This is a genomic window from Streptococcus plurextorum DSM 22810, assembly GCF_000423745.1.
GTDB classification, from domain to species: Bacteria; Bacillota; Bacilli; order Lactobacillales; family Streptococcaceae; genus Streptococcus; species Streptococcus plurextorum.
In genome coordinates this window covers 1-57,102 of the sequence record NZ_AUIO01000011.1, presented here as the reverse complement: position 1 = coordinate 57,102, position 57,102 = coordinate 1, and the positions used below count along the sequence as shown (strand labels likewise).

Annotated in this window: 62 protein-coding genes and 1 tRNA gene (1 of these 63 only partly in view); 21 read left to right on the top strand and 42 right to left on the bottom strand. The window is 41.8% G+C overall.

All coding sequences use genetic code 11. The annotated features are described in order from the left end of the window. Nucleotides 1-449 carry the 5' portion of a M24 family metallopeptidase gene (locus G575_RS0108340; protein ID WP_027972326.1) on the bottom strand. It extends 625 nt beyond the left edge of the window, so 449 of the gene's 1,074 nt are visible here — the first part of the coding sequence; it begins with the start codon at nt 447-449; the stop codon falls past the left edge of the window. Nucleotides 450-654: 205 nt separating this feature from the next. Between G575_RS0108340 and G575_RS0108335 the strand changes: the two genes are divergently transcribed. After that, nucleotides 655-1,125, top strand: a complete 471-nt coding sequence (locus tag G575_RS0108335; RefSeq protein WP_027972325.1) for a hypothetical protein — start codon at nt 655-657, stop codon at nt 1,123-1,125. A gap of 223 nt (nt 1,126-1,348) precedes the next feature. On the opposite strand, the gene G575_RS0108330 is transcribed toward G575_RS0108335, so the two are convergent. The 3 genes from G575_RS0108330 to dinB all read right to left on the bottom strand — a co-directional run bounded on the left by G575_RS0108330 (nt 1,349) and on the right by dinB (nt 3,649). After that, nucleotides 1,349-1,975 carry an NAD(P)-dependent oxidoreductase gene (locus tag G575_RS0108330; RefSeq protein WP_027972324.1) on the bottom strand — a complete coding sequence of 209 codons (627 nt, stop codon included), beginning with the start codon at nt 1,973-1,975 and terminating at the stop codon, nt 1,349-1,351. 133 nt (nt 1,976-2,108) lie between these two features. Beyond that, nucleotides 2,109-2,531 carry an Rrf2 family transcriptional regulator gene (locus tag G575_RS0108325; protein WP_027972323.1) on the bottom strand — a complete coding sequence of 141 codons (423 nt, stop codon included), beginning with the start codon at nt 2,529-2,531 and terminating at the stop codon, nt 2,109-2,111. Nucleotides 2,532-2,578: 47 nt separating this feature from the next. Continuing rightward, nucleotides 2,579-3,649: a DNA polymerase IV gene (dinB, locus tag G575_RS0108320; protein WP_027972322.1), complete on the bottom strand. Its 1,071-nt coding sequence runs from the start codon at nt 3,647-3,649 to the stop codon at nt 2,579-2,581. Between the two features lie 226 nt (nt 3,650-3,875). On the opposite strand from dinB, the gene pflB reads away from it, so the two are divergent. Then, a complete protein-coding gene (pflB, locus tag G575_RS0108315) occupies nt 3,876-6,209 on the top strand; it encodes a formate C-acetyltransferase (RefSeq protein WP_027972321.1) in 2,334 nt (777 codons plus the stop codon). Nucleotides 6,210-6,406: 197 nt separating this feature from the next. Here pflB and G575_RS0108305 read toward each other — a convergent pair whose 3' ends face one another. Next, nucleotides 6,407-6,802 carry a single-stranded DNA-binding protein gene (locus G575_RS0108305; protein WP_027972319.1) on the bottom strand — a complete coding sequence of 132 codons (396 nt, stop codon included), beginning with the start codon at nt 6,800-6,802 and terminating at the stop codon, nt 6,407-6,409. Nucleotides 6,803-6,860: 58 nt separating this feature from the next. Between G575_RS0108305 and G575_RS0108300 the strand changes: the two genes are divergently transcribed. After that, nucleotides 6,861-7,583 (top strand): class I SAM-dependent methyltransferase, encoded by a 723-nt coding sequence (locus G575_RS0108300; RefSeq protein WP_027972318.1) that lies wholly within the window; start codon nt 6,861-6,863, stop codon nt 7,581-7,583. A gap of 33 nt (nt 7,584-7,616) precedes the next feature. Here G575_RS0108300 and G575_RS11365 read toward each other — a convergent pair whose 3' ends face one another. From G575_RS11365 to tig, 3 genes are all read right to left on the bottom strand, one after another. Next, entirely contained in the window at nt 7,617-10,352 is a 2,736-nt protein-coding gene (locus G575_RS11365; protein ID WP_037622905.1) for a pneumococcal-type histidine triad protein, read from the bottom strand. Between the two features lie 13 nt (nt 10,353-10,365). Beyond that, nucleotides 10,366-11,250: a metal ABC transporter solute-binding protein, Zn/Mn family gene (locus tag G575_RS0108290; protein ID WP_245562404.1), complete on the bottom strand. Its 885-nt coding sequence runs from the start codon at nt 11,248-11,250 to the stop codon at nt 10,366-10,368. A 179-nt stretch (nt 11,251-11,429) separates the two neighbouring features. Next, complete coding sequence (gene tig / locus G575_RS0108285; RefSeq protein ID WP_027972316.1) at nt 11,430-12,713, bottom strand: trigger factor; 1,284 nt, start codon at nt 12,711-12,713, stop codon at nt 11,430-11,432. Nucleotides 12,714-12,810: 97 nt separating this feature from the next. Between tig and G575_RS0108280 the strand changes: the two genes are divergently transcribed. Then, nucleotides 12,811-13,641 carry a mechanosensitive ion channel family protein gene (locus tag G575_RS0108280; protein ID WP_027972315.1) on the top strand — a complete coding sequence of 277 codons (831 nt, stop codon included), beginning with the start codon at nt 12,811-12,813 and terminating at the stop codon, nt 13,639-13,641. Between the two features lie 50 nt (nt 13,642-13,691). Here the strand turns inward: G575_RS0108280 and G575_RS0108275 are convergent, their stop codons facing one another. The 3 genes from G575_RS0108275 to G575_RS0108265 are packed head-to-tail and all read right to left on the bottom strand — an operon-like array spanning nt 13,692 to nt 16,440. Continuing rightward, nucleotides 13,692-14,291, bottom strand: coding sequence for a DUF1349 domain-containing protein (locus G575_RS0108275; RefSeq protein ID WP_027972314.1), 600 nt, complete (start codon nt 14,289-14,291; stop codon nt 13,692-13,694). A gap of 1 nt (nt 14,292) precedes the next feature. Next, nucleotides 14,293-15,312 (bottom strand): alpha/beta hydrolase, encoded by a 1,020-nt coding sequence (locus G575_RS0108270; RefSeq protein WP_027972313.1) that lies wholly within the window; start codon nt 15,310-15,312, stop codon nt 14,293-14,295. A gap of 9 nt (nt 15,313-15,321) precedes the next feature. Further along, complete coding sequence (locus G575_RS0108265; protein WP_027972312.1) at nt 15,322-16,440, bottom strand: pectin acetylesterase-family hydrolase; 1,119 nt, start codon at nt 16,438-16,440, stop codon at nt 15,322-15,324. Between the two features lie 140 nt (nt 16,441-16,580). Here G575_RS0108265 and G575_RS0108260 point away from each other — a divergent pair, with 140 nt between their 5' ends. Then, nucleotides 16,581-17,090 (top strand): TetR/AcrR family transcriptional regulator, encoded by a 510-nt coding sequence (locus G575_RS0108260; protein ID WP_027972311.1) that lies wholly within the window; start codon nt 16,581-16,583, stop codon nt 17,088-17,090. Between the two features lie 112 nt (nt 17,091-17,202). On the opposite strand, the gene G575_RS0108255 is transcribed toward G575_RS0108260, so the two are convergent. Together G575_RS0108255 and G575_RS0108250 are read right to left on the bottom strand one after the other, a co-directional pair. Then, complete coding sequence (locus G575_RS0108255; protein ID WP_027972310.1) at nt 17,203-17,652, bottom strand: Rrf2 family transcriptional regulator; 450 nt, start codon at nt 17,650-17,652, stop codon at nt 17,203-17,205. Between the two features lie 9 nt (nt 17,653-17,661). Beyond that, entirely contained in the window at nt 17,662-18,291 is a 630-nt protein-coding gene (locus tag G575_RS0108250; protein WP_027972309.1) for an NAD(P)-dependent oxidoreductase, read from the bottom strand. A 65-nt stretch (nt 18,292-18,356) separates the two neighbouring features. On the opposite strand from G575_RS0108250, the gene G575_RS12655 reads away from it, so the two are divergent. After that, a complete protein-coding gene (locus tag G575_RS12655) occupies nt 18,357-18,677 on the top strand; it encodes a GH36 C-terminal domain-containing protein (protein ID WP_083958891.1) in 321 nt (106 codons plus the stop codon). Nucleotides 18,678-18,872: 195 nt separating this feature from the next. On the opposite strand, the gene G575_RS0108240 is transcribed toward G575_RS12655, so the two are convergent. Next, entirely contained in the window at nt 18,873-20,714 is a 1,842-nt protein-coding gene (locus G575_RS0108240; protein WP_027972307.1) for a glycerophosphodiester phosphodiesterase family protein, read from the bottom strand. Nucleotides 20,715-21,176: 462 nt separating this feature from the next. Between G575_RS0108240 and G575_RS0108235 the strand changes: the two genes are divergently transcribed. Further along, nucleotides 21,177-21,725 (top strand): TetR/AcrR family transcriptional regulator, encoded by a 549-nt coding sequence (locus G575_RS0108235; protein ID WP_027972306.1) that lies wholly within the window; start codon nt 21,177-21,179, stop codon nt 21,723-21,725. Between the two features lie 27 nt (nt 21,726-21,752). On the opposite strand, the gene G575_RS0108230 is transcribed toward G575_RS0108235, so the two are convergent. The 13 genes from G575_RS0108230 to truA all read right to left on the bottom strand — a co-directional run bounded on the left by G575_RS0108230 (nt 21,753) and on the right by truA (nt 30,544). Continuing rightward, nucleotides 21,753-22,121, bottom strand: coding sequence for a hypothetical protein (locus tag G575_RS0108230; RefSeq protein WP_027972305.1), 369 nt, complete (start codon nt 22,119-22,121; stop codon nt 21,753-21,755). A gap of 52 nt (nt 22,122-22,173) precedes the next feature. Further along, on the bottom strand, nt 22,174-22,422 hold the full coding sequence (locus G575_RS0108225; protein WP_027972304.1) for a hypothetical protein: 249 nt from the start codon (nt 22,420-22,422) through the stop codon (nt 22,174-22,176). A 154-nt stretch (nt 22,423-22,576) separates the two neighbouring features. Continuing rightward, entirely contained in the window at nt 22,577-23,632 is a 1,056-nt protein-coding gene (locus G575_RS11360) for an oxidoreductase (RefSeq protein ID WP_245562402.1), read from the bottom strand. After that, the gene (locus G575_RS12460; protein WP_245562400.1) at nt 23,620-23,787 is read right to left on the bottom strand and encodes a hypothetical protein; all 168 of its coding nucleotides are present in this window, start codon (nt 23,785-23,787) and stop codon (nt 23,620-23,622) included. The genes G575_RS11360 and G575_RS12460 overlap by 13 nt, the downstream gene beginning before the upstream one ends. After that, complete coding sequence (locus tag G575_RS0108215; RefSeq protein WP_027972303.1) at nt 23,780-24,649, bottom strand: SDR family NAD(P)-dependent oxidoreductase; 870 nt, start codon at nt 24,647-24,649, stop codon at nt 23,780-23,782. Before G575_RS0108215 ends, G575_RS12460 begins: the two co-directional genes overlap by 8 nt. Beyond that, entirely contained in the window at nt 24,642-25,487 is an 846-nt protein-coding gene (locus G575_RS0108210; RefSeq protein ID WP_027972302.1) for an alpha/beta fold hydrolase, read from the bottom strand. Before G575_RS0108210 ends, G575_RS0108215 begins: the two co-directional genes overlap by 8 nt. A 25-nt stretch (nt 25,488-25,512) precedes the next feature. Then, nucleotides 25,513-26,514, bottom strand: coding sequence for an NADP-dependent oxidoreductase (locus G575_RS0108205; protein WP_027972301.1), 1,002 nt, complete (start codon nt 26,512-26,514; stop codon nt 25,513-25,515). 79 nt (nt 26,515-26,593) lie between these two features. Beyond that, a complete protein-coding gene (locus tag G575_RS0108200) occupies nt 26,594-27,025 on the bottom strand; it encodes an Rrf2 family transcriptional regulator (RefSeq protein WP_027972300.1) in 432 nt (143 codons plus the stop codon). A gap of 119 nt (nt 27,026-27,144) precedes the next feature. Then, the gene (locus G575_RS11355) at nt 27,145-27,909 is read right to left on the bottom strand and encodes a hypothetical protein (protein ID WP_027972299.1); all 765 of its coding nucleotides are present in this window, start codon (nt 27,907-27,909) and stop codon (nt 27,145-27,147) included. A gap of 112 nt (nt 27,910-28,021) precedes the next feature. Then, entirely contained in the window at nt 28,022-28,585 is a 564-nt protein-coding gene (locus tag G575_RS0108190) for a TIGR01440 family protein (protein ID WP_027972298.1), read from the bottom strand. A gap of 1 nt (nt 28,586) precedes the next feature. Then, entirely contained in the window at nt 28,587-29,054 is a 468-nt protein-coding gene (locus tag G575_RS0108185; protein ID WP_027972297.1) for an ECF transporter S component, read from the bottom strand. Continuing rightward, nucleotides 29,035-29,805, bottom strand: a complete 771-nt coding sequence (locus tag G575_RS0108180) for a bifunctional hydroxymethylpyrimidine kinase/phosphomethylpyrimidine kinase (RefSeq protein WP_027972296.1) — start codon at nt 29,803-29,805, stop codon at nt 29,035-29,037. Before G575_RS0108180 ends, G575_RS0108185 begins: the two co-directional genes overlap by 20 nt. Further along, a complete protein-coding gene (truA, locus tag G575_RS0108175; RefSeq protein ID WP_027972295.1) occupies nt 29,795-30,544 on the bottom strand; it encodes a tRNA pseudouridine(38-40) synthase TruA in 750 nt (249 codons plus the stop codon). The genes G575_RS0108180 and truA overlap by 11 nt, the downstream gene beginning before the upstream one ends. A 230-nt stretch (nt 30,545-30,774) precedes the next feature. Between truA and G575_RS0108170 the strand changes: the two genes are divergently transcribed. From G575_RS0108170 to G575_RS0108145, 6 genes are all read left to right on the top strand, one after another. Beyond that, nucleotides 30,775-31,236, top strand: a complete 462-nt coding sequence (locus tag G575_RS0108170; protein WP_027972294.1) for a Fur family transcriptional regulator — start codon at nt 30,775-30,777, stop codon at nt 31,234-31,236. A gap of 115 nt (nt 31,237-31,351) precedes the next feature. Further along, a complete protein-coding gene (locus tag G575_RS0108165) occupies nt 31,352-33,223 on the top strand; it encodes a heavy metal translocating P-type ATPase (RefSeq protein ID WP_027972293.1) in 1,872 nt (623 codons plus the stop codon). Nucleotides 33,224-33,354: 131 nt separating this feature from the next. After that, a complete protein-coding gene (locus G575_RS0108160) occupies nt 33,355-33,879 on the top strand; it encodes a hypothetical protein (protein ID WP_027972292.1) in 525 nt (174 codons plus the stop codon). A gap of 1 nt (nt 33,880) precedes the next feature. Beyond that, the gene (locus G575_RS0108155) at nt 33,881-34,096 is read left to right on the top strand and encodes a helix-turn-helix domain-containing protein (RefSeq protein WP_024397039.1); all 216 of its coding nucleotides are present in this window, start codon (nt 33,881-33,883) and stop codon (nt 34,094-34,096) included. A 1-nt stretch (nt 34,097) separates the two neighbouring features. Next, nucleotides 34,098-34,604 (top strand): DUF2975 domain-containing protein, encoded by a 507-nt coding sequence (locus tag G575_RS0108150; RefSeq protein WP_027972291.1) that lies wholly within the window; start codon nt 34,098-34,100, stop codon nt 34,602-34,604. An 11-nt stretch (nt 34,605-34,615) separates the two neighbouring features. Further along, nucleotides 34,616-35,086 carry a hypothetical protein gene (locus G575_RS0108145; RefSeq protein ID WP_027972290.1) on the top strand — a complete coding sequence of 157 codons (471 nt, stop codon included), beginning with the start codon at nt 34,616-34,618 and terminating at the stop codon, nt 35,084-35,086. Nucleotides 35,087-35,123: 37 nt separating this feature from the next. Here G575_RS0108145 and G575_RS0108140 read toward each other — a convergent pair whose 3' ends face one another. The 4 genes from G575_RS0108140 to G575_RS11690 form a co-directional block, all read right to left on the bottom strand. Continuing rightward, the gene (locus tag G575_RS0108140) at nt 35,124-35,795 is read right to left on the bottom strand and encodes an amino acid ABC transporter permease (RefSeq protein WP_027972289.1); all 672 of its coding nucleotides are present in this window, start codon (nt 35,793-35,795) and stop codon (nt 35,124-35,126) included. Nucleotides 35,796-35,840: 45 nt separating this feature from the next. Further along, nucleotides 35,841-36,680: a transporter substrate-binding domain-containing protein gene (locus G575_RS0108135; protein WP_051177012.1), complete on the bottom strand. Its 840-nt coding sequence runs from the start codon at nt 36,678-36,680 to the stop codon at nt 35,841-35,843. A gap of 321 nt (nt 36,681-37,001) precedes the next feature. After that, the gene (locus G575_RS11695; protein WP_024406441.1) at nt 37,002-37,286 is read right to left on the bottom strand and encodes a hypothetical protein; all 285 of its coding nucleotides are present in this window, start codon (nt 37,284-37,286) and stop codon (nt 37,002-37,004) included. 83 nt (nt 37,287-37,369) lie between these two features. After that, complete coding sequence (locus G575_RS11690) at nt 37,370-37,840, bottom strand: hypothetical protein (RefSeq protein WP_027972287.1); 471 nt, start codon at nt 37,838-37,840, stop codon at nt 37,370-37,372. Between the two features lie 344 nt (nt 37,841-38,184). On the opposite strand from G575_RS11690, the gene G575_RS0108120 reads away from it, so the two are divergent. Then, nucleotides 38,185-38,514, top strand: coding sequence for a helix-turn-helix domain-containing protein (locus G575_RS0108120; RefSeq protein WP_027972286.1), 330 nt, complete (start codon nt 38,185-38,187; stop codon nt 38,512-38,514). A 674-nt stretch (nt 38,515-39,188) separates the two neighbouring features. Here G575_RS0108120 and G575_RS0108115 read toward each other — a convergent pair. From G575_RS0108115 to G575_RS0108080, 8 genes are all read right to left on the bottom strand, one after another. After that, nucleotides 39,189-40,637, bottom strand: coding sequence for an amidase (locus tag G575_RS0108115; RefSeq protein WP_027972285.1), 1,449 nt, complete (start codon nt 40,635-40,637; stop codon nt 39,189-39,191). A 76-nt stretch (nt 40,638-40,713) separates the two neighbouring features. Further along, nucleotides 40,714-41,847, bottom strand: a complete 1,134-nt coding sequence (gene dnaJ, locus G575_RS0108110) for a molecular chaperone DnaJ (protein ID WP_027972284.1) — start codon at nt 41,845-41,847, stop codon at nt 40,714-40,716. A gap of 276 nt (nt 41,848-42,123) precedes the next feature. Next, entirely contained in the window at nt 42,124-42,810 is a 687-nt protein-coding gene (locus G575_RS0108105) for a type 1 glutamine amidotransferase domain-containing protein (protein WP_027972283.1), read from the bottom strand. Nucleotides 42,811-43,063: 253 nt separating this feature from the next. Then, nucleotides 43,064-44,887: a molecular chaperone DnaK gene (gene dnaK, locus G575_RS0108100; protein WP_027972282.1), complete on the bottom strand. Its 1,824-nt coding sequence runs from the start codon at nt 44,885-44,887 to the stop codon at nt 43,064-43,066. A gap of 87 nt (nt 44,888-44,974) precedes the next feature. Continuing rightward, entirely contained in the window at nt 44,975-45,487 is a 513-nt protein-coding gene (grpE, locus tag G575_RS0108095; protein WP_002943082.1) for a nucleotide exchange factor GrpE, read from the bottom strand. Between the two features lie 13 nt (nt 45,488-45,500). After that, nucleotides 45,501-46,538, bottom strand: a complete 1,038-nt coding sequence (gene hrcA / locus G575_RS0108090; protein ID WP_027972281.1) for a heat-inducible transcriptional repressor HrcA — start codon at nt 46,536-46,538, stop codon at nt 45,501-45,503. A 124-nt stretch (nt 46,539-46,662) separates the two neighbouring features. Next, a complete protein-coding gene (locus G575_RS0108085; RefSeq protein ID WP_037622899.1) occupies nt 46,663-47,358 on the bottom strand; it encodes a histidine phosphatase family protein in 696 nt (231 codons plus the stop codon). Between the two features lie 47 nt (nt 47,359-47,405). After that, nucleotides 47,406-48,248, bottom strand: a complete 843-nt coding sequence (locus G575_RS0108080) for a DUF368 domain-containing protein (protein WP_027972279.1) — start codon at nt 48,246-48,248, stop codon at nt 47,406-47,408. Nucleotides 48,249-48,470: 222 nt separating this feature from the next. Here G575_RS0108080 and G575_RS11345 point away from each other — a divergent pair, with 222 nt between their 5' ends. Next, entirely contained in the window at nt 48,471-49,886 is a 1,416-nt protein-coding gene (locus G575_RS11345; RefSeq protein WP_051177010.1) for an IS1182 family transposase, read from the top strand. Nucleotides 49,887-49,888: 2 nt separating this feature from the next. On the opposite strand, the gene G575_RS0108070 is transcribed toward G575_RS11345, so the two are convergent. Beyond that, nucleotides 49,889-50,323, bottom strand: a complete 435-nt coding sequence (locus G575_RS0108070) for an Rrf2 family transcriptional regulator (RefSeq protein WP_024398852.1) — start codon at nt 50,321-50,323, stop codon at nt 49,889-49,891. 177 nt (nt 50,324-50,500) lie between these two features. Between G575_RS0108070 and G575_RS0108065 the strand changes: the two genes are divergently transcribed. From G575_RS0108065 to G575_RS11680, 5 genes are all read left to right on the top strand, one after another. Further along, the gene (locus G575_RS0108065; RefSeq protein WP_024398851.1) at nt 50,501-51,136 is read left to right on the top strand and encodes an NAD(P)-dependent oxidoreductase; all 636 of its coding nucleotides are present in this window, start codon (nt 50,501-50,503) and stop codon (nt 51,134-51,136) included. Nucleotides 51,137-51,221: 85 nt separating this feature from the next. Beyond that, entirely contained in the window at nt 51,222-52,001 is a 780-nt protein-coding gene (locus G575_RS0108060; protein ID WP_024398850.1) for a protein-ADP-ribose hydrolase, read from the top strand. Then, nucleotides 51,964-52,854, top strand: a complete 891-nt coding sequence (locus tag G575_RS0108055) for an SIR2 family NAD-dependent protein deacylase (protein WP_024398849.1) — start codon at nt 51,964-51,966, stop codon at nt 52,852-52,854. Before G575_RS0108060 ends, G575_RS0108055 begins: the two co-directional genes overlap by 38 nt. Before the next feature lie 435 nt (nt 52,855-53,289). Next, nucleotides 53,290-53,742 (top strand): hypothetical protein, encoded by a 453-nt coding sequence (locus G575_RS11685; RefSeq protein WP_083958889.1) that lies wholly within the window; start codon nt 53,290-53,292, stop codon nt 53,740-53,742. Nucleotides 53,743-53,996: 254 nt separating this feature from the next. Beyond that, on the top strand, nt 53,997-54,563 hold the full coding sequence (locus tag G575_RS11680) for a transposase (protein WP_050571182.1): 567 nt from the start codon (nt 53,997-53,999) through the stop codon (nt 54,561-54,563). Between the two features lie 288 nt (nt 54,564-54,851). Here G575_RS11680 and tsf read toward each other — a convergent pair whose 3' ends face one another. Beyond that, a complete protein-coding gene (tsf, locus tag G575_RS0108040; protein WP_027972277.1) occupies nt 54,852-55,892 on the bottom strand; it encodes a translation elongation factor Ts in 1,041 nt (346 codons plus the stop codon). Between the two features lie 91 nt (nt 55,893-55,983). Beyond that, the gene (gene rpsB, locus G575_RS0108035; RefSeq protein ID WP_027972276.1) at nt 55,984-56,757 is read right to left on the bottom strand and encodes a 30S ribosomal protein S2; all 774 of its coding nucleotides are present in this window, start codon (nt 56,755-56,757) and stop codon (nt 55,984-55,986) included. A 199-nt stretch (nt 56,758-56,956) separates the two neighbouring features. Here rpsB and G575_RS0108030 point away from each other — a divergent pair. Next, nucleotides 56,957-57,027, top strand: a tRNA-Cys gene (locus G575_RS0108030). Nucleotides 57,028-57,102 lie beyond the last annotated feature (75 nt).

The window sequence follows — 57,102 nt, the reverse complement described above, 5'->3', positions numbered from 1 at the left end:
GCACGATCTGAAATCGAACAAGCTTTGCGAATTGTCTCAATTTCATAGGCATCTTTGATCATGCGCAAGTCTTCCGTAAAGTTATGCTGCGCCACAAGCTCGACACCCTCAAAAGCAGTCTTGAGACTTTGGTAATAAGAATAGCTGACTTCGCTATCAAAGCCAAGCCTTGAAACGTTATCTTCAGCCATGATTTTTGCCAACTCAGCCAGTGGTGTCCGTGTTTCTAGAATATCAAATCCTTGGACGGCTTTTTTAGCAATCAAGGTATAGCGGGCATCGGTCAAAAAGATTTGACGCTTTTTAGAGATATAAACAGTCGCCTCTGTTCCTGAAAAACCTGTTACATAATAAATGTTCTTCAGATTAGTCAATAAAATACCATCAACATCTGTTTGAGAAAGTTTTTTTTGAAAATTAGCGACACGCGCTTCAAGGTAAGTCTGCATAAAATACTCGGGCGCTCATCAGACAAGGATCTGTCAAACCAAGCTCCAGCGCCTTTTCCTTTCTTTTATTTTTCCCTTCTATTTTAACAGAATGTTCTGAAAATGTATCTTTTCCTACGTATTTGTTAAAGATTTTTTAACTTGCCAGCTTCCACCTTATTTTGTTATGATGCTACTAAACAAGTTATTAGGAGATTTTTCATACATGACACCCTACTCTAACCTTCGACAACTGTTTGCACGTCGCAATTTGATCATTGCTATTTTCTACATATTAAATGCCAGTCTTTTCTTGTTCATTTTACTCGGTAGTTTTATTGTCAAAATAGCTTTGCAGAACCCTTCCGCCTTATTGCCTAATTTCAGCGGAGAAGATTTGACACTCATGCAAACAGTGACTAGCCCGCTTGGTTTTTTCACTTTCGGAACTGGCTTTGTGGTGACGAGCCTAATCGTCATACTGGCTTTTATCAATCGTAGCAGAGCCCTAAAAAAATTGGATGAAAAAATTAGTTACCTCGTTTATTATTTGGGCATTTTTTGGGCTATTGCATCAATTATCTTGGAAATTCTTTTACTGGGACGCTTATCCCCATCATCACCTTTTTATTTGTTAATTTTTGGTTTTTTACACCTCTTTACTTTACGAAAAGCGCAGTTTTTAAAGGAAAAATAAGCTTCCCAAATGAAAATTACTAATTCTTGGGACACATCGCCTAACTTTTAGAAAGCATCGTCACAATCATGTTTTTTCCCCGCCACAGGATACAAAAAACGAACAAGACAGTATTTCGACACTCGAAATCTGAACCTGTTCGTTTTTTATTTTAGACCTTAGTTTTCCGCGTATCTTTAACGAAAAATAATCAATGTTTTAAACTGATAGGCTGAATCTCAGATTATGAAAAGACGGAGATGCGTTCTTGTAGATACTTGCCTGATTCGGCAATGTCCAAGAAAGCTAGGGCATAATCCGCATAGCTGATGTAGCTTTCACCTTGGGCATTGACTTGGAAAACTTCTCCAGCTACCTCATAGCGGCCTGTTTTTTCACCGTCGGCCACAAAGTCTGCTGCTGGGCTGATGTAGGTCCAAGCGACAGTCTGAGCTTGACGGTAACGGTCCAATCCTTGTCCCATAGCCTCTGCAACTGGTAGGTATTCCACAGGAAAATCTGGAGCATCCTTTAACATCGTCGTCTGGCTAGCATCTAGATAAAGACTACCTGCACCACCGACCACCAACAAACGAACAGGTGTGTCTACGAGCAAGCTCACCAAGTGGTCTGCAAGACGAGCATGATCAGGTAAACTCTCTGGTGCCCAAGCTCCGAAAGCATTGACCACCACGTCAAATCCTACCAAATCTTCCTCGGTCAAGGCAAAAGCATCTTTTGCGAGAACTGCTTGAGCCTCACTCTTGTTTTCAGAGCGAACAATGGCAGTCACCTGATGACCGCGTGCCACTGCTTCTTTGACAATCAACTGACCAGATTTTCCATTTGCTGCAATAACGGCTATTTTCATAGTATATACCTCACTTATGTTGTAATATTTTTGTTTACAACGATAGTCTAACACCCTTTTGTTGTAATGTCAAGTGTTACAACGGAAAAATTTTTAAAAAAATCATCACAGCAATTCAGCTCTGATGACTTCTCTATTTTACTTCCATCAATAAATCCGCCAAACTAGACTTAGCCAAACTAGCTTCCATGGCTGATTGAGCAGCTTCCAACCGTCTGTCTAACAAGGGATGAATCTGGCGACCAATCCGACAATCAGGATTGGGATTGTCATGGAAACCAAACAAATTTCCCGACTGACCAAGGACTTCTACAGCCTGATAGACCTTGAGCAGACTAATGTCCTCTGGTGGCAAAGCCAAACGAGCTCCCCCCACACCACGAGCAACTTCGACCAAGCCCGCCTGCTTGAGCTGGGATAAGATTGTCCGCACGATGACGGGATTAACACCAACACTTCCTGCTATGGTTAGACTGGTCTGCTTGGTCACCTCTCCCTCAACAGCTAAGAGCAAGAGGATATGACTGGCAATGGTAAAGCGACTTGAAATCTGCATAAGCCCTCCTTTTTCTCTAGTCTATCATAGATAGCTGATAAATGAAACTAGACACCCTCAAAATTGGTCAAGGTCACGCCTAACAAGCGGACTCCCTTGCTAAAGTCTGCGACCTCTTCAAAGATAGCTTGGACATGGCGGTCGATGACCTCCAGGCTATCCGTCGCCTCTGCAATCGAATGCCGCTTGGTCAAGGTGGTAAAGTCTGCATAGCGTACCTTGAGGACAATGGTCCGCCCCTTCTTACCATGCTTGGCCACACTCTCCGCCACCCGCTTGGACAGGCTGGCCAATTCTTTTTTACAATCTTCTTCTCGATAAAGCAACTTGCGGTAGGTCCGTTCCTTGCCAATGGACTTGCGAATGCGGTTGACCTTGACAGGTGAGTTGGAAATCCCTCGTGCCTTCCTGTACAAATCATAACCAAACCGACCAAATCGGTCAATCAGGGTCATCTCTGGCACTTCTAACAGGTCGGCCCCTGTGTAAATCTTCATGTCATGCAACCGCTGAACCGTCTTCTTCCCCACACCGTGAAACTGCTCGATTGGCAAGGCCGACAGGACCGAAATCGCCTCCTCAGGTAAAATCAGGGTGAGCCCCTGTGGTTTTTCCATATCGGACGCAATCTTGGCCAAAAACTTATTATAGGACACTCCCGCCGATGCTGTCAGCCGCAACTCCTGACAGATGTCGTACTGGATCAGCTTGGCAATCTTGACCGCCGAAGTCAGCCCCAGCTTGTTGACCGTCACATCCAGATAAGCCTCATCGATCGACATGGGCTCGACCAGATCCGTATAACGCTTGAAAATCTCCCGCACCTGCAGGCCGACTTCCTGATACTTGTCATAGTTGCCCGAGATAAAGACAGCTTGGGGACAGCGTTCGTAGGCTTCTTTTGAGGACATAGCAGAGCGGACACCGAACTTTCTGGCTTCGTAGTTACAGGTCGATACCACCCCGCGACCGCCTGATAAACGAGGATCACTACCGATAATGACTGGCTTTCCTTTGAGGCTGGGATTGTCCCGCTCTTCAATGGCAGCAAAAAAGGCATCCATATCGATATGAATGATCTTGCGAGATGTGTCATTGATCAGCGGAAAAATCAGCATGAAACAGGCCTACCTTTCATAACTATTATAACATTTTTCAATTTATTTCATGTATTTTCAAATTTATAGTACAGTTTAATAATTATTGCAGAACTGTATTAGAAAAGAAAAGTCGATTTGTCAACAAATATGCTTGCTGAAACCGTTTACTGTATGATATAATTTTTTTGTTAATTGTAACAGATGACTGCTGTTACTAAAAATTTTCAAAAATAGGAGACCTATTATGGCAACTGTAAAAACAAACACTGATGTTTTTGAAAAAGCCTGGGAGGGCTTTAAAGGCCTTGACTGGCGTGAAAAAGCGAGTGTGACACGCTTTGTTCAAGCTAACTACACTCCATATGATGGAGATGAAAGCTTCCTTGCTGGAGCAACTGAGCGTTCACTTCGCATCAAAAAAATTATCGAAGAAACAAAGGCTGGCTACGAAGACACTCGCTTCCCAATGGACGTCGATCGTGCAACTTCTATCGCTGATATCCCAGCTGGTTTCATCGACAAAGAAAACGAGCTCATCTTCGGTATCCAAAACGATGAACTCTTCAAACTCAACTTCATGCCACGTGGTGGTATTCGTATGGCTGAAACCACTCTTATCGAAAACGGCTATACTCCAGACCCATTACTTCATGAAATCTATACAAAACACGCTACAACTGTAAACGACGGTATCTTCCGTGCTTATACAGCCGACATCCGCCGCGCTCGCCACTCGCACCACGTTTCTGGTCTTCCAGATGCTTACTCACGTGGCCGTATCATCGGTATGTATGCTCGTTTGGCCCTTTACGGAGCAGACTTCCTCATGCAAGAGAAAGTGAACGACTGGAATGCTATTACTGAAATCGATGAAGAGTCAATCCGCCTTCGCGAAGAAATCAATATGCAGTACCAAGCCCTTCAACAAGTTGTGAAATTAGGTGACTTGTACGGTGTTGACGTTCGCAAACCTGCAATGAACACTAAAGAAGCGATCCAATGGACAAACATTGCTTTCATGGCCGTATGTCGTGTCATCAACGGTGCCGCTACTTCTCTAGGTCGTGTGCCAATCGTTCTTGACATCTATGCAGAACGCGACTTGGCTCGTGGTACATTTACTGAGTCTGAAATCCAAGAATTTGTTGATGACTTCGTATTGAAACTTCGTACAGTGAAATTCGCTCGTACAAAAGCCTTCGACGAAATCTACTCTGGTGACCCAACATTCTTGACAACATCTATGGCAGGTATGGGTAACGACGGTCGTCACCGTGTTACTAAGATGGACTACCGTTTCTTGAACACGCTTGACAACATCGGTAACTCTCCAGAGCCAAACTTGACAGTTCTTTGGTCAGACCAACTTCCATACGCATTCCGTCGATACTGTATGGCAATGAGCCATAAACACTCTTCTATCCAGTATGAAGGTGTAACAACCATGGCTAAAGACGGTTACGGTGAAATGTCATGTATTTCTTGCTGTGTGTCACCACTTGACCCAGAAAGTGAAGACAAACGCCACAACATCCAGTACTTCGGTGCACGTGTAAACGTATTGAAAGCTCTTCTTTCAAGCTGGAACAACGGTTACGACGATGTTCACAAAGACTACAAGGTATTTGACGGCGTTGAGCCAAACACTTCAGAAGTCTTTGACTACGACCAAGTTGTGAAGAACTTTGAAATCGCCCTTGACTGGTTGACTGACACTTATGTAGATGCCATGAACATCATCCACTACATGACTGATAAGTACAACTACGAAGCTGTTCAAATGGCATTCTTGCCAACTCACCTTCGTGCCAACATGGGATTCGGTATCTGTGGATTTGCAAATACTGTTGACTCATTGTCTGCTATCAAGTACGCACAAGTTAAACCAATCCGTGACGAAGACGGCTTCATCTATGACTACGAAGTAACTGGTGACTTCCCACGTTACGGTGAAGATGATGACCGTGTAGATGACATTGCGAAATGGCTCATGGAAGCATTCTTCACTCGTTTGAACAAACACAAACTCTATAAGAATGCTGAAGCAACTGTGTCTATCTTGACCATCACTTCAAACGTTGCTTACTCTAAACAAACAGCTAACTCACCAGTTCACCGCGGTGTATTCCTCAACGAAGATGGCTCTGTCAACACTTCTAAAGTAGAATTCTTCCCACCAGGTGCTAACCCAACTTCTAAATCTCGTGGTGGTTGGTTGCAAAACTTGAATACCCTTTCTAAACTTAACTTCAAACATGCCAACGACGGTATCTCATTGACAACTCAGGTTTCTCCAAAAGCTCTTGGTAAGACCTTCGATGAGCAAGTGAACAACTTGGTGACAATCCTTGACGGATACTTCGAACAAGGTGGTCAGCACGTGAACTTGAACGTTATGGACTTGAATGACGTTTACGACAAGATTATGGCTGGTGAAGATGTTATCGTTCGTATCTCCGGATACTGCGTGAACACCAAGTACCTCACTAAAGAGCAAAAAACTGAATTGACACAACGTGTCTTCCACGAAGTTCTTTCAATGGATGACCACGCTGCTGAAATTTCAGGTCAAGCTTAATCAAACAAAAGGACTTGCATTGCAGGTCCTTTTTGCTATGTCGAAATATCCTCCCGCATTTTGCGGAAAGGTAAGAAAAAGTTCGAAAGAATATTTAGGGAATTTCCGGAAGAATACCCCGAGCAACCCAAAAAATCCCTGCAAAACAGGGAATCTATCTATGCTCAACACAGTCTTAACTGGACTTATCTGTCTCATTAAAAGGGTAATTCTTCCTCTTCTAAGACTAGGTCTGCTAAATCCGTTTGAACATTATTTTCACGCATGGCGCGTTGCGCACGGCTCTCTAAAAGCTGAAAACTATGCCCTAGAACCTCAGTGACATAATGCGATTGACCATTTTTCTCATATTTACGCGTGCGGATTTCACCATCTATGGAAATCAAACTGCCTTTACTGCCATAACTAGCAAGACTTTCTGCTAGACGCCCCCAGAAAACAACATTGACAAAATCGGCTTCCCGCTCACCATTTTGTCCCTTAAATCGTCGATTCACTGCGACTGTCACACGTGAAACAACTTTATCACTAGCTGTTTTGACCATCTCAGGCTGAGAGGTCAGTCGTCCAATCATAATCACTTTGTTATACATTTTTCTACCTCCTTATCTGATTATTCGTAAGAGTTTGGAAATATGTTACAATAACATCATGGCAAATTTAAAAACTTATCAAGAAATGTTATCCCAACCTTGGGGCAAAATCCTGTATGAACTCATTTTTGCGCAACTAACTGATATCAAAAACCAAGACGTGCTCGATTTTGGAGCTGGTTTTGGCATCACTGCGCAGCAGTTGTCCCAAAAGAACCGCGTCACAGCTGTCGAACCAAACGCTGACATGCTCTGGGCTGATGACAAGCAAACCTTTCAGAAAATTCACGGAAGTCTAGAGGCGCTAGGCAAAATGGACAGCGAGCTTTTTGATACCATTATCTGTCATAATGTCCTTGAATATGTGCCAGAAAGGGATCGACAGAGTTATTTCAGAGCATTCGAACGCTTACTCAAGCCTGGAGGGAAGCTGTCGCTAATCAAACACAATCAAGTCGGAAAGGTCATGCAGGCAGTCGTTTTTGATAATAAGGTCAATCTTGCACTTGATTTACTTGACGGCAAAGCTAAAATCGCTCACTCTTTTGGTCATGCTCACACCTACACCCTCGATGACTTAGCCGAAATGACCTCTCTTCACATCGAAAATTATCGTGGCTTACGCACTTTCTATGCTCTACAGCCCAACACTTTCAAAACAGAGGAGAATTGGATAGACAATCTCCTCAAAGCTGAGTTGGCCGTCGCAGACTTACAACCTTACAAGGATATCGCCTTTTTACAGCATGTGACATTGCGAAAAACATTAAAAACAGACTAGAGAAATCTAGTCTGTTTTTATTTTGGGTGCCTCCTATTTTCCCCAGCCTTCCAATGATTCTGGTCGTAATTCTGGGTGGGCCATATAGTATTTTACCGTTGCAAATAGATCTGATAAGCTATAGCCTTGGGGAGCCTGATAATGCCCTTCATCAAAGGAGTAAAAGGCATAATAATGGTTATGATCCCCATGTGGCACGACAAAGCGTCCATCTTCCACATGGCTAGCATACCCCAGTTGATAAGGTATCGCTTCAAATGGAATAATAGCCTGTGCTTCTGAGGACTGATAAATCTCTGCAGCTTTCAAGCTCTGAGGAGAATTTTCCGCAGGAGCTATTGGAGTCGGGTGAGAGACATCTTCTACTGGAGAGATTGAAGGCCTTTCACCACTATCTTCCTGCTCAGCTACGACTGTTGATTCCGTATCTCTTTTTGCAGCCATGGCTTCAGCTGGTAATAATTCTCTAAAATAATTTAGCTCACTCTTTGGAACTCTGTGGTAACCATCCTCTTTAGCCCTTGGAATACGGTAATGGTCGTCTCCAATCTTTGTTTTCGGGTCTAATACATCCGCTGGATCAAAAATATAACCGTCTTGAGTCACGTATCGTCCGTCGGATTTGGCTGCTGATAACTCCTCTGCACTATAGATAATTTGCCAATTTTTTAAGCCTTTACGTTCTTCTATAGGTGTAACAGACTTGGCTAATTCTTCTGCTGCTCTAGCATCTAGGAGAGCCTGAACTAAAGCTAACTCTTCTTTAGACAGTTCCGATTTACGAACGGAACGCAGGCTACCACCTTCTGCCCGTGGTAAACTAAAAGCATCTTTGAAAACAAAAGCTCCAGGATCTAAAACATCTTCTGCTGCAAAAATGTAACCATCATCTGTTGCCCATCTTCCTTGTGCACGCGCTGCTTGTACCTCTTCTAAAGTGTAGATGATTTGCCAGTTTTTCAGCCCCTCACGATTAGCCAGAGGCGTTGCGTTAGCAATTTCACTGTTATGACCAGCATCTGTCCAAGCACCTGGCCGAACCTCTGGGTGTTGCATGAGGTATTTGACCGTGGCAAGTTGTTCTGGGCTCAGCCAGCTATAAGGAACAACATGGATATGATCAATATGCGGCACGATAAATGACTTCCCTGTATCATAAGTCGCTTGCCCAACATGCATCGGCAATTTACTTACAGGAACAAGATTAGCTGGCGCCAGCTCATTTCCTTTTGGAGCTACAATGTCCAAAATATAGTTCTTATCCTTTTCAATCAGAGTTAATTCAGCAAAAGCAATTTGAGTCCAATCTAAGGTCGATTGTGGATAAGACCATGTCTTATCTCCTTGCTGGACACGATAGACATAGCTCCCATTCTCTAATTCTTTTCTCTGAACAAGTTTGCTGTCAAAAGCAGGAGCCATCTCATCTGCTGGGCTTACTTGTGGCAATTTTGTCTCAGTTGTAGGGTTTGTCTTTGTTTCTTTTTCTGATAACCACGCTTCAACTTGAGCAAGTTCTTCTGCTTCTAACTCTCCAAAACCGACATAATGGAAATGATCGCCATGTTTTCCAATCATTCCGTCATGATCTACCGAATCAATTGATTCTTTACTAAACTGGTAACCATCATCTGTACGATAAGGTTTACCATCTAACCCTTGCCCATAGGCAACAATTTTGCGACCACGGAAGAAACGTACTTTAGAGATTGACGACTGACTATCTTGAGCCCATTGATTTGGCAGTTTCGGCAATAGCTGTGGCGTTATTGTCGGAGTTTCAGGTAGGTTGGTGCCAGCAATAGCAATACGTTGTGCGATTTCCCTTTCCAAATCAGACATCTGACTATAAGGAATGAAATGGTAGTGGTCCCCGTGCGGAACAATAACTCCGCTATCCGTTTTCTTACTGATTGTTCTTGGGTCAAAAACAAGGCCATCCCCTTCAACATGTCTTTGAGATAGTGGTGTAGCATCGAGTTTGGCCAGTAATTGACTTAAACTTTCTCCTCCCCCAAGATTAGCGGTAGTAGCTCTATTTTGAGATAGCACCGCTTGTGAGGATTGCACTTGTCTCTTCTTGCCTTGCCAATAGTCCTCTGCCGCTTTCAATTCAGCTGGGGAAAGGTCTTTTTTGGGGATAAAATGGAAATGGTTCCCATGCGGGACGATAAAGCCATCTCCTGTATCTTCGATAACATCTGTCGGTTCAAAGAGATAACCATCATCTGTTTGATAACGCCCTTTCCCTTGAACAGCTTTGCCTTGATTAGCTTTAAGAGAATCATTCGTCACCAGTTCTTTTTGCCGATCGATTTCCTCCTTCGTACGGATATTATCACGCTTTTCTTTATCTTTCAAGTACACAAAATAGCGATCATTAACCTTGATGATATAGCCGTTTTTAACCTCGTTAACAATATGACTTTCCTGAAGAACATAATTAGGATCTGTCATGACTAATTCTTCGCTGATAATAGCATCATAAGGCACCTTACCATTGTAATAATGGAAATGATCGCCGTGTGAAGTGACATAGCCTTGGTCAGTGATTTTAACCACAATCTGCTCTGCAGCAATCCCCTCTTTAGCTGATACCTGTTCAGGCGTCAGCTCTTCGGAAGACTTGACAGATTCATTCATTTCCACATAATTAACCCTATTTTTCTGCTCCTCTAGTGATTGATAGCGCCCTAAATGATAGCTACAAACACTGAGACCTACCATTAAGGTCGCAAGAGAGGTTCCAAGCATGGTTTTCTTTTTCATAAAAACTCCTTCTTTAGTTCAATTCTTTTGCCAAAACAGCCAAAACAGCTTCCAAATTTTCCAAATAGGTGAGAGCATTCTCAGGATCCGCCTCCAAAGGATCCAAAACTTTTAGCTGAACACCTGCAGATTCTGCCAGTGATTTGGCAATTTTGTCAGACATGCCTTTTTCTACAAAGATAGTTTTCACATCGTAGCGTTCCACAAATTCTTTGACTTCTGCTAACTTCCTAGGACTAGGCTCTTCATCTGAAACTCCTGCAATGCCTAATTGGGTTAAGCCAAAACGACGTGCTGTATAAGAAAAAGCAGTATGCTGTGTCACAAAAGTCTTGTTGCTCTTCTTAGCAAAATAATCTTGATAGGTTTTTTCAATTTGCTGGGCCTTATGATTGAGCTCTTCTGCATTCTTTCGATATATGGTAGCATGATCAGGATCCAAATCTGCTAAAAGCTCCGCAATCAACAAAGCCTCCTGACCAACCAAAATAGGATCTAACCAGGTATGAGGATCATAGAGACTGGCTTCATCCATTCCTTCAGAAACTTCCATATCCTCAAGCCCTGGCACCCGAATCAACTCTAACCCTTGCGATACCTCTAAAACTTTCACAGATGACTGATTCAGATTAGCATCCAAGCGCCCTGCCCAAGATTCCAATACTCTTGAGTGGTAGATAAAAGCATCCGCATCGTAGATAGCTTTGACATCACTAGGCGATGGTTCATACGAATGAATACCTGCACGTGACCCAATCATACGAACCTCATTATAGTCCCCTGATACTTCTTTCACCAAGGCATAGATAGGGTAAAAACTGGTCACAATCTTTAACCCTTCTTGCTGGTGATTGTGTTGATCCTTTTGCCGACAAGCCGAAAGCAAAATCAATCCCAAGAAAAACAGTATCAGCCTTCTTATTTTTTTCAAGACAATCCCTCCTTAAACTTATTAACCAGTTAAGTATATAGCAAAATAATTAACCAGTCAAGTAGTTTTTTGAAAATTCTTCTCAATATAAACAAAAAAACTAACGATAGCTAAATAACTACGTTAGTTTTTTGAATATTCTTTTCTTATTTCACCTTAGCTGTTGACGTAATGACTTCTACAGCTTTTTTCATTGTGATGTCATGGCGAAGCATGTCAGCTGAAAGGAGTGAACGTACTTGCTCAACTTCCATATTGTACTCCGCTGCAAGGTCGGTAATTTCTTTTTCGATGTCAGCATCTGACACTTCAAAGCCTTCAGCTTTAGCAATCGCTTCGATGACAAGGTTAGTTTTCACACGTTTATCCGCATCAGCTTCGTATTGTTTGTGAAGGTCGTCCTGAGTTGTTCCAGTGATTTGGAAGTACATTTCTGGTGAGATACCTTGACGTTGCATGTTACCCATAAATTCATTCATAGCGCGGTGCACTTCGTCATGAATCATCTCTTCTGGCAATTCCACGATTTCAGCATTTGCTACAGCAAGTTCAATCGCTGCGCTTTCTACAGCATCATCAAAGGCAATTTCTTTAGCTGCTTCAAGTTCTTTGCGGTATTTCGCTTTCAAATCTGCAAGTGTTTCAACGTCTTCATCGATGTCTTTTGCCAATTCATCGTCAAGTGCAGGCACTTCTTTCGTTTTAACTTCGTTGATTGTTGTTACAAAAAGAGCTTCTTTGCCAGCAAGGTCAGCTGCATGGTATTCTGTTGGGAATGTCACATTAACATTGACAGTATCGCCAGCTTTGCCACCAACCAATTGATCTTCAAAACCTGGAATGAATTGACCTGAACCTAGTTCGAGTGAGTGGTTTTCACCTTTTCCGCCGTCAAATTCAACGCCATCAACAGATCCTACAAAGTCAATCACAACAGTGTCGCCTTTTTCAGCAGCACCATCCTTGACAGCAAGTTCTGCTAAATTGTTACGCTCACGCTCGATTTTAGCATCAACTTCTTCATCAGTTACTTCTTTAGAAACGTCAACGTCAACGGTAAGGTCTTTATAATCACCAAGTTTAACTTCTGGTTTTGTCACAACTTCTGCTGTAATTGTCCAATCTTGACCTTTTTCCATAGAAACAACATCAATCTTTGGCTGAGCAACCACTTCAAGACCTAGTTCTTTAACTGCTGCTTCATAAACTGATGGTAAAACAGCATTCAAAGCATCTTCATAAAGCGCTTCTTCACCAAATTTTTGGTTAAACAAAGCACGTGTGACTTTACCTTTACGGAAGCCTGGGATGTTCAAGTTTTTCTTTACGCGGTTAAAAGCTGTATCAAGAGCTGGTTTGATTTGCTCCTGATTGATTGTAAATGTAATGACACCACGGTTTGTGGCTTTGTTTTCAAATGATACTGACATGTTATCATTTCTCCTTAAAAAATGTTATACAGCTTAGTTTATCATATTTTATAGCTTTTTAAAAGTTTTTTACGATACTTTTTGGTAAACTAAGGATATGACTACGATTGAAAAATACTTTGCCAACTGGCATTTAGAAACACTGGTTACCAAAGCCATTTCCTTATTGCTGCTATTGATTGTGTTTGCGATTGCAAAACGCTTGCTTAATCTGATTTTTAAAAAGACTATTGATAAATCCTTGTCTCTCTCTCAGACCAAGCCTGCGCGTCAGAAAACCTTATCAAAACTCCTGAATAGCATGCTCAATTATGCTCTTTATTTCATTTTGATTTATTGGGTCCTGACCATTATCGGAATCCCTGTCTCTAGCCTTCTAGCTGGAGCTGGGCTAGCCGGGGTTGCTCTGGGACTTGGTGCACAAGGCTTTTTATCAGATGTCATTAACGGCTTCTTCATTCTGCTGGAAAATCAATTTGATGTTGGAGAGTCTGTTGAAATCGAAACCATTGCAGGGAATGTCTCTAGTATTGGTATCAGAACAACACAAATTAGGGGATTTGATGGCACGCTTCATTTTATCCCCAACCGTCATATTACCATCGTCAGCAATAAGTCCCGAGGCGACATGCGGGCACAAATTGATTTGCCAATCTTTGCCCATAGCGATTTGGAACAAATTGGTAAAATCATTAAGGAAGTTAATGCTCAACAAGTTGAAAAATATCCTGAAATTGTTGGTACACCAACACTCATCGGTCCACGAACCTTGCCTAACGGACAGTTTGTTTACCGCGTAGACATCTTTGTCCAAAACGGCCAGCAAAATCACATCTATTCACGCTTCTATCGCTTATATCAAGAAGCTCTGGTTAAGGCCAATATCGCTATGCCGACCGCTAACACTATACCAACAACAAAAAGCTAAGTTGTTCTTAGCTTTTTTATATTCTTATCCATGACTTAGTCTTTAAAATGTCAATCTGGTTGCTGACCGTCGTGGGCCAACCACTTGCAGTCAGTCAAACTCATTTCTGTAAAGACAGCTTCAAAAGAAGAGTCTTCTGGCGAGCAGGCATAGATACCAAAACGAATCTTACCGCCGCCTTGGTGCAGGTGGCAAATCCGCATTTGCTCAAAATGAATACCGTCTTTGGAGTTTTCAATACAAAAATCACTGCCCCGTCGGCTCAAACGGTAGTAGATTGACTTGACAGAAGCAGGAATTTCCTGGGTCGCCCAGTCTGAAAAGCCCTGATTGGTCACAACGCTGCCCAAATGCTGAAAATCTTCATTTTCATACTCAATAGAGCCCTTAATCCAGTTTTCCGAATCCTGATAAACCACGACGCCGCACTGGTCAAAACGAGTATGGCTGTTGGAAAAATCCGTCTTAACCGTAAAGGAAAAATACTCTTCCTCCGTGTCCATCAAGAGCAGGGGAGCATTATCATTGACAAAATGGTAATAGGTCTTCTGCCACAAGTCCGTATGAGCTTGGGTCGTGATTCGGATTTCTTTATCCGAAATCTGATAGTTTTCTGGCTCTCGTACCCAGTAAAAATTCTTGGTGTTCATGTTACTCCTTAGTTCGTTCATCTATAAAAGTCATCATCCGCTCAAATGCTTTGGCAGACACCGGGTCATTTCGTAAATTCGCCACAAAACCATGTGGCTTTTCAAGCCCTTCTTCTGCTAAAGGATCGACCAATTCATTTTCAACTCCCGCTTGCTTCAAGGCCTTATTGAGCGACACCATATCTGTCCGATACTCGCTTCCCAGAAGGAAACTTGCTGGGTAGTCTTTATTCACATGGGAAATCGGGTTATAGGCATTGATTTCTTCCTCACTTAGATAAATGGTTTCTGAAACATAATTTCCAACCAAGAGCTTCGTGCTTAAGCTAAACTTGGCGTAATCTAAGGGAGCATCATCGATGACCAGAGCTTTGACATGTTCTTTTGCAATGCTTGGTTCAATGTTCAATAGCTGAGCGTAATCATTGTTGGCTAAGAGGCTACCGTATTGTGCTACCATAATAGCACCTGCAGATGAGCCCATTAAGACGACATTATCCATGTTCAAGTGATATTCTTCGGCATGTTCCTTTATGTAAGCGATAGCCTGATTCATCTGAATCACAGGTGTTGGAAAATGATGATCTGGTACAAGAGCATAGTCAACATTGACCACATTATACCCTTTTGACACGATATCGTCAATGAGATAGGTGGCTTGGCTGGCTGCCAGAGGATCCCCCATATTTTTGCCACCTCCAAAGAATCCACCACCGTGGAAATAGAAGAGAGTTGGACGGTCAGCTTCAAGATTTTGGTCTGGATAGGTAATATCTAAAAAGCTGTTAGGATAGTCCTTGCTATAGGCAATCTCACTTTTCAGATACTGACCATTCTCTTTCAGACCATCAATGGGATCATAAAGAGGACTGTAAGAGTTCGGTGAACTCTCCTTGTACATAAACGATTGAATGACACCGACCATCAACCGCGGATGATTGGTAACCGACACGTAGGCAATGAGACCAAGACTAGCTACAATCCCAAGGGTCCATAAGATAATTTTTTTGAATTTTTTCATCTTGTTCTCCTAATCTAATAGTTCTAACCCGTAACTCTTTACCTCTCCGTTAACCGCATCATCCAGCCATTCTGCCACACTCTTGTCTTGAGACATAGGAGTAAAGAATGTTGAGAAGTTAATGGTGGTGTGCTGAGTAGCGGTAGTTTTTTCATCTTGCCCATAATTCCAGACAAAAATACCCACGCCATCAATCTTAGATTGCAGTTCTTGAATCATTTTTTTAAGTTCTTTTTGAAAATGCTCACTACTCTCTTCTGTTGCATCTGCTAGTTTCCCTTGGTCAATATAGGCCTGATATTGCTGAAGAACTCCATCTCGATAGGAAATATCAAACAATATCTTAACACTATCCCCGCGTTTCTCATGGAGGGCTACTAAGCTATCTAGAACAATATTGTCTGAATGCAGGCGGTCACTAATAGAAGTCGGCGTTTTCCAGACATTTTCCGCAATACTTTTCCAGTTATCATGTCTCAAAAAAGAACTGTCCACTGCAACGGTGACATTTTTCGCTGTCGGAAAATGAGAAATGACATCATCCGCTAGCAGTGAGGTCGCAAATCCGCCAGCTGAAAATCCAGTTACCAGAAGCGTATCGGGATTGCCAACGTGCGGCTTGGCTGCTGCTAATATACTTGACAAATTATTATAACCCTGATGATAAATCGTTTGTTCCTTACCTTTATCATCTACGTAAGTAAAATTCTGTGTGCCAGCATGAAAATCTCCTGTCCCATACGGAAGCACAATCATAGTCCAGTCCTTAAATGGATTGTCTTCCTGCGGACTTCCAATTCCCCAAGTTGCGACATAATCTTGATGGCCAGTTGTGGTCGCAAAATAACGTGTGCCACCACTAGCAGTCTCTTCATTGATACTGACACCACCGCCGAAGAAATAGACCATTACCTTATTCTTCTCTTTACCGATACGAAGCAGGCCGTGTGCCTGATTTCCCTGAGAATCTACAACCCCTTCGGGACTGAGGCGGTACCATTCATTCACTTGTGGGGTCTGGTCAACAAGCTCAGGAGCGGACCAGCCAAAGGTCATTTTATAGGCAATAAAACCAAACAAAGCTAAGGTGGCTATTACAGCTGCTACTATTTTCCAAACTTTTTTCATACTTTCTTTTTTCTGTCCTTTATGGTATATTTTTGGAAACAAGTGTTTCGTTTTCATCAGTATAGCAGATGAACAGTGGAAAAACTAGTCCCAGCTCTGCTATTTGCCCAAAAGGAAACAAAGGAAAGGAAGTGTTTCGCATGGAAAGAGTGAAGCGGAAAGAATCATTATTTGTGGAGAGTGTGATTGAGGCTCTGTGGGAATTATTGGAAGACAAATCCTTTGAAAAGATTAGTGTGTCAGAGTTGGTGGAGCGAGCCGGTATCGGTCGAGTAACTTTTTACCGCAACTTTTCCAATAAGGAAGAGGTGCTCGAACGGTCCTTCAACTTGGAATTGCAAGCCTGGTTGACCGAGCGGCAGATTGACTTGTCGGATTGGTCAGATGCTCATCTCTTACTAGCTTTACGGCAATTTTTTGACTTTTGGTATGAGCAGCAGGATAAGATTCGCTTATTGACAGCCAACCATTTGGACTACTTGCTCGAGGAGGTCTTGGATCGCTATTTCAAAGAAAGACTGGGGGACTTGACTGATGATTTTCACCTGCAATTTATCGTAGGAGGATTTTTCCGAGTGCTTAAAACCTGGGTTGCTAGAGGCTGTAAGGAAAGCCCTGATGACATCATGCGGTTGATGGGTGAGCAATAGAGCAAGCTTGTCAACGTTCTTAACCAGACCAAGCAAAAAGACTTAGGCAACTGATGTTAAGTCACTCTAAGTCTTTTTTTGTATATAGTGGTCATTGTGAAAAGATGACAATTTAAGTCCTTTTCACTTTTTCTTCAATGGCTTTTTCTAGGTCAACCAGGACATCAGACATATACATAGTTTTCAATTCTTTCTCCATAGCTGTCTGGACTTGGACGAGTTTGTCATCCACAGCAGCATGGATATTTCCCCCCACGATACAGTCGGGATGGGGATTTTCATGAAAATTAAACAAGCCTTTCTTATCGATATTGTCAACCGTAACAAAGATGTCATAAAGGCTAATGTCATCAAGTGGCTTTGCCAAACGAAAACCGCCGCTACCCTGCTTGGCATCTACAATTCCCGCTTCCTTCAAACCAGATAGAACCGAGCGAATGATAACGGGATTGGCTTGAATACTGTTTGCCAAAACCTTGCTGGTGACACGTTGCTGGTCTTGAAAGAGATGGATAAAGGCCAAGGCATGAATGGCAATGGTAAATTTATTTGAGATCTGCATAGAACTCTTCTACTCACTGACAAGGCTGATACGAGCTTTGAGATGATCACCAGATGCAATCTCGTCAATCATACCAATGGCATAATCTGCATAGGAAATAACGCTTTCTCCCTTGCTGTTCAAGACCAACTCTTCACCGCCAAGAATATAGCGACCTGTTCGCTCACCGTCTGCTTGAAAATCACCTGCCGGGCTTACATAGGTCCAGTTGACATCATCTACTTGACGAAGGGCCTCAAGTGCTTCCTTGTGAGCATTTAGCACAGGCAATACTTCCGCTGGAAACTCTGTCACATCTGCCACAGTCAAGGTATGTTCTGGATTAACATACAGGCTTGCTGCTCCACCAACCACAAGCAAACGTGTTTGTGAATCTTTTAGGATAGCCGCCAAATGTTTGGCTGCGTCAGGAACCACATGTACAGTGTCTGCTGTCCAGGCACCTACTGCATCCACTACCGCATCAAAACCAATCACATCATCAGCTGTCAGGTCAAAAACATCCTTTTGAAGAACCTGCTGTGCGACTGTCTTATTTTCATCACGAACGATAGCCGTTACTTCAAAACCACGTGCTACCGCTTCTTTCACAATCAAGCTACCTGCTTTACCATTTGCTGCTACTACTGCTATTTTCATTTTATTTTCCTCCGAAATGTTTTTTGTTGTAAATTGTTTCGTTACAACTTTACGTACACTAGTATATCCTAACTTCCAATAGTTGTCAACAGTTTTGTTACAACTTTTCAAAAATTGTTGGCAGGTTCATTTATCGCAGAAAAAAAGAGGCCGAGTTCAAGCCTCGAGCCACTTCTCATCGACAGTTCAACTTTAGAAATATCTTCAAGGTCTCTCAGCATCATACCATTATTAAGATTCCATATCTTGACCAAGATGCAGACTATGTAGACCAGTTTGGAAGAGAATTTTCTGGAGTTGAGTTGGTCCATTCGGGTATTCATATCCCATTTGCAGCCAGTGATTTTCAGTCTTATGTATTGGAGTTATATCGTCGGAAGAATTAGCTTTCAGACAAGTATCTGAGGTGCAAGCACTCCTAGAGTGTAGCAGGCTGAAAGTGACCTACATCAAAACCTGTTTATTAGAGCACACAAAAAGACTTAGACAACTGATGTTCAGTTAATCTAAGTCTTTTTTGTGTACATGAGAACTTCTTCATGGCTATTTGTACTGGCTATTTTATACCTTTACCGCTTAGATTATTCCCCCAGAACCGAATCTACAATGACTTCAAAATCTGTCCGTTCATCACGCGCCTTGATGCCAGCCTTGACATCCAGAACGTAATCCGTGATGATACCGTCAACTTCCGAATTGACAAAGCGTTGGATGGATTCTTCTGTATTGACTGTCCAGACGATGACTTTCTTGCCTTGGGCTTTCAGGTCTGCAACCTTTTCTGGACTAGCTTCGGCCTCTTCCATAATCAGATAATCGCCCTGTAAGTCTTCTGTCTGACCGATGGAGAAGTAATAGAGATAGCCAGACACCATCTCAGGATAGGTTTCTTCGATGTAGGTAATCAGCTTGTAGTCCAAAGACAGCAGAGCCACTTCCTTTTCAACACCATAGGCCTTGACCATGGCAACAATGTCATCCACCATTTGCTTGTCGGCTGTTTTTCCTTTTAACTCGATAAAGAGGCCAATCTTGCCCTTGCTAGCTTCAATAACTTCCTCAATCGTAGGAACAGGCTGGGCTGGACGACTACTGTCAAAAGCATCCGCAACTTGTAAGTTCTGGATTTCAGCCAGAGTCATCTCACTAGAACTACGGCTGTCGCCAGCAACACGCTTGAAATCACCGTCATGGTTGAGGATATAGTGACCGTCTTTGGTCCGTTGAATATCAATCTCAGACCAGGCCACCCCTTCCTCCGCAGCTGCTAAAATACCTGCAACCGTATTTTCAGCACCCAGGTCACCCCCACCACGATGGGCGACTAAGGCAATCTCACGATTTACACGGAAAATCGTATCAAAATGCTGCACCAACAAATAAGCAAAGCCAAAATTTCCTGCCAAGATAAAGAGAATCAAGCTGGTCACCAAAAACTTGGTACGCAGGCGAATGGTCGGTAGAATATCCTCCCGCCACTTACTGGCCTTGGTCGAAAGTGTGACCGCAGGAGTCTGTCCCTCAGCCTCTTCGTAATCATAAAAGGCATCCGTCACTCGGTAAATCATCATCGGCGGAAAGAGAAAGGTTAGAAAGCTGACAATATCCACGACTACGAGGAGGATAAACAAGAGATACAAACGGCTTTGATTTGTCTGCTCTGCCTGACTGACCAAAACATAGGCAAGCAGGGCTACCAAAGCAACAAAGAGAGGTAAAAAGTAGACAAGCCCATTTTTCACAAAAATCCCAACAAGCCGCTTGATGAGAGCCCGACCGTATTTCTTTGTCAAATCAAGAGAGGAGCGAATAGCTGAACCGATCGTTTTCCCACCAATGAGGACATAGTGGAAGGTGAATATCAGTCGGTAGCTCAGATAGGCCAATATCAGGAGAACTCCTATATAAAGCGATAGATAAAGAGAGTTGGCATAAATCACCGAAGTGATAAAGTTGGGAATCTGGAACTGCCGCATAGGGCCAATGGTGACACCCAAGCCCAAGAGCGGGAAGATCAAGGATACATAGACCATGAGCAAGAGGCCCGCTGGACTAAAGAGGGACTTGAGGGAGGTCAAGCCCAGCCAGAGCATGTGCCGAGCGGTCATTTCAATCTTTTCTTCCCTTATAAGAGCACTAGTCAAGATAAAGGTATTGACATCTAAACCAATCAAAATCACCATCATGACCAAGGTCGCCAAAAGAAAGCCAATCCCTTGGAAGCTCAAGAGAAAGGACACATAGTCCCCACTGGAAATCCCTGTCCGCCCTGATAAAGCTAAAAAAGTATCAATGGCAAAGGAATACAAGGGATAAATAACTAGAGCTAGTAGCCCCTTACTCAGCAGTTGGTATTTAGTGAAAAGCCAGACGATCCGACCACGAAAGGCCCAACTAGTTGAAACATTCTTTCCTGTTGTCATATCTCCTCCGAAAAGTTTTTTTGTTATTGTACCACAAGCCTTGGTTATGAGGCAAACCTACTTTTCAGCTCTGCTTTTTCCAAAAAATTGTGAAAATGTCTATGGATTGAAAAGAAAACCAAAAGCTTTTTGAACTTCTGGTTTTGAATTGAGTTACAAAATAGCCTGGGCGAAGATGCAACCTGGATTGATGTCGGATTTGGTTTTTCACTTCTCAATTCATCGAAAAAAGATCTGAGATGAACTCTCAAATCTTTTCTAGTCTATTCTACTTCCTCCTCAGCTTCAAGGCTGACAGGCCGTTTGCTAGTCAGTTAAATTCATCCAAGAAGAAGTTAGGGATTTGGAGAAACTTGTCAGTTGTATCAATTGTCATAGATGAAACGAAGTAGTAAAAGCGACTTGTTTCAAACTGGATGTTGAGGTAAACTAGTAAGTAATGAAACCAAGGGAGTGGACTCTATGACTGAATCAGCCAAAACAAAACTGCAGCAAGCATTGATTTTTCTCTTAGACAAGGAAGATTTTGAACGCATTTCGGTTAGTAAAATTTGCAAGGAGGCTGGGGTACATCGCTCTACTTTTTACCATTATTATGACAATCAATTTGACTTGTTAGAGGATGCTTATCAATACCTTACCCAACTTTTCTTAGCTGAATTCCAATCTTATCCCGCTAACAGTCTACCAATTGAAACCGATCTAACAGGGGATGCCTACCTCATTCCCTACCTACAATTTGTAAAAGACCACCAGAAAATTTATCAGATTTATCTTCATCACGAATTAGATTTTCACCACAAGGAACGCTTTGAACACTTGCTAGCAACGATTTTTACCCCTCGTTTTCATTCTCAGGGAATTCAAAATCCAGCACAAATTGCCTATGTATCTAGCTTCTTTCTGGCAGGCATAACACAAGTCGTATCCAAGTGGGTGAGAAATGGCTGTGCTGAATCGATTGAAGAGATGGCTGACATTATCCAAATCTGTATCTCTAGAAAGCAATAAGAACCTGAGGCATCCCTCAGGTTTTCTTTAATTTTTTAAGCCAACAGTTACAGGAATCATCCCAATCACTAATACGAGACCAACAAGGCCTAAAATAAGACCGAGGACAAAATTTCCGGTTGTCACAAAGGCGAAGCCTCCACCAAAAACCAACAAGGCAAAAACACAGTAGATGACTTTAACAATCTGTTTCCAATCAAACTTAGGAGCCCCTTTACCTGCTAACTTCCTCTGCAGAACCCAAGATAGTGCAAGTAATAGCAGACCGGCTACCGATAAGGGCATCCCTAGGGTAGTCATTTTCCATTCTGGCAAGGTATAAAAGCACATCCCTAAAGCTAAGACCAATAAACTCACCGTATAAGCAATCAAACTGATAAAATCTCTTTTTTTCATAATATTCCTTTTCTTCTTATTTAGTATGGTTAGCAAGAAAATCTACTCTTGCTTACTTGTCATCACCCTTAGATGAGTTAGGTTGATTAAAGTCCATTTTAGACATGCGGGCCTTTGCTTCCTCAACTGTTTCATTATCCTTTGTAAAAAATGCTCCGATAAATTTATCTGAGATTGTATTGAAACCTGAAACTGCTGCTTTTTCTGTTGCCTTATAGCCTCCCACAACCGTTTTTTCTATTGCCTTATGAGCACCTACAACTTTCTCTGCTATTTTTTCGTTTGCTTCTAAAAATGACATCAAGCAAACCTCCTTTCATTTGATGTATTTAGTTTACCCAAATAATGACTGTTAGAGAACGACAATTTTTAACAAAAGTGTCGGATTTATTTTCCTCTTCTTAATCCATCGAAAAAAGATCTGAGATGGACTCTCAAATCTTTTCTAGCTTATTCTACTTCCTCCTCGGTTTCAAGGCAGACAAACCGTGGGCCTTGACGGTTTGGAGAAGATAAGGCCAGGCATGTTGACTGACGGTGACAGATTTTCCCTTGGCCAAGCGTTTCATCTGGGCCTCGTAATAACTGACACCGATAATGGGACCAAGGGCCTTATCCAGTTTTGGAAGACCTGTTGTCAGGCGAGGCGTTGTCAGTTGCACATCACCGTCTTGACGGTAATCATTGACAAGACTTGGACGAAGAACAAAGGGTCTGGCAAGGCCAATCATGGACACACCATCCTTGATAGCCTCCTCCATCTGAGTGACTTTTCGGAAACCGCCTGTTGAAACAATGGGAACAGAAGTCAAATCTGCTAGAGCAAGGGCATAGGTGACAAATCCAGCACCATTCTCATATTCACTGCCAAAGACAGGTGTCTCATAATTGCCACCTGAAATCTCAATCAGGTCGATACCCAAGTCAGACATGGTTTTCACCACATGCTTACAATCTTCAAAACCAAAGCCCTCTTCCTTAAAATCAGAAGCATTCAATTTCAAGGCAATGGTAAAATCTGGTCCCACTTTGTCACGCAGACCTTGATAGACTTCCACCAAGAATCGCATGCGATTGTCCAGACTTCCGCCATAGATGTCCGTCCGCTGATTATCTGCTGGCGAGAGAAACTGATTGATCAAGTAACCATGTGCAGCGTGTAACTGTACACCTGTAAATCCTGCTGCTTTTGCCCGAAGGCCTGCTGCAATAAATTTATCTCTGGCTTCTTTGATGTCAAACACGGTCATTTCTCTCGGGGGACGAAAGGCCGAAGCTGAGCCAACAGAAATTGGAATGGCACTGGGTGCAATCGGAGTTTGATTGATTGACCGATACATCTGTTTGCCAGGGTGATTGAGATGGAGCCAGATAGGCACACCATTCTTTTTCCCAACGGCTGCCCATTTCCGAAATTGAGCCAGATGATCGTCTGAATCAAGGACTACATTACCTGGCTCACCAAGGTAGCGGCCGTCTACCATGACATTACCTGTCACTAGGACACCCATTCCCTGCTTCCCCAAAAATCGTATAAGGCGATCAGGTCATCTGAAGGAGCTCCCTGACTATCTGCCAGGGTTTCGCTCATGGCGGATTTGAAAAAGCGATTGTCTAAGACCTGACCATTGGGCAGTTGGAGGTTTTCTAGCAAAATCTTAGTCACGGTCGCTCTCCTTAAATACTTGAATTTTCTTATCAAGATAGACTAGTAAGGCTTGGCTCTTTGCCACATCAAAGCCTTTCAAGCTAACCTTAGCCAACCTTTTCTCCGCAAAATAACGACCTGATACTCCAGCCACCTCTGGTGACAGACTTAAGTAGTAACCTGTTTCAATCCCTTGGTCCAAATCCTTGGAAAATGGTTTCATCAGACTGGTGAGAATCCGACTTCTCAGGTTGCGTTTGACCCCATCATTGCCCAAATTTGTCGCAATCAAGCCAGGATGGTAGGCATTGACAGTCACAGATGAATCTTGCTTTTCTAAGGCCTCTGCCTGAGCAATGGCCAGCCAAATGGTGTATAGTTTGGCATTATTGTAAGCCATGGCTGCAGAATAGCTCTGCTCTAAACCAAAATCCAAGCCTCTGGTTTGTGCAAAATGGCGCATAAAAGAAGAGGTATGAATGACCCTGCCTCCTGCTTTTTCCAGCAAGGGCAGCAATTCCGTCGTCAAGATATACGGAACTTGGACAGACAGCATAAAGGTCATCTCAATATTTTCTGCCGTTGCCACGCGAGCATCACCAAAGTAAGCTCCTGCATTGTTTAACAAGACATCAATCTGCTCAAAATCGCGTTTAATCTCTTGGCTGAAACGATAGACATCTGCTAACTTGGAAAAGTCTGCAAGGTAGCCGTGAATCTTTTTATTTCCTGTTTTTAGTTGAATATCACTGAGGGCTACACGGAGCTTTTCGCTATTTCGTCCGTGCAAGATCACTTCATTGCCTTCACTAGCTAGTTTCATGGCTAGGTGTTTGCCGATTCCATCCGTCGATCCTGTGATTAAAATGGTTTTAGGCATTAGTTTCCTCCAAAAAGGCTAGTAAGGCTTTCGAAAAATCCTCTGCATTTTGGAAGATCGAGCCGTGACCTGCATTTGGATAGATGATCAGTTGGCTATTTTTGATCTTCTCATGCATGGTGTAAGAATTTTCTGTTGGAACTTGCATGTCCTTATCCCCATTGACGATCAGAGTTGGTTGGATGATAAAGGTCATATCATCTTGCCGCTCTCTTCCCCAGCGTTTGATAGCTTTCAGCTGAGTCAAAAATCCTGGAACATTCATGTCCTTGTCTGCATGAGCAGCACTTCTTTGCCCCATACGACCCAAGACTTTTTCTGCCTCCAAACGACCTGCTTCATCATGATTGTAGAAGATGTAGCGTTTTGGATCCACACGCTCCAAACCAGCCTTCAGCATGTAGCGGAAGGTTTTCCCAGTCACCTTATCAACTTCAAAACCACCACGAGGACCTGTACCTGCTAAAATCAAACGGTTAACCAGCTGACTATCCAGACGAACGATTTCTTGAGCAATGAAACCACCCATAGACAGACCCAGCAAATTGATTTTCTCATGACCCAAAGCCTTGATAATAGAAACAGCCTGCTCAGCCATTCCTGGAATAGTCGGAGCCACCTTGCCTTGACTAGCTCCTACGCCAGGAAGGTCTAGGACAATCACATGGTGCTTTTCAGCCAGCAAATCCAGCAATTTGGGATCCCAGTTGTCCAAGGTCGCAGCTAGGTGAACCAGCATGACCAAAGGAATGTCTGACTTGCCCTTGCTGAGCTCACGGTAGGCGATTTTATTGTTTGAAACGGTGATGTATTGGTTTTTAGTTGTAATATAAGACATTATTTCCCTTGTATATTCTATTGTTTTAGTTGAAACTGAGGACGGTTTTTCCGCGTGAACGACCGTTGGCAACCTTATCAAGTGCTGCGTTGACTTCTTCAAATGGATAAACTGTATCGATAGACGGTTTGATTTCGAGCTTGCTGAAAATGTCTGCTACTTCTTGCAGCTGGCGACCATTGCTCACTACGAAAATGAAATGGTAGTGAACACCGTATTTTTTAGCCATTTTGTCAAATGAACGACCAGCTAGGCCAAACAAGATTTGTTTCCATTTTGGCAAATTCATACGTTTGGCAAATTCACCATTTGGCATGGCACGAAGGGAAACCAGCTGTCCACCTTTTTTCATGATTGACATTTGTTTCTCTGTTTCTGCACCGCCAAGTGTGTCCAAGACATAGTCAACATTGCTAAGTGTTTTGGTGTAATCTTCTGTCTTGTAATCGATAAACTGGTCTGCACCCAATAACAACACCCGCTCTGCACTTGCCGCATCACCATTAGTAATGACGGTCAATCCCTTGGCTTTGGCAATCGGGATAGCCATACCGCCGACACCACCAGTTCCGCCTGAGATGAAGATGGTCTTGCCTGCCTCAGCACCCATGAGCTCGAGGGCCTGCATGATGGTCAAAGCTGTCAAAGGAACAGCAGCCGCTTCCTCATCTGTCAAGTAGGCAGGAACCTTGGCAAGGGCTGTAGCCTCAACCGCTACATACTCAGCAAAAGCACCGATACTATCAAATGGAAGACGACCGAAGACACGGTCACCTGCTGCAAATGTCGTCACGTTTGAACCTACTTCTTCAACCAAGCCAACCACTTCATTTCCAGCTGTTTGGGGCAATTTGTAAGGGACAATCAATTTCACATCTCCGCGTGAAATCATGTTATCCAATGGATTAACGCCTGCTGCGGTCACTTTGACAAGGACTTGGTTTGGTTTGATTTGAGGTTTAGCAATGTCAGTTAGGTTAAGGGTGATGTTGTTTTTGTTATAAGATATGTGTTGTGCTACTTTCATGTTGTTCTCTTTTCTATTCTTTGGTTTGTTCCTGTATCACTTACAGGTCTATGTTCAGTTTTATAAAATCTGACCGAGGTCAGATTCGGGTTTCTTGTGCGGATTGATAGAGATTATCAATCACATTATTCAAGGATTGACGACTGAGTTGATTTTCCAGTTCTTGTTCAACGCTGGAAAAGATGGGAACCATTGCACCTTCTATATGCTGCCCAACTGGACAAGTAAGATTGGCATTCTGGTGAATCTGAAATAGACGAATATGCTCCACTTCTTGTGTCGCAAGGTAGATTTCCAATAAGCTAATATCCTTAGGGGACTTGCTCAATTGGTAGCCTGATCGTCCTTGGTGCGAAGTGATTAAGCCTGCATTTTTCAAGAGTGCAATCACCTTGCGGATGTAGCTGGCATTGGTGCCAACGCTCTCAGCCAAGGCTTGCGAGCTAAGTATTTTCTTACTCTCACTGATCATGGTCAGTATATGAAGGGCTACTGAAAACTTTGTATCCATCTTGTCTCCTTTCTGTTCTTGTATCATTTACAAGAACAAGTTTACCATAAGCTAGACTTCTTGGCAAGTCTTTTGCTTGATTTTTTTTAACAAAGCATTCGACCAAGAAGTCGCTTATCTTACATGCGTTTGCCGTCTAGGACAAATGGCAAGGTTTTTTCTATATGATAGGCGTGGACTGCGGAGGCGTATTGCACCACTTCTGCATTCAACTGCGGAGCTAGGTTGACATAGAAGGCCTCTCTTGCCACCTGATCCGCAAAACCTAGGATGATGGAGGCATGAAGGTGGTCCTCTTTAGGATTGTCATGGGCAACATTTGGGGTATTCCAAGTCGCTTTATTCCAAGGAAGATAGACCTGTGTCCGTACTTCCGTTACTCCAGGGACTGTCACCAGTTGACTGGCGAGTCCATCTTGAACAAATGTTTTGAAGCTGTCGCTCTTCACACCATCTTTGCGACGGAAGTAAAGGACATCACGCAGTTGGGTTTGTGCCTGAGTACCAGTATGGTACCAGCGTGATGAATAAGGGAAGCCCATGTGCATCAAGGTCCGACGGAAAACATTGACCTCATCTTCAAAGGCAAGAGCAGTCTGACGGCGACCGCCTATTGGTGCCAATAACTTCTGATAGGTCACTTCCGCAATGCCATCAATCCGACGGTCTCCTGGAACAGTCGTCTCCAAGCCTGTCGCTTTCGGCCAAAAACTATGTTCTGTATCACTCAAATGTTGCTGGCGGTATTCAAGCAATCCCGGTGACGAGGCAATAATCTGCGAGCGAGGACCCGACCAATAATCCATTCCCTCTTGGCGTGGTTTATCTTCTCTCATCCATAGTAAAATAGAAACTGAAAATCGTTTTTCACATTCTTTAGTCATTAGAGTATCTCCTTTTTATTTATTGTTGTATCAATTATAAGAACAAGTTTGACATAAGAAAATCCACTTGGCAAGGATTTAGTTCAAAAAAATCACAACCGATTGGTTGTGACTAATTCTTCCGTATCTTGTCTTCTTGATAGGCCGCACGACCTCCACCGATTAGTTTTGGGCGGCTGGCAAGAGCGGTGACATGAGCCTGACCAATCTCACGCAGACTAGGTCTGATCGGAACTTGGACGTGCTTGATGTGCATGCCGATAGCTGTATCGCCAATGTCTATACCAGCCTGAGCGGTGATAAACTCGACTTCCACTGGGTCCTTCATATACTTGAAGGCCGCCAACTGACCTGAACCACCTGCATGAAGGGTGGGTAAGACATTGACTATTTCCAAGTCCTTCTGGATTGCCAATTCCCGCTCCACCACCAAGGCACGATTGAGGTGTTCGCAGCCTTGAACAGCTAGATAAATCCCCTTGGGAGTCAAAATATCCAAAATGGTTTCAACAATCACTTCACCGACTTCTAGACTGGAATTTTTACCGATATGCCCACCAATGACCTCACTAGAAGACAAACCTAGAACAAATATCTGCCCCTTTTGAATAGCAGAGCGCTCAATGATATCTCGCATAAGGTCTCTGGTTTGGTTTGCTAACAGTTGTAATTCCATATCAACGCTCCTTGACTTTTGATAATCCTATGTAGAGAAAATAAGCTCCTACAATACCAACAACATTCTGCATAATGTTTGTCACAAGATCCGCACTAGCAGCAACCACACCATACATAAGGCTTGATGCCAGAAAATAAATCCCAACCATCAGCACAGTAGCCGCAACTAAACCAACTATCCTTTTTTTCCCAGAAAAACCAGCAAAATACCCCTGAATGCCGTGCGCTAAAAGGCTGATAAACATCCATTGAGGATAGCCTGCTAACAAATCAAATAGAAAGGCAGATAAACCACCAACAATAGCCCCTTCTGTCCTACCCAAGTAAAAGGCAGTAAAAAAGATCCCAACATCCAACAAGGTTGTCACTCCATTACCTGTAGGCAGTTTAAAGTAAGAACCTAGTACCAAAGTCAGCCCCGTCAAAAGGGACAAAAGCGTCAGTTTCCTAGTTGTTTCTCGTCTCAAATTGAATCACTCCATAATCATCTGATTGTTGAATGGCTTGGAAAACAAAAGACTTCGCTGTAGCAACAGCCTGTTTTGGACTTTCTCCAGCCACTAGCCGACTGATAATGCTTGACGCAAAAGTACAGCCAGCACCGATATTATTCCCCTTAAGAACCGGGTTCTCTAGAACCACAAACTCCTTACCGTCATAAAAAAGATCTAAGGCACGCGCACTGTCTAGACGATTACCGCCTTTTATCACCACATGCTTAGCCCCCAAATCAAAGAGTGTTTGTGCAGCAATTTTCATGTCATCAAGACTTTGAATCTTCCTTTGAGACAATAGCTCTGCTTCAACCAGATTTGGAGTGATGAGAGTGACATGGGGGAAAAAGTTTAATAACTGCTCTCGCAGGGCAGATACCTCAACATCATGACTTTCTTTACAGACCAAGACAGGGTCCAAAACGATTGGAATGTCTGGATGAGCTTTGACAAAATCAAGTGCCTGCTCAGCAATGGCCACATTTGGTAAGAGCCCAAGTTTGATACCAGAAAAAGGCACCTTCTCCAAACTTGTGAGCTGATGACGAAAGAGATGATTATCTGTTGCAAAAACTTCAAAGCCATTGTCCGTTACAGCAGCTAGACAAGTCACCGCCACAAACCCATGAAAACCATTCACAGCATAAGTTGTCAAATCTGCATGTAGACCTCCGCCACTGAAAATATCGTTACCAGATAGGGCTAAAATATACTTACTCTTCATAGATAATCTCCTTGAGGTATAGACCATTACCAGCAGCAGTTGGACCAGCTAGATTGCGGTCCTTTGAGGCTAGTATGGTCTTAATCTGACTTATGGGCATTCGACCATTTCCAATCTTCAAAAGAGTCCCAACCATATTTCGAACCTGCTTGTAAAGAAAGCCATTGCCAGAAAAGGTAAAGACTAAAAAACCAGTCTTAACATCTCTTTCAACGCTTGCTTTGGTAATGGTTCTTACTTTATTACTCACGCTCGTTCCTGTTGCTGTAAAGCCCGTAAAATCATGAGTGCCAACCAAATCTTTGATAGCCTCTTGCATATCAGCTACATTGACAGCATAGGGATAGTGAGTCGCATAGTTTCGCATCATGGGATTTTTAGGACGACCCGTATCTACTAAAAATTCATAAGTTTTGCTATGTTTGGCGTAACGACAATGAAAATCATCAGCCACCTCTTCGATAGAAACGATATCAATATCCTCTGGGCACTGCGTATCCAAACCAAAGCGCAGTTTCTCCACATCACGCCTCTGTGGCAAATCAAAGTGAATCACCTGACCATACGCATGCACACCAGCATCCGTTCGTCCAGCTCCGTGAATCGTCACTGCTTGGCCACTGTTTAACTTTAGCAGTGTCTTTTCAATCTCTTCTTGGACGCTACGCGCATGGGGCTGACGCTGAAAACCCGAAAACTGTGTTCCATCATAGGAAATAATCGCCTTATATCTTGTCATGTTCTGATTGTAGCACAGCCCTCATCAGACGACAAGTTTAAAATCAACAAACTGTGCTATCACAGTTTTAAGCTTCTTACTCCGCTTTGCAAACCTTTCTATAAAAAGAATGACTAGGATTAACGACTCGATCCTAGTTGTTTTAAGACTTCCATTAGCACTTTTGCTGAAAAAGGTGTATAATAACAGTGACATTAATTAGAATATTTCTATTTAAAGAAAGGAGAACTATGGAACTCCATTCCCATCTCACTAGAGAACACCAAACCAGTTATGACCATGTGATTACCCATTTAAAAGAAATCGGCGTCCGGATTACAGAGACTCGAAAAGCAGTCGTCGCCTATATCATCGAAAGCGACCAGCATCCTAGTGCTGAGATGATCTACAAGGATTTATTACCAAACTATCCTAATATGAGTTTAGCCACGGTATATAATAACCTCAAACTGCTCTTAGAAGAAGGGTTTGTGACCGAGCTCAAGCGTACCAACGATCCAACGACCTACTATGACTTCATGGGCCACGAGCACCTTAATGTCATCTGTGAAAAGTGCGGGAAAATCACTGACTTCATGGACGTGGAAATTCCTAGCCTCAAACGCGAAGCCCATGAGCAAACAGGTTACAAAATTACCAAGGAAGTCTTGTCCGTTTATGGTATTTGCCCAGATTGTCAGAAAAACATGTGAAAATGACCCTAGGGGTCTTTTTTATTTAAAATGATTCTAAATTGTTGACTTTTTATTTATAACTGTTATAATTAACTCAAGTTAAATAATAATGATTATAAATAAGGATACAACTATGACTCTTATAACCAAACTAAAACAACACCTTCACATCCTGACAACCAGCCTGTGCTTGCTCTTCATTCTAATAGGGATTTTCTTGCTCCAGGCAGGCAATTCAGGCTCGGCTCCTGTCTTCTTCATTCTGGCCTTTGTCATCGGTGGCTACCAGTCTGCCAAGGAAGGTATTTCTGAACTGATTTTCGATAAGCACCTGTCGGTCGACCTCCTCATGATTTTGGCTGCTATCGGCTCTGGTCTGATCGGCTACTGGATGGAGGGGGCCCTGCTCATCTTCATCTTCTCCCTTTCTTCTACTTTGGAAGAATTGGCTATGGAAAAGAGCAAGAATGCTATCGCCGCTTTGATGAACATGACACCTCCAACAGCTCGTAAAATCGAGGAAAATGGTGACATCACCGTTTTGGATACGGCCGACATTCGCATCGGTGACCTCCTACAAGTTCGCAAGGGTGACACTGTGCCACTGGATGCGACTCTCATCAGTGGACAATCGATTTTCGATGAATCTATGATTACAGGCGAGCCACTTCCTGCGGAAAAAGCAGCTGGTGCGACTGTTATCGGCGGTACTATCAACCAAGGACCAACTGTCACCGTTCAAGTTACAGCTGAAAAAGGCGATGCCCTCTTCGATAAAATCGTTCAAATGGTCGAAAATGCCCAAGAATCCAAATCAAAAACGGCGACTTTCATTGAAAACATGGAAGATACCTATGTCAAGGTTGTCTTGGTGGTGGTGCCGCTCTTTATCCTCTTTGCTCATTTTGCTATGGGTTGGGACTGGTTGACGGCCTTCTACCGTGGCATGATTCTCTTGACCATTGCTTCTCCATGTGCACTTGTAGCATCTTCTTCACCGGCGACACTTTCTGCCATCAGCCGTGCGGCACGCAAGGGCATGATTATCAAGGGAGGCGATATTGCGGACAAGATCGCCAATTTAGAGGCAATCGTCTTTGACAAGACCGGTACCCTGACCATTGGCAAACCTGAGGTTGTAGGAGCAACCTATCTTGGCGATGAAAAACTTATCAAGCAGGTTGTTCAGGCAGTTGAAAAACAATCTAGCCATCCGATCGCTCAAGCTCTTATGACCTATACGACTGACAGCTCTGCTATTGCCCTCCAAAGCCTAGAAGACGTGACCGGAAAAGGCTTGGTGGCGGGCTATGAGGGCGACAGCTGGAAAATCGGTAAGGCGGGCTTTGTGGTGGATCGTTTGGTGAGTCCCTTGTCTGCTGACTTGCTGGCACAGATCGATGAGGCGGAAAGCACTGGGAAAACCCTGGTCTATGTCAGCCAAAATGATCTGCTGGCGGCAATCTTCATGGTGGAAGATAGTTTGAAGCCAGAGAGCAAGCAGCTGATTGCTCAGTTGAAAGAGATGGGCGTGACGCCAATTCTCCTGACGGGCGACCAAGAAAAGACCGCTCGTTATGTGGCGAGTCAGGTCGGTATTGACCGTGTGATTGCCAACTGTCTGCCGACGGACAAGGCTGCTGTTATCCAAGAACTGCAAACCGAGTTTGCGTCTGTCGGTATGGTAGGCGACGGTATCAACGATGCTCCTGCCCTGGCCCAAGCCAATGTCAGCTATGCCATGGGAAGCGGAACGGATATCGCTATGGAGTCAGCCGATATCGTGCTCATGGAAGACCTGACCCAGATTCCCTACTCCATCCGCCTCTCTAAGAAAATGCGGGGCATCATCAAGCAAAATATCATCTTTGCCCTGTCTGTCATTGTCCTTCTTATCATTTCTAACCTCTTCCAGTCTATCAACCTGCCACTCGGAGTAGTCGGACACGAAGGATCTACTATTTTGGTGATTTTGAATGGGTTGAGACTCTTGTATTTTAAATAGCTTCAAACCGCCAGCTGCTTGGCGGTTTTACTTTTATTTTTTTTAAAAAACGCTTGCATTTTAAAAATTATTGTTTTATAATAATTTTACAGATAATATTATCATAAAACAATAATAATTGGAGGTTTACTATGAAAACCAATCTACTCAAAACAGCAGGATTGGTTGCTGGCTGTGTTCGCTTTTTCTTCTATTTCACGATTGCTTGCTATGTCTTTTTCACATTAGCAGGCCTTGGAGGCGACTCCTTTGCGATAGACTCTTGGGAATACACCTTTAACAAACCCATTGACCAGATTGGTATCTGGCTCATCCTTTTAACAAGTGGATTGATCTTAATCGTCTTGACAGCACTCAGTCACATTGCCCACTTGCTTCAAAAGTTATGCAAGTTATTTCTGGAAGAAGATTACTTCGTTTCAGCTAGTTTGGAACTGTATCAAAAACTCTTCATCAGTTTGTTGGTCTTGACGGCTGGTCAATTCGGCCTAACCAGCTTGATTGCCCTGACAAATGCTACCGGCCCAAACAACTTCCTCAATCTGCGTTGGTCAGATTTTATCCTCAATGCTCTCTTTATCTTCCTGACTTATTTTGTCTGGACCTTAGTCCAAAAAGGACAACAACTAGCAACCGAGAATAGCGAGTTTATCTGATATGGAAATGATTCGCGTAAACTTAGACAAGGTCCTCAAGGACCGACAAATGACTTCCAAGGACCTGGCAGAGCAAGTCGGCATTACCGAGGCCAACCTGTCTATTCTCAAAACAGGCAAGGCCAAAGGCATTCGTTTTAATACCCTGATGAGCATCTGCCGAATCCTAGACTGCCAACCAGGAGATATTTTGGAATATGTGAATGAGGGAGAATAGCATGAACAAAAAGATATTTTTCAACATCGTCATACAATTGCTAACGTTTATTCGTTATGGATTGATTGCCTTAACAGGATTGATAATTCTGGCACTTCTTATTCTACTTATAGGCGGGAAACCTATTCAAAATAGCCTACAACTAACTGTCCCCTTGCCTATCATTTTTATCATTCTAATCATAAGTATCGTATTGGTAGTTTGCTTCATCTACCTAGCTACCATACTCAAAAAATTGATCACCAACTTTCAGAAAGGTACTATTTTCTCAAATGAAAATGTAGTCTATACAAAAATAATTTTAGGAACTCTGATTGTATGGACTAGCATACAATTTGCAAGTGCTTTTTTCCTATCTTACCTAGATTTAGAGAATGTAAGTGATTTATATGATTTTTCACTTAGTGACTATTTCATAAATGGTGTGCTGATTATTATTGCATTACTAGCAAAAATGGTATTGGAAAAAGGTGTCCTTTTACAAGCTGAAAATGATGAAATTATCTAAAGGAGCCCATGATGAAAAAGTATATTCCCCTTATTGCACTCTGCATGATGATACCTTGCCTAAGTGCTTGTCACTCTGTCACTTCAGAAGTTAATAAAGAAATGCAAAACGAGCTAACAGCAGCTTCCATTGAAACAGAAAAAGCTCTAAAAACAGATGAAAGTCTGGCTAAGATTGAGAGCTTTCAGCAAATTGTTGAAATCACAGCATCCAAAGGAGAGTTCTCTCTTGAGTCTCTTTTCTCTGGCAAGGTCTATTTAATGGTAACAAAAGAAAATCTCGAGAAACTCTCAAAAGAAGAGTTTACTCTGAATGAAAAGAGCTTCTCACCTATCGATGCTGGTAGTAGCAGTGATTTTAATATCCGCTACAAAAATCAAACCTACTTCACTGTTCAAAGCCTATCCGTGCAAGATATGGAAGATTTTGAATACACCAAATCCTCTTCCACTTCCGCTATTCTTGTGTTCTATCCAAACTAGCAAAAATTCCTCGATTCAAAAGAACCGAGGAATTTTTTTAATAAGTCGCCAGGCGTTTTTCCAGCTTGAGCTGACCCAAGGCGTAGAGGGTACAGATGCCCCAGTAAATCAAGGCTACGCAGATATAAACTGTCATGTAGTCTGACTTGGCTCCGCCGACAATCTTGGCCTTGTTGAAAATCTCTGGTACCGTAATCATAGCGGTCAAAGACGTGCTCTTGACCATATCCAAGAGAACATTGCTCAGCGGAGGAAGGGCAATCCGAAAGGCTTGGGGAATGATAATCCGACGGTAGATCACCGGTGTTTTCAGTCCCAAAGACCGTGCCGCCTCCCACTGCCCTCTGTCAATAGCAGATAGGGAGGAGCGAATGATTTCGGAAATGTAAGCACTGGACATGGAAGTAAAGGCAATAATTGAAGCCGTAATGGCATCCAGCTCAATTCCCATAAAAGGAAGTCCAAAATAGATGAAAAAGAGCAAGACCATGAGCGGAATCCCCCGCATGAGTGAAATGTGGGTCATGGCCAACCAGCGAAGTGGAGCCAGTTTGGACATTCGCATCAAGGCCACAAAGAAACCACAAAAGGTCCCCAAGGCAAAGCCAATCAAGGACAGGGCCAGGGTATAGGGCAAGCCTTCCAAAATTTTCGGTATGGCCTCTCTTGCTATTTCCGCATTAAAAACAGCCTGCCAGTTGATATTCATCCTATTCTCCTTATTACTACAGGAAAAGCCCGTTAGGGCTTTTCTTTATTCTACATCCGATGTGTCAATCACTGGAAGATCTTCTGCTCCCTCGATTGGCTGCGTCAAATCTTGACCGCCATAGTATTTCTCTGAAATGGCAAGAAGCGTTCCGTCTTCTTTCATTTCATTGATAACTTGGTCCAATTTCTCTTTCAAGCTCGTATCAGCCTTGCTCATGACAATTCCTTGTTCAGTTGGGTTGTACTTAGCGTCACCCATTTTTACTTTGATATCAGGGAAGTTTGATTTCACCCAAGCAATCGCCATAACTTGTGTATAGTAGTCATTCGGAATGAAGTCTGTACGACCTGTCGATACGTCACGGAGGTAAACATCATTTGTAACGTTGTCGTAAATGACTGGCTCAGCACCCAATTTTGTAGCAATCTTCATGTACTGAGTACCTGCACCACCACCAGCTTTCTTACCTTCCCAGTCGCTGAGGTCTGCTGCTTCTAAGCCAGACGAGCCGTCTTCACGGACAATGTAACCACCAACTGAGTACTTGTAAGGAATTGAGAAGTTGTATTTTTTCAAACGCTCTGCTGTTGTGTCAAAGTTATTTACAGCAACATCTACCTTACCGCTATCTACTGCTGTAAATGCTTCTGCAACGCCGATTTCTTGGTATTCAATTTCCAAATCCAAACGCTTCCCAATCTCGTTCATCATCTCGATTTCATAACCGACCAATTCATTGTTGTCGTTATAGTAAGAAGTTGGGAAAAGGGTTCCCGGTGTCGCTACTTTCAAGACACCCGCCGCTTCAATACGCTCCCACTCTGTCTGCTCAGCAGAAGAAGAGCTCGTACTTGAGCTATTTGAACAGGCTGCTAATAGCATGGTAAAAAGCAAAATAATGGATGTTACAATCTTTTTCAACGTATTTTTCTCCTATTCTTGTTGGTTTTCACAAACTAACAAGAATACTTTACCATAGGAGGGTCATACTATTATCTGTCCGTATATTGTCAATTTTCATCAAGTATCAATCGTTGCTATATAGCTAAATTCACTGTTAAATATTTGTCATCAATAATCATCAATTTGACTAAATGGCAATCATTTTGGCAATCAAAAATATAAGTCTTGTCGGTATATAAAAGAAATGTCACATATGCTAGAACACTCCCTACAGTCTGATTCTGTTGGGAGTGTATTTTATTATTCAGCACTAGAAACTGTTAAGTCTCCACCTGTTGTAGCTACGTTACTAACTTTAACAGTAAAAGTCACGCTACTCGAAGATTTTATTTTATTTGCAATACTTTCAGAAGCATATAACATTAGGTCATCTTCTTTTCCACTATCTTGGTTAAATGCCTTTACGTAAATCAAATACTTTGTATTATCTGCATTCATTCCCCAGAGGTCTTGCCAAATTGGTTGTGCAGTAAATTTATAGATTTCTCCATCTTTTAGTCCTCCAAAATTTGCTTTAGTGAGCAAATCATCTGGAGAAATTGAGATTTCAGTTGTAGTGCTAGAATTAGTTGTTGTAGAGCTAGTAGACGTTTGTGTACTAGCTTCCGTTACTTTTTTTCAGATGATTGGTACTCCTTGTAATCTTCATCTGTAAAGAATGAGACATTCCAACCACTCGGAGAATAGTTGTCACCAAAAGCTAGTATATCACCTTCTTCAATTGTAATACGATATGGTTTACCAATTTCCCTTATAAAACTCTCATTAAATTTAGTTTCGCCTTTTGAATCCTTAACATAAACACTAACGTATGCATTTTTCTCTGTATCACTTGACGAATGTTCCAAATCAGTCAAAACTATGTAATATGACCCAGGTTTAATATCTGTGCCTTCTTTATATTGACCTGGAGCAAAAAATGAGACAGTCTCAGCCTGTACTTTCTCTTCTGATGATGATTGAGTTGTTTCAACTGTTTCAGAACTTGCAGTTGTTTTTTCACTAGATTTACTGCCACAGCCAACTAAAATAGTAAGTAGTGCAGTTGAAAGCAGTGTAATTTTTGTTAACTTTTTCATTATGTTTCTCCTCGTAAAAATATTTAATAATATCACTTTTATTTTTGTACTGTTGCTATCTTTATTCTTAATAATTTTAAATATAGTTTCATCATTTTTCTCCACTTTACAAGAAGAACGAATTTACATTGTAGAATAATACATATCTGTTTTTGACAATTGAACGCACATATAGATTCAAAACGATTCTTAATTTTTATTCTTTAGGCTAATAATGTTTCTCTATAAAATACATTATAACAGAAATATTCTGTTTTTAGAACGTTATTGTTAAATAGTTCTAAAAATATAGGTTTGTCTCTTTTCTGATAAGTGTTATCCTTTGACATAAAGAGGAATAATAAATGGATAGTAATAACACCTTATCTCAGTTTGTCGTTGAAAGAATTAGATTTTTGAGAAAAGAAAAAGGCTTAACTCAAGAAGCATTGTCAGAAATAGCAAGTCTTGATATTAAATATGTGAATAAATTAGAGAACTACAGGCATACAGCTCGCTTAGAAACACTAGAACAACTTCTAATAGCTTTAGGAGTAACTTATAGTGAGTTTTTTAAGTTTGACATTCAAGCCAACTCTAACTTAATTGATGAGTTACTTGTAGCTCTATCAAATCTCCCCAAAGACAAACAAGAGAAAAAGATTCAAGCGATTATTGATTTACTTAAAGAATAGAAAATACCACTTGATTTTTTAACAAGTGGTATTTTTGATAATAGTTGTGCCTTGCAACCTACAAAAATTATTGAAGTATATGGGGCTTGTATTAATGGAACGTTGAGACATAATTACCTAGTATATATACTGATATTAGTGAAGAAAGAACCACAAACTACAATTACTATTAAGTTTTCAACAATATTGAAACACACCCCTATATAGTTATTCTATTTTGGGTTGTTTTTATTTGGTTTATACTTACTTAAACTGGACAGGTTATTCCCATGCAGATGACCTGTCAATTCTATTTCAAATTTATCTTCATATTCTTCAAACTATATAATCCCCATTTCATCTAATATGTCAGTATAAATAGAACGATTATATCTACGTTTATCTATATAATTCTGCTCATGAAAATCTGTAACATGGTAGACCAATTCGTCATTAAGTTCAGTTACAAGATTAGCATTTATGAATATTTACGCTCATGTAACAGAACAAGCAAAAGAACAAACAGCACAGAATTTTGCTCAATTCATGAGTATGTAAACCAATGGCAATCACGCACGAAAAAAGCCCTCTCCAATTTCTTGGAAAAGGCTTTGTATCAACATTTCTGTAGTGTAAATATGGTTTCTTATTTGAGACCATTACTTTCAAAAAATTGAACCGAAAATTTCATGCGCTTACATGAAAAGCAAACCTTCTTTTTCTAACTGATTGGCAAGAGCTAAGAGAAGGTCTTCGCGCCCTTTCGCAGCAGCAAATTGCACCCCGATCGGTAAACCATCAACAGTCTCAAAAGTCGGAAGACTAATAGCCGGCTGACCACTTAAATTTTGTAATTGTGTAAAGGGCGTCCAAGCTAAACTGTCTGCAAACATTTCCCAGATTAAATCTTGTTGGTCCTGCATTGAAAAGTCTGCCATATTTTCTAAGCGGCTCCGTAAGTCTCCTGTTATCTCAAACTGACCATGCTTAGGAGCTGTGCTTGCCACAGTAGGTGTCAAAAGCAGGTCATGAGTCTTGTGAAATGTTGCCATAGTAGCACTATAGCGATCCCAATCCTGTAAGACCTTAGAATAATGTTTGGCAGGAATCTTTTGACCACTCTGATAAATAGCCCAAGTCATGATTTCCATGTCATTCATGTCCATAGGTCTTCCTAATGAGTTTTCAATTTCATCAAACATCTGCGCGGTTTCCACACTATTCATGAGGTAATAGGATTTCATAACCTCAATACCATCTAGAACATGTCGATCAAGCGGAATCAATTGATGCCCAAGGCTAGTCAGCTTATCAACCATATCTAATACCGCTTGCTTTGCTTCAGAAGATATTTCTGTCCCAATCGGAGATGCTAGGCTATAAGCAATGGTTAAAGGCTCTGCTATGTCCCCAAAAAGCTGAGCTTGAGTGAGGGTCGGTAGCGGAAAAGGACTTTCCAACTGGCAAACCTGCATGCCCCAAAGAAGCTTTCGAGTGTCTCGAATTGACTTAGTTAGTGCAAAATGACTGGAAGCCCCTTGCCAACCACGGTAGGAAAAAGGACCGACCGGTATACGACCACGGCTAGGCTTAAGTCCAATTAAACCGTTAAATGAGGCCGGAATCCGAATAGAGCCACCACCGTCAGAGGCCCCAGCTAGCTGAACCATACCTGAAGATACCGCTGCCGCTGTACCTCCCGAAGAGCCACCTGCATTACGCGTCAGGTCTTTAGGTAAATTGACCGAACCATGTAACCGACTATCCGAAATGTTTTTAAAGCCAAATTCAGGCGTATTTGTCCGACCGATGATAATAAAACCTAGCGCTTCCATCGTGCGCGTGAAATTATCTGTATGATGAGCTCTATAGTCCTTAAAAAGCTTTGAACCTGCAGTTGACAGTTGACCAGCTTGATTTTGCCCTAAATCCTTTAACAAAAGCGGCACACCAGCAAAAGGCGCCTCGCTGTTTTTTAGCGACTCTGCCTTAGCAAGCGCCTCTTCAAATTGGGTGGATACCACTGCGTTGATTTTAGGATTTAAAGATTCAATACGTTCAATGCTCTCTAGAACTAATTCCTTTGCAGAGACCATCTTTTCTTTAACCGCAAGAGCTTGTTGGCTAGCATCCTTCCACTTCATCATATACCTCGTCTTCTTCTTTCCAATAGAGTATCATGAAACATCAAAAACAGCAAGATAGTTCTTGCTGTTTTGCTTAAATCTCTTCAAAGGCATCTTTGACCTTGTCAAAAAAACCTCTCTTCTTAGGATGAACTTCTTTTTCTCCACTTGCCGCAGCAAAAGCCTTGAGCGCTTCTTTTTGAGCTTCATTCAGCTTGGTTGGCGTCACAATATTGACCGTTACATGCTGATCGCCCTGACCATTGCCACGTAATTGCGGAGCGCCTTTGCCACGTAAACGGAATGTCTTACCTGTCTGGGTACCTGCTGGAATGGCCATCTCTACTGGACCATGAACAGTAGGAATATCTACAGTATCGCCTAAAGCTGCTTGCACAAAAGAAATGTTCATCGTGTAGTAAATGGTCGAGCCATTACGCTCAAACTTATCACTCTTAGCAACATTGATAATAACAAAGAGATCGCCATATGGACCACCATTAAATCCAGCTTCTCCTTGTCCTTGCAAGCGAATTTGCTGACCAGTCTCTACGCCAGCAGGAATCTTCACTGAAACCTTGTGACTGCGGTTTTCATGTCCTGTTCCACGACAAGTCGTACATGGATCCTTGATTTCTTTACCACGACCGTGGCAGACATCACAGGTCACTTGACGACGCATCATGCCAAGTGGTGTTTGTGTATCAACATTGATAACCCCTTGACCATGACATCGACCACAGGTGACCGGACTAGTTCCTGGCTTAGCCCCTGTTCCTGCACAAGTACCACATGAGGATTCACGCGTGTAGCTAACCTCTTTTTCAGTACCAAAAATAGCTTCTTCAAACGTCAAATTGACACGGTACTGGAGATCATCCCCCTGACGAGGAGCGTTAGGGTTACGCATACCACCTCCGCCAAAGAAGGAGGAAAAGATGTCTTCGAAACCTCCAAAGCCACCAGCACCCCCAAAACCATCGAAGCCACCTCCACCGAAGCCTCCATTTGCTCCAGCAGGACCATACTGGTCATAGGCAGCCCGTTTTTGCGGATCACTCAAGGTCTCATAAGCCTCTTGGACTTCCTTGTACTTGTCCTCTGCACCAGCCTCCTTGTTGATGTCGGGGTGGTACTTCTTGGACAACTTCCGATAGGCTTTTTTTATCTCGTCCTGAGAGGCATCCTTAGAAACCCCCAGACGATCGTAAAATTCAGTATTGTTCATAATGTAAGATATTAAGCCGTTAAGCGACTCAAAGAAAAATAGGAAACTGTCCGACGATGCCTCGCATCTAGGTAAAGTTTATCTTTTTTCAAAGAGTCGTAGGCGTATTCAGTTACACCAAAATAGTCATGCAAGAATACTACATATAAACGACTGTGTTCGAATTACCGAACTTGTATTCCTTTCTTTGAAAATTAGAAAGTAGCCCGTGTTCAGTTAAGAACACTTTCCTTTCTGTAAAATTTTAGAAGTCAAATACAGGCATTCCAGTCCTCGCTAGAAGTTACTCAACAAGCGTTTGGCTACTGCCCTACCTGACATTGGATTTTGCCCCGTCACAAAGCGACCATCTTGTAGGGCAAATGAAGTGTAGGGAAGTTTCTTTTGAAAATCAGCCCCACGTTTGTTGACCTCAGTTTCTGTGATAAAGGGAACCTTTTTCAGTTTTCCACTAAGAATTTCTTCCCATTTGGTGAAACCTGTTATCTTCTTACCAGCAATAAGATAACGGCCATCCCTATCACGAATATTTAACAAACCTGCAACACCGTGACAAACTGAGGAAATGAAACCACCTTGTTCATAGATAGAATAGGCAATTTCTTGTAGTGCTGTGTTGTTTGGAAAGTCCCAAATCACACCGTGTCCGCCTGTATAGTAAATAGCGATATAGTCCTCAGGTTGAACATCTTCTGGTTTAAGAGAATATAGCAAGGCACGCTCCTTAAAATCAGCGCTTTCAGATAGTTGTAAATCTTCTTTGGAAACATAGATACTTTTCAAGCTACGAGGATCGATTGGAACACTTCCTCCTTTTGGACTGACATAATCCACTTCAAATCCTGCTTTGGTAACTTCATCTACAAATTCTGTCGCTTCTGCCAGCCATAAACCTGTTTTTTCTTCATCATTTTTGTATTGAGATACATTCGTCAAAACGACCAGTATTTTCTTCGTATTCATTTAACCTCGTCTCTTCTTTACCCAAAAACAGAGGCTGGGTGACAACCTCTGTGATTGGAATCTTGATTTAATAATGATTTCTATTCTCGGAAAGATGAGAACTGAGTTCAATCTAATAACCGTAACCGTTAGCTTCTAGTTTTCAAGCTCACGGGCTAAAATAGTCCACAGGACCAACTGCTCGTTTCTCATTTCTGGCTCGCAGGCTAGCTGAAAGAGTCTATTCCCAGACTCTTTCACTCCCCGAACGTTTTTACTTCTCCGTAAACTCGCCATCCACCACATCATCGCCTGCGTTGTCAGCAGTTTGTGCACCCTCTTGGCCTGCGGCTGCTTGTTGTGCTGCTGCGGCTTGCTCGTAGAGTTTCACTGCAAGGGCTTGGGCTTTTTCGTTGAGGTTGTCAAGTTTAACCTTCATGTCGTCCAAGTTGTTAGCTTCTTGAGCTGCTTTCAACTCATCAAGAGCTGCTTGAGCTTGGTCACGTTCTGCGTCGAAGCCTTTGCCTTCAGTTTCTTTCAGAGTTTTCTCAGTCGCAAAGATTGCTTGGTCCACATCGTTACGAAGGTCAACTTCTTCCTTACGTTTCTTATCTGCTTCAGCGTTTGCTTCTGCATCTTTCATCATGCGGTCGATTTCTTCGTCAGTCAAACCTGAGTTAGACTGGATAACGATTGTTTGCTCTTTTTGCGTACCAAGGTCTTTAGCTTTTACAGAAACGATACCGTTCTTGTCGATGTCGAATGTTACTTCGATTTGTGGAATACCACGAGGTGCTGCAGGGATGTCTGTCAATTGGAAGCGACCAAGAGTTTTGTTGTCTGCTGCCATTGGACGCTCACCTTGAAGCACGTGGATGTCAACAGCTGGCTGGTTATCTGCCGCAGTTGAGAAGACCTGTGATTTAGAAGTTGGGATAGTTGTGTTGCGGTCGATGAGTTTTGTAAAGACGCCACCCATTGTTTCGATACCAAGTGATAATGGTGTTACGTCAAGGAGGACAACATCTTTGACATCACCAGTGATGACACCACCTTGGATAGCCGCACCCATAGCAACGACTTCGTCAGGGTTTACAGATTTGTTTGGCTCTTTACCAGTTTCAGCCTTAACAGCTTCTACAACGGCTGGGATACGAGTTGAACCACCGACAAGGATAACTTCATCAATTTCTGACAAGCTAAGACCTGCATCTGACAGGGCTTGACGAACAGGAATTTTTGTACGTTCTACAAGGTCGTAAGTCAATTCGTCAAATTTCGCACGAGTCAATGTCATTTCCAAGTGAAGCGGACCTGCTGCACCTGCAGTGATGAACGGCAAGCTGATTTGAGTTGATGTTACACCAGAAAGGTCTTTTTTCGCTTTTTCAGCCGCATCTTTCAAACGTTGAAGGGCCATCTTGTCAGCTGACAAGTCGATGCCATTTTCTTTCTTGAATTCTGCTACCATGTGGTCGATAATCTTTTGGTCAAAGTCGTCACCACCGAGCTTGTTATCACCTGCTGTTGCAAGTACGTCAAAGACACCGTCACCAAGCTCAAGAATGGATACGTCAAATGTACCACCACCAAGGTCGAATACCAAGATTTTCTCGTCTTTGTCAGTCTTGTCCAAACCGTAAGCAAGTGCTGCTGCAGTTGGCTCGTTGACGATACGTTCTACTTCAAGACCAGCGATTTTACCAGCGTCTTTGGTTGCTTGACGTTGGGCATCGTTGAAGTAAGCAGGAACAGTGATAACTGCTTTGGTTACTTTTTCACCAAGGTATTCTTCAGCGTAGCCTTTCAAGTATTGAAGGATCATAGCTGAGATTTCTTGTGGTGTGTATTCTTTACCGTTTGCTGAAACTTTTTCAGAAGTTCCCATTTTTGATTTGATAGAGATGATGGTATCTGGGTTGGTTACCGCTTGGCGTTTTGCAGCGTCACCAACGATGATTTCACCATTTTTGAAAGACACAACAGACGGAGTTGTGCGGTTTCCTTCTGGGTTTGCGATGATTTTTGATTCAGTTCCTTCAAGAACTGCAACTGCTGAGTTTGTTGTACCTAAGTCAATACCGATAATTTTAGACATGTGTGTTACCTCTTTTTAATTTACTTTCTTTTCAAGTAGTTTAACGACATTTCGGTCAGGTTTCTTTTTTGGAAAATAGCAGAGCGACTACTCTGATACGACCACCATAGCCGGTCTCAACAGACGTTCATGCAACTTGTAGCCTTTTTGGAAGACTTGTGCAATGTGTTCTGCTGGGCAGTCGTCTGTGGCTGGAACTGTTTGAATGGCCATATGAAGATTTGGGTCAAAGACATCGGTTGCGACTTCTTCCACCCCTTCTTCTTTGAGGGCTTGGATCAAGCTTTCCTGTACCATTTCCAAGCCTTTTTTGACATCTTCTGTCAAGCCTTCGACTTGAAGGGCACGTTCCAAGTTATCCAAGCTCGGCAAGATTTTCTTAGCCAAGTCTTGCGAACGGTAGCGTTGAATAGTCTGGCGTTCTTCGTTGGCACGACGTTGAATATTTTGCATTTCAGCGTGGGCACGGAGGTACTTGTTTTCAAATTCCTCTGCCCGCTCATTTGCCAAATCCAATTCTGATTTTTCAGGTGTCTCCACAACTTCTTCTGTTGCTTCAACCTCTTCTACGATTTCTTCGTTTTTGATTTCTTCTGACAAAATTTCACCTCATTTATCTATTTACTTCATAGTGGTTGCTATTGAGATAGCGATAGTAGTCTGTCAGCTTAGCAACCATGACTCGGCTAATGATATTAATTAGACTAACATTTCGACGATAATCCATTTCAATCGGTCCAATTAAGCTCATCAGCGCCAAACCTCGATAAGGGATTAAAAAGTGGTGACTGATGACCGTCAATTCTGATAGGGCAGGCTCCTTACTTTCTGCCAACATGACTTTTGTCACTTGATCATCAGCAATCGCAGAGCGTAGTTCTAAAGCTACATTTTGCTCATTATCAAAAAAGTGATAGGTAGCAACATCTGCATACCTCAAGGCATCTACCTTACCTGCGATAAAGACCGTCTCCCTAAAAAGTTGACTAAAAATATAATCAAAAAGGTCTAGAACATTGTCCATCGTCTTAAAATACTTCTGCACCACCTGTGGCACTTCAGTCCTCAGTTTATAGTGAATGTCAAGCACTGACTGATTGACAAAGCGTTCATCAACCAGAGATTTAAAGGCTTCCAAATCACTCACCAAAAAATTCTTGGGTATGGCAAACTGCACTGTGACTGGTTTTGATTCATCCAAAGTCAATACCGCAAGGGCATCGTGATTAGAGAGCTTCACAATGTCAAATTTTGTCAAGCGTTGCCGAGTTGGTTCAACATCTTGAACAACAGCGGTGTAGCCTGTCATCTGTGCCAACAATCGTCCAGCGGCTGCCAGAATATCTTCTAAGCGAAAGGCTTCAAAATCAAAGGCCTTAATCACCTGATAAACATCCTGCTCATCAATGCTATCCATCTTGAGAGAATGTTCCACAAAATACTGAAAGCCTGCTCGACTAGGAAGACGCCCACTTGAGGTGTGAGCTTTTTCGAGAAAACCTAACTTTTCAAGCTTTGCCATATCATTACGAATAGTCGCTGAGCTAGAAGAAATAAGTTCCTGTAAAGCCTTAGATCCCACGGGCTCTTGTGTCTTTGTGAACATCTCAATAATTAAATTTAAGATATCATTTTGACGATCTGTAATCACGAGGGCCACCTCCTCTTAGCACTCTTTCCGTTTGAGTGCTAAACTTTATAAGTCTATTATACGCGAAATTTTTGTCTTGTCAAGAAAATTAGCACTCTTTTTTAAAGAGTGCTAAAAATACATCTTAAGACTGATTAGATGAGGCATCTAATATCGCTCTGCCATTTTCCCGATAAGAAAGTTCTCCTATCTTATCAATGGTAAATTGACCATCACGAAAAGAAACTTGCGTCACACTACCATTGGCAATATAGGTGTTTTTTTGATAGCTTGGGTCAATGAGAGAAAGAAAGGTACCAATAGTCATGCCATGACTCACCACAAGCACATCTCCGCCACCTAACGCTTCAACCTGCTTAGCAATGCTGGTAAAACCGTCTAGAATACGACCACTTAAAGCTTCCCAAGTCTCTGCCCAATCGGCAGTATCTGCTTCATAGATACCTTCTGCCATTTCTTGATAAGAAAGTTCTGCTAAGGGGCGATCAAAAATACGGGGTAAAATCCCTTGGAAGAGATCCACATCAAACCCTCCATCCATACTACCGAAACACCACTCACGAATCCGTTTATCTCGGGTATGAGGAAGCCCCTGTAACCCCATCTCTTCTAGAATGATATCTAAAGTGAGAATAGTCCTCCCCAAATCACTGGTATAAGCCACCTTAAAATCAATTCCTGCTTCACGAAGACCGATACCAAGCTCTCGAATACCTTCCGCTCCAGCCTCTGTCAACGGGGTATCCGACCACCCCTGAGCTCGACCAATCGTATTAAACATGGTCTTTCCATGTCTTGCAATAAACAATCGCGTTGTCATGACAATCCTCCAACACTTCCTACTCTAAACAAATAACCTCTATTATACTATTTATACTTTTCCTCAAGCTTACTCATCCAAAGCCCCAGCCAGGTTCCCAAGCCAAAGAAAAGGATCGCCAAAATCCAAGTCCCTAAGCCAGCTCCTACATAGGAAATAGCTTCGTTATTGTCAGCTTGTGGTATTAAAATCAGCAGGGTCGATGACAAAACGACTCCAATGATAAAATGGTAGACACGTGAATGATAAACTTTGAGCGCATAGGCCATGGCCTTTGAAAAAGCCACCATAGCTAATAGGCCACCAATAGCAATCGGTAAAAACGTCCCAAAAAGATCTAAAGATTTAAAGCCATTAAGCATCGGCGTATAGATGCCTAAAATTAACAGCAGATTCGACGGGCTAAGTCCAGGAACCAATACCCCCAAAGCAATTAAAGCTCCCGCTAAGACAAAACTCAGGAAATTAGCAGGAAGAGTGCCGACTAAACTATTGAGATTATAGAGCAAGAAAGCAGACACAAGAAATGCCCCTAACAACCAAACCCAATCAACGACATCTCGACGGCTTTTTTGCGTTGATTCCTTGAGCAAGCTAGGAATCGTTCCGATAATGGCTCCTGCAAAGCACCAGAGGGTCACAACTTGAAAATGTTGTAAAAGGTATTCAACCGGAAAAGAGAAAAGAGCAATTCCTAATATCCCACCAATTCCAACAGGAATGAAGTAAAGCACATTTTCCTTGAAATTCTGACGAATATTAGCTAAAAAACCAATCAAGCGTTCATAAATGCCTAAAATCGCTGCTAACACTCCTCCTGATACACCTGGTAAAATAAAACCAAGCGCTATCACCATTCCTTTTATAATTCTAGATACCCAAGATGACATACATTTCTCCTAAAATATTCAATAATACTTTATTATACCATTAAATATGATAAAGGATAACTCTTGACCCATCTATAACTGGTACAGTACCAAAAAATCGAGCCTAGGCTCGATTCAGAATGAAGACAAAGTCGTTAGAATTATATTTCTAACGGCTTTTTCATATGTAAAGTAGTATAATAGAGATAGGAATACTAGCTAATAAGCAGAGGGAGAATCGCTATGTTACACAAAGAAAATCCAGACTACAATCGCGGTCAATTTGGTTTCTACAGTTTAGATGACCTTGTTCCTCAAGATCATCTCCTTCGTCAAATAGAGGAAGCTATTGACTTCTCCTTTATCTATGACTTAGTCGCAGATAGCTATAGCGATGATACAGGGCGTCCTAGTCTTGACCCTATTCTGCTCATTAAAATTCCAATCCTTCAGTGTCTCTTCGGCATTCGTTCCATGCGTCAAACCATTAAGGAAATCGAAGTCAACACTGCCTACCGTTGGTTTCTTGGTCTTCGACTGGATGATAAGGTGCCTCATTTCACTACCTACGGAAAGAACTATGTCCGTCGTTTTCAAGATAGACAAGTTATTGAAGGCATTTTCACCCATATCTTAGGTCTCTGCGTCAATGCAGGCTTCATAGATCCAACAGAAATTTTCATTGACGGTACCCATATCAAGGCTACGGCGAATAATCGTAAATTCATCAATCGTGAAATTGAAAAGCAAGCCAAGTTTATGAGTGACCAGCTAGAGATTGAAATTAACAGGGATAGAGAAAAGCATGCAAAAAAGCCGCTAGGGCCCGCAAAAGAGGAGGGACCCATCGCTAAGAAAATTTCTACAACTGACCCTGAAAGTGGCTGGTTTCATAAAGGGGACCATAAGGAAGTATTTGCTTATACAGCTCAGGTTGCTTGTGACAAGCATGGTTGGGCTCTGGCTTATAGCGTGGAGGCTGGCAATGTCCATGACAGCCAGGCCTTTCCTGTACTCTTCGCTAAACTCCAACCCTTTCAGCCTAGCTTTCTCGTTGCCGATTCTGGCTATAAGACCCCAAGTATCGCTCGCTTCCTCCTAGAACAAGAGATTACTCCAGTCTTTCCGTATACACGACCGAAAGGAAAGAAAGGGAAACTACGCTCGAAGGATTTTGTCTATGATGAATACTATGACTGTTATATCTGCCCTGAGAATCAGGTCTTAAACTATCGCACAACCACCAGAGAAGGCTATCGGGAATATAAGAGTGATCCAGCTATCTGTGCTACTTGTCCACTCTTATCCATTTGTACAGAAAGCAAGAACAAGCAGAAAGTGGTAACTCGACATGTTTGGAAAGATGCTTTAGAGACCTGTGAAGAGATTCGGCACAGGAAAGGTATGAAGGAGCTTTACCAGAAACGGAAAGAAACCATTGAGCGCCTCTTTGGGACAGCCAAAGAGTACCACAATCTCCGTTATACAAGAGAGAAAGGCAAGTCCAAAATGGAAGATAAAGTTGGACTGACTTTGGCGTGTTTAAATCTAAAGAAATTGGTAAAAATGAGGGCAGGGAAGCCTTTTTATGTTGTCCAAATAGCCACTATTCTGGCAAAAAGACGGACTATCAGACCAATAAACAGAAAAAGAGTTTAGGGCTAGTTTTGTGCTATTTTATCGTCCATATCTGTGATGAGAGAAGCTAAATTAATTGCCTTTAATGATTGTAGAAATTGGGTGTGAATCTCATTTAGACGGGGATCAAGAACAGAATGAACAACACGCCCAACTTCACAATTTGGATTGGTATCATCATGTGGTTTCAAAATAGTTTTATGAGGATCCTCAACAGCTAAAAAAATATCCCAGAGAGTAAGTTCCTCTGGCTTTTTCGTTAAATGCGCTCCACCTACTCCAGCTTCCACTTTCACAAGTCCAGATTTTTGTAATTTTCCTAATAAATTGCGGACAATTACAGGGTTCGTTTGAATACTGTCAGCAAGAAATGTAGACGTTACCTTCTCGCTGTTTTCAAAATGATGGATGGCTAATAGGATATGAACTGAAGTAGCTAATCGTGTAGAATATGACATTTTGTTTCCTTTTATTATTTTTTTCCATACTCATTATACCATGTTTTGTTGTAATAAAAAAATTTCAACTTTTTGGGTTATAACTGTTGACATTACATCTGGAAGCTGTTATACTTTATTCATCAGTTGTAATAAAATCATTTACAACCTGTAAAAACATTTTTGGAGGAAAAAATAATGTCAAAAGTTGCAGTAATTAGTTCAAATGGTCGTGTTGCTCGTTTAATCATCGAAGAGCTTGTAGGTCGTGGATACGATGTTACAGGTTTTAGTCGTGAAGAAACAAACGCTTCAAAAGCGCAAACATATATTCAAAAAGACTTATTTGCCATCACAAAGGAAGATGTAGCTGATTTTGAAGTTGTCGTTAGCGCATTTGGTACTTGGGCTCCTGAAACTCTTCATCTGCATGTTGAAGTGATTAATCACTTATCAGATATCATGGCTAATTCAGATGCTCGTTTTGTAGTTGTCGGTGGTGCAGGTAGCTTATATGTTGATCCAGAGCTAACCGTTCAATTGGTAGATACTCCAGATTTTCCGAAAGAATACTATGCACTTGCTAAAGCACAAACGGATGCACTTGATGTTCTTCGCAAACGCAATGATGTCAAATGGACATTTGTCAGCCCAGCTGCAGACTTCCAAGCCGAAGGTGAGCGTACAGGTCAATATATTCTTGCAGGTGATCAATTCACATTAAATGAACGGGGTGAAAGTATCCTTAGTTATGCTGATTACGCTCTTGCTTTTGCAGACGAAATCGAAAAAGGGAACCACATCCAAGAACGTATCAGTATCGTTCGTAAATAATCAATAAAAGCAGAGTACTTTGATAATAAAAAGCGAGATTGAGATTTTCTCAGTCTCGCTTTAACAATTAATTAAGGAGGGAATAATGAACCAAGAACAAAGGCGATTGTATTTAATAAAGATACTCTTATCAGAAAAAGCAGAATATGCAGGTATAGTAATCCCTGATGAAGTTGAACAGCAAAAAGTACTTTTACGAGCTTTGGTTAACGTTCGCCCACCAGAAACTGTGTCGGCTGAGTTTTTAGATATTCAAAATGCCTACCTTCAAGAAGAGTTAACACAAAAAACAGTCACAAAATTGACTGATTTGACTCCGAGTTCTGGTCAATTATACCTATGGAGAGGTGATATTACGACCTTAAAAGTAGATGGCATTGTTAATGCTGCTAATAGCCAACTTTTGGGTTGTTTTTATCCGAATCACAAGTGTATTGATAATGCTATTCATACTTTTGCAGGTGTTCAATTACGGCAGGAATGTTATCGGCAGATGAAAGAGCAAGGACACTTAGAAAAGACGGGTGAGGCGAAGATAACCCCTGCTTATAATTTGCCGAGTCAATCTGTTTTACATACAGTTGGGCCTATTGTTGATGGTGGATTACGATCTCATCATGAAAAAGATTTAATGAGTAGTTATCGCTCTTGTTTAGAATTAGCAGATGCTAATGGTTTAAACAGTTTAGCATTTTGCTGTATTTCAACAGGAGAATTTCATTTTCCACATGAGAGAGCAGCAGAACTGGCAGTAGCAACTGTTCAAGAATATTTAAAAGAGACAGATAGCAAGATGAAGGTGGTATTCAATGTTTTTAAAGAAGAAGATGAAAAAATCTACAAAAGATTACTCGGAGCAAATTAATGACATCGTAAAAAAATTAGAAAAAGCAGATGCTGTTCTCATTGGTATTGGCGCAGGATTATCAGCCTCTGCAGGTCTGACTTATTATGGTGAACGTTTTGAACACTATTTTTCTGATTTTAAAGAAAAGTATGGTATCGAAGACATGTATTCTGGTGGCTTTTATCCTTTTGCTACAAAGGAAGAATATTGGGCATGGTGGAGTCGTCATATTTTTATTAATCGCTATGAAGCACCAGTTGGTCAACCCTATATCGATTTATTAGACATTGTTAAACATAAGGATTATTTTATTTTATCAACGAATGTCGATCATCAAGTACAAAAAGCGGGATTTGATAAAAAAAGGCTTTTTTATACACAAGGGGATTATGGTTTAATGCAATGTTCGGTTCCTTGTCATTATACCAACTATGACAACAAAGAGTTGATTTATCAGATGGTTGAATCTGAAATGGAAATGAAAATCTCTTCTAATCTTATACCAACTTGTCCTAGGTGTGGTGCTCCTATGACGAATAATCTAAGGATAGATAATCGTTTTGTTGAAGATGAAGGATGGCATAAAGCTCAAAAAAGGTATAGCGAATTTTTGGAAGAAAATAGCAAAAAAGCAATCATTTATTTAGAACTTGGTGTAGGCATGAATACACCAGGTATCATTAAATATCCTTTTTTGCAAATGACCTATACTAATCCCCAAGCAACGTTTATTACATTAAATCAAGAAACGTTTACATATCCTGATGAACTTTCAAAGCAATTAATACAGCTTAATGGTGATATTGGTAAAAATCTACAAGAAATTCGCCAAAGAATAGAATCAAAATCTATAAGTAATTATGTAAACTAAAAAGAGTTTGGGACAAAACTAGTCCTAGCCCCAAGCTCTTTAGTTTTTTTGTTTGAGAATTTTTTCGGTTTATAGTATATGATTTTATTGTAATAAAATACCATCACTTTTCCCAGAATATTACCCGAAACAAAAATCAGCCATAATATACCAAGTATAGAGGGAGACAATCTGTATAAATTGAAGCCACCAAAAAACAGTATGAAACCATCTCTTTTGGTAACAACGAAAACAAAGATAGAGCATGAAAAACCAAATAATCATGAGCAACAGATGTTCCAATACGTCTAGGTTCGGTGCTTCAGAAATCTGATTGCTAAAAAAGAGAGGTCTCGCCAATATCATTAAGTTAAGGATCCTACTCCAATTTTTATTGGATAGGGTCTTTTTATTTTTCAATAAATTAATAGTCTAAAATTAAAAAGGAGTTTTCCCATGGTTCAGTCTATTCAAACAATCCTAGAGTCTTTCATCTCACAACTCTCATCCGACAGTTCTTCTTATATCGTCCAACCAGATAAAGACTTTACCCGTTCCAGAAAATGTTCCTTCCAACAAATGGTTTCCGCTATACTAAACATGGGCGGTCAAACACTATCAAAAGAACTTATCAATCAAGACTTCCCCATTTCAAAGGCAGCTTTTGTCCAAAATCAGTATAAAATTAAGCACCAAGCCTTTAAAAAGCTCTTCAAAAACTTTACGCAGGCTATTCTTCCAAAAACAGAACTCACTATTCTGGCTGTAGATGGATTAGATATCCATATTCCAGTCATTCCTGAGGACACAGCCTCTCATTTTCCTTCAAAATTAGGTGGAAAAGCCTATAATCTCCTTCACTTAGATGCACTATTTGATTTGGAAAGTGAGCTCTATTGCGATGCCTAGGTTCAAGAGAGACGAGATGTTGATGAACGGCAGGCTCTGATTGAAATGATGGAGAATTCTCTCTTTCGAACAAGCACTCATTGTGGCCGATAGGGGGTATGAATCTTAGAACCTGTATTCACAAGTGAAGTACTTGTATATAAGAGATAGTTTTTCGCTAATCAAGGCAGTTTTTTGAGGGAATACTGACTGTATTTTGAAAAAAACTAACGATGAGTAGCTGAAAAACTAGCCTTAGATGGAAGTGCTGAACTGTGAATACAGGTTCTAAGAATCAATACAAGTTTATTCCCAGCAATCAAACCTTTGATTTTCTTCCTAAAGAATGGGAAAGGGGAGCTGAAACAGAGTTTTCCCCCCTTTCTTTTCGCATGATTCGGTTTCAAATAGCTCCAAATAAGTATGAGACCCTCGTGACCAATTGTGATAAACCTGTAGACTATATAAAAAGCCTCTATACCCGTAGATGGGGCATAGAAACCACTTTTCGTCACTTGAAATATGCACTTGGACTGGTGAGTTTTCACGCTAAAAAGCTGGAAGGAATTCTTCAGGAAATTTTCGCTCGCCTCACCTTTTACAATGCCGTCAAAATGACCGCTTCTAAGGTCATCATTAGGGAGCGAAGAACAAAGTATAGATATAAAATCAGCTTTTCAGATGCCTGCTATATTTGTCGTCTATTTTTCCGTCACCAAATACCTTCCAAGCAAGTTGAAATCTACGTCCAATCCTACCTCTGTCCAATTCGACCTGATAGACAAGCAAGGAGGGAAGTTCGTCATCAAACGCTTGTAGATTTCACTTATAGAATAGCATAAAATCGGATAAATGAATACAAAAAATAAGGATGGAAAGCCTCTTTTTTGTGCTGACTAAATACAAAAATCCCAAGTATTACATCAGAAAAATACTTGAGAGTAAACAGTATAGATGTACTGACGAATGTTAACTTAATGACATTGGAGCAGGGAAGCCTTTTTATATTGTCCAAATAACCACTATTCTGGCAAAAAGACCGACTATCAGACCAATAAACAGAAAAAGACAAACATCAAGCGAGATGTTTGTCTTCAATCTGAATCGAGCCTAGGCTCGATTTTTTTAGATTAGTTATTCAAAGCTGCTGCCATAGTTGCTGCAACTTCTGCTTCGAAATCGTTTGCTGCTTTTTCGATACCGTCACCAACTTCAAAACGTGCAAATGCAACTGCTTTTGCGTTTACTGAATCAAGGTATGCTTCAACAGTTTTGCTGTCATCCATGATGTAAACTTGTGCAAGAAGTGTATAAGCTTGGTCAACTTGTGTGTTATCAAGCAAGAAACGATCCATTTTACCTGGAAGGATTTTATCCCAGATTTGTTCTGGTTTGCCTTCTGCTTTAAGTTCAGCTTTGATAGCTTCTTCAGCTGCTGCAATCACTTCGTCAGTCAATTGTGCTTTAGAACCGTATTTCAAAAGTGGCAAGGCTGGTTTGTCAACCATAGCACGAGACTCATTGTCTTGCTCAATTTTGTGGTTAAGTTGCGCCAATTCATCTTTGACGAATTGCTCATCAAGCTCTGTGTATGAAAGCACAGTTGGTTTCATGGCAGCGATATGCATTGACACTTGTTTAGCAAGCGCTTCGTCGCCACCTTCGATAACAGAGATAACGCCGATGCGACCACCGTTGTGTTGGTATGCACCAAATACTTGTGCATCTGTTTTTTCGATAAGAGCAAAGCGACGGAATGAAATTTTTTCACCGATTGTAGCTGTTGCGTTGATGTAAGCTGCTTCAAGCGTTTCACCGTTTGCCATTGTCAAAGCAAGAGCTTCTTCGTTGTTTGCAGGTTTACCTTCAGCGATGACTTTAGCTGTTTCGTTTACCAAATCAACGAATTGTGCATTTTTCGCTACGAAGTCAGTCTCAGCATTCACTTCAATAACTGCTGCTACGTTACCGTTAACGTAAACACCTGTCAAACCTTCAGCTGCTACACGGTCAGCTTTCTTAGCTGCCTTAGCCATACCTTTTTCGCGAAGCAATTCAATCGCTTTTTCGATATCACCTTCAGTTTCAACCAATGCTTTTTTCGCGTCCATAACGCCAGCACCTGATTTTTCACGCAATTCTTTTACGAGAGCTGCTGTAATTTCTGCCATGTCTGTTCTCCTTTTGTTTTTTGTAAAAATAGAGGAGCTGGGCTGAGCCCCGCCCCTCTAGGTTGTTTCAGTTTATCTTTGTGTAACTAGCTTATTTGCCTTCTACAACTTCAACCAATTCTTCAAGTGATTCTGCTGAAGCCACTTCAACAGTCTCAGCTTCAAATGAAACTGCCGCATCTTCACCTTGACGACCCTCGATAACAGCATCTGCCATTTTCGCAGTGATCAATTTAACAGCGCGGATAGCATCATCGTTAGCAGGGATGATAACATCGATATCATCTGGATCTGCGTTAGTATCTACCATAGCAACTACAGGGATACCAAGTTTTTTAGCTTCTTTAACTGCGATTTGCTCTTTGTGTGGGTCAACAACGTACATCACATCTGGAATACGTGGCATATCTTCGATACCGCCCAAGAATTTCTCAAGACGTGCGCGTTGTTTGTTAAGAAGAGCAACTTCTTTCTTAGGAAGAACATCAAAAGTACCGTTTTCTTCCATTGCTTTGATTTCTTTCAAACGAGCGATACGTTTTTGGATAGTTCCCCAGTTTGTAAGCGTTCCACCCAACCAACGGTGGTTGATGAAGTATTGACCTGAACGTACTGCTTCTTCAGCAACTGCTTCAGCAGCTTGCTTCTTAGTACCTACAAAGAGGATGATAGCATCGTTTGCTGCAGCATCACGGATAAAATCATAAGCTTGATCAGCCAATTTTACTGTTTGTTGCAAGTCAATAACGTGGATACCGTTACGCTCTGTGAAGATGTACTTAGCCATCTTAGGGTTCCAGCGACGAGTTTGGTGACCAAAGTGAACACCAGCTTCGAGCAATTGTTTCATTGAAATTACTGCCATGAGTAGTTTCTCCTTTTTTGTTTTTTTCCTCTCTCGGACGTCGACTCGCAGCTCAACCTATCGGCAACAGAACCACAATTGATCCAAGATGAGTATTTGTTGTTAGACAACTTACTTAGTATAGCAGACTTTTCCATAAATAGCAAGAAAATTTGCACTTGACGGATACTGTTTTTTACGATAGAATTATTCTTGTTATGGCGGTATAGCCAAGTGGTAAGGCACGGCTCTGCAAAAGCTTGATCGTCGGTTCAAATCCGTCTACCGCCTTTCAGTACCTGATTTAACAGGATTTAACAGAACAAAAAGCCCGTAAAGTCGGGCTTTTTGGTTTTTTTATTCGGT

Bases quoted from the DNA above. Each gene is read 5' to 3' on its own strand.
- G575_RS0108335 (WP_027972325.1), top strand. From the start codon at position 655: ATGACACCCTACTCTAACCTTCGACAACTGTTTGCACGTCGCAATTTG.
- G575_RS0108330 (WP_027972324.1), bottom strand. From the start codon at position 1,975: ATGAAAATAGCCGTTATTGCAGCAAATGGAAAATCTGGTCAGTTGATT.
- G575_RS0108325 (WP_027972323.1), bottom strand. From the start codon at position 2,531: ATGCAGATTTCAAGTCGCTTTACCATTGCCAGTCATATCCTCTTGCTC.
- dinB (WP_027972322.1), bottom strand. From the start codon at position 3,649: ATGCTGATTTTTCCGCTGATCAATGACACATCTCGCAAGATCATTCAT.
- pflB (WP_027972321.1), top strand. From the start codon at position 3,876: ATGGCAACTGTAAAAACAAACACTGATGTTTTTGAAAAAGCCTGGGAG.
- G575_RS0108305 (WP_027972319.1), bottom strand. From the start codon at position 6,802: ATGTATAACAAAGTGATTATGATTGGACGACTGACCTCTCAGCCTGAG.
- G575_RS0108300 (WP_027972318.1), top strand. From the start codon at position 6,861: ATGGCAAATTTAAAAACTTATCAAGAAATGTTATCCCAACCTTGGGGC.
- G575_RS11365 (WP_037622905.1), bottom strand. From the start codon at position 10,352: ATGAAAAAGAAAACCATGCTTGGAACCTCTCTTGCGACCTTAATGGTA.
- tig (WP_027972316.1), bottom strand. From the start codon at position 12,713: ATGTCAGTATCATTTGAAAACAAAGCCACAAACCGTGGTGTCATTACA.
- G575_RS0108280 (WP_027972315.1), top strand. From the start codon at position 12,811: ATGACTACGATTGAAAAATACTTTGCCAACTGGCATTTAGAAACACTG.
- G575_RS0108275 (WP_027972314.1), bottom strand. From the start codon at position 14,291: ATGAACACCAAGAATTTTTACTGGGTACGAGAGCCAGAAAACTATCAG.
- G575_RS0108270 (WP_027972313.1), bottom strand. From the start codon at position 15,312: ATGAAAAAATTCAAAAAAATTATCTTATGGACCCTTGGGATTGTAGCT.
- G575_RS0108265 (WP_027972312.1), bottom strand. From the start codon at position 16,440: ATGAAAAAAGTTTGGAAAATAGTAGCAGCTGTAATAGCCACCTTAGCT.
- G575_RS0108260 (WP_027972311.1), top strand. From the start codon at position 16,581: ATGGAAAGAGTGAAGCGGAAAGAATCATTATTTGTGGAGAGTGTGATT.
- G575_RS0108255 (WP_027972310.1), bottom strand. From the start codon at position 17,652: ATGCAGATCTCAAATAAATTTACCATTGCCATTCATGCCTTGGCCTTT.
- G575_RS0108250 (WP_027972309.1), bottom strand. From the start codon at position 18,291: ATGAAAATAGCAGTAGTAGCAGCAAATGGTAAAGCAGGTAGCTTGATT.
- G575_RS0108240 (WP_027972307.1), bottom strand. From the start codon at position 20,714: ATGACAACAGGAAAGAATGTTTCAACTAGTTGGGCCTTTCGTGGTCGG.
- G575_RS0108235 (WP_027972306.1), top strand. From the start codon at position 21,177: ATGACTGAATCAGCCAAAACAAAACTGCAGCAAGCATTGATTTTTCTC.
- G575_RS0108230 (WP_027972305.1), bottom strand. From the start codon at position 22,121: ATGAAAAAAAGAGATTTTATCAGTTTGATTGCTTATACGGTGAGTTTA.
- G575_RS0108225 (WP_027972304.1), bottom strand. From the start codon at position 22,422: ATGTCATTTTTAGAAGCAAACGAAAAAATAGCAGAGAAAGTTGTAGGT.
- G575_RS11360 (WP_245562402.1), bottom strand. From the start codon at position 23,632: ATGGGTGTCCTAGTGACAGGTAATGTCATGGTAGACGGCCGCTACCTT.
- G575_RS0108215 (WP_027972303.1), bottom strand. From the start codon at position 24,649: ATGCCTAAAACCATTTTAATCACAGGATCGACGGATGGAATCGGCAAA.
- G575_RS0108210 (WP_027972302.1), bottom strand. From the start codon at position 25,487: ATGTCTTATATTACAACTAAAAACCAATACATCACCGTTTCAAACAAT.
- G575_RS0108205 (WP_027972301.1), bottom strand. From the start codon at position 26,514: ATGAAAGTAGCACAACACATATCTTATAACAAAAACAACATCACCCTT.
- G575_RS0108200 (WP_027972300.1), bottom strand. From the start codon at position 27,025: ATGGATACAAAGTTTTCAGTAGCCCTTCATATACTGACCATGATCAGT.
- G575_RS11355 (WP_027972299.1), bottom strand. From the start codon at position 27,909: ATGACTAAAGAATGTGAAAAACGATTTTCAGTTTCTATTTTACTATGG.
- G575_RS0108190 (WP_027972298.1), bottom strand. From the start codon at position 28,585: ATGGAATTACAACTGTTAGCAAACCAAACCAGAGACCTTATGCGAGAT.
- G575_RS0108180 (WP_027972296.1), bottom strand. From the start codon at position 29,805: ATGAAGAGTAAGTATATTTTAGCCCTATCTGGTAACGATATTTTCAGT.
- truA (WP_027972295.1), bottom strand. From the start codon at position 30,544: ATGACAAGATATAAGGCGATTATTTCCTATGATGGAACACAGTTTTCG.
- G575_RS0108170 (WP_027972294.1), top strand. From the start codon at position 30,775: ATGGAACTCCATTCCCATCTCACTAGAGAACACCAAACCAGTTATGAC.
- G575_RS0108165 (WP_027972293.1), top strand. From the start codon at position 31,352: ATGACTCTTATAACCAAACTAAAACAACACCTTCACATCCTGACAACC.
- G575_RS0108160 (WP_027972292.1), top strand. From the start codon at position 33,355: ATGAAAACCAATCTACTCAAAACAGCAGGATTGGTTGCTGGCTGTGTT.
- G575_RS0108155 (WP_024397039.1), top strand. From the start codon at position 33,881: ATGGAAATGATTCGCGTAAACTTAGACAAGGTCCTCAAGGACCGACAA.
- G575_RS0108150 (WP_027972291.1), top strand. From the start codon at position 34,098: ATGAACAAAAAGATATTTTTCAACATCGTCATACAATTGCTAACGTTT.
- G575_RS0108145 (WP_027972290.1), top strand. From the start codon at position 34,616: ATGAAAAAGTATATTCCCCTTATTGCACTCTGCATGATGATACCTTGC.
- G575_RS0108140 (WP_027972289.1), bottom strand. From the start codon at position 35,795: ATGAATATCAACTGGCAGGCTGTTTTTAATGCGGAAATAGCAAGAGAG.
- G575_RS0108135 (WP_051177012.1), bottom strand. From the start codon at position 36,680: ATGCTATTAGCAGCCTGTTCAAATAGCTCAAGTACGAGCTCTTCTTCT.
- G575_RS11690 (WP_027972287.1), bottom strand. From the start codon at position 37,840: ATGAAAAAGTTAACAAAAATTACACTGCTTTCAACTGCACTACTTACT.
- G575_RS0108120 (WP_027972286.1), top strand. From the start codon at position 38,185: ATGGATAGTAATAACACCTTATCTCAGTTTGTCGTTGAAAGAATTAGA.
- G575_RS0108115 (WP_027972285.1), bottom strand. From the start codon at position 40,637: ATGAAGTGGAAGGATGCTAGCCAACAAGCTCTTGCGGTTAAAGAAAAG.
- dnaJ (WP_027972284.1), bottom strand. From the start codon at position 41,847: ATGAACAATACTGAATTTTACGATCGTCTGGGGGTTTCTAAGGATGCC.
- G575_RS0108105 (WP_027972283.1), bottom strand. From the start codon at position 42,810: ATGAATACGAAGAAAATACTGGTCGTTTTGACGAATGTATCTCAATAC.
- dnaK (WP_027972282.1), bottom strand. From the start codon at position 44,887: ATGTCTAAAATTATCGGTATTGACTTAGGTACAACAAACTCAGCAGTT.
- G575_RS0108085 (WP_037622899.1), bottom strand. From the start codon at position 47,358: ATGACAACGCGATTGTTTATTGCAAGACATGGAAAGACCATGTTTAAT.
- G575_RS0108080 (WP_027972279.1), bottom strand. From the start codon at position 48,248: ATGTCATCTTGGGTATCTAGAATTATAAAAGGAATGGTGATAGCGCTT.
- G575_RS11345 (WP_051177010.1), top strand. From the start codon at position 48,471: ATGTTACACAAAGAAAATCCAGACTACAATCGCGGTCAATTTGGTTTC.
- G575_RS0108070 (WP_024398852.1), bottom strand. From the start codon at position 50,323: ATGTCATATTCTACACGATTAGCTACTTCAGTTCATATCCTATTAGCC.
- G575_RS0108065 (WP_024398851.1), top strand. From the start codon at position 50,501: ATGTCAAAAGTTGCAGTAATTAGTTCAAATGGTCGTGTTGCTCGTTTA.
- G575_RS0108060 (WP_024398850.1), top strand. From the start codon at position 51,222: ATGAACCAAGAACAAAGGCGATTGTATTTAATAAAGATACTCTTATCA.
- G575_RS0108055 (WP_024398849.1), top strand. From the start codon at position 51,964: ATGAAAAAATCTACAAAAGATTACTCGGAGCAAATTAATGACATCGTA.
- G575_RS11685 (WP_083958889.1), top strand. From the start codon at position 53,290: ATGGTTCAGTCTATTCAAACAATCCTAGAGTCTTTCATCTCACAACTC.
- tsf (WP_027972277.1), bottom strand. From the start codon at position 55,892: ATGGCAGAAATTACAGCAGCTCTCGTAAAAGAATTGCGTGAAAAATCA.
- rpsB (WP_027972276.1), bottom strand. From the start codon at position 56,757: ATGGCAGTAATTTCAATGAAACAATTGCTCGAAGCTGGTGTTCACTTT.